This is a genomic window from Bradyrhizobium sp. 187 (assembly GCF_023101005.1).
GTDB lineage: Bacteria > Pseudomonadota > Alphaproteobacteria > Rhizobiales > Xanthobacteraceae > Bradyrhizobium > Bradyrhizobium canariense_D.
In genome coordinates, this window is the sequence record NZ_CP064693.1 from 7,493,247 (window position 1) to 7,550,161 (window position 56,915).

Annotated in this window: 50 protein-coding genes and 4 pseudogenes (1 of these 54 only partly in view); 31 read left to right on the top strand and 23 right to left on the bottom strand. The window is 64.4% G+C overall.

What is annotated here, in order from left to right; genetic code table 11:
* Positions 1-257: 257 nt before the first annotated feature.
* The 3 genes from IVB19_RS35980 (at position 258) to IVB19_RS35990 (ending at position 2,024) form a co-directional block, all read left to right on the top strand.
* Positions 258-791, top strand: coding sequence for a hypothetical protein (locus IVB19_RS35980; RefSeq protein WP_247820823.1), 534 nt, complete (start codon positions 258-260; stop codon positions 789-791).
* A gap of 4 nt (positions 792-795) precedes the next feature.
* Entirely contained in the window at positions 796-1,140 is a 345-nt protein-coding gene (locus tag IVB19_RS35985) for a helix-turn-helix domain-containing protein (protein ID WP_247820824.1), read from the top strand.
* 71 nt (positions 1,141-1,211) lie between these two features.
* Positions 1,212-2,024 carry a site-specific integrase gene (locus IVB19_RS35990; protein ID WP_247820828.1) on the top strand — a complete coding sequence of 271 codons (813 nt, stop codon included), beginning with the start codon at positions 1,212-1,214 and terminating at the stop codon, positions 2,022-2,024.
* 241 nt (positions 2,025-2,265) lie between these two features.
* On the opposite strand, the gene IVB19_RS35995 is transcribed toward IVB19_RS35990, so the two are convergent.
* Positions 2,266-2,475: a hypothetical protein gene (locus tag IVB19_RS35995; protein ID WP_007598219.1), complete on the bottom strand. Its 210-nt coding sequence runs from the start codon at positions 2,473-2,475 to the stop codon at positions 2,266-2,268.
* A 168-nt stretch (positions 2,476-2,643) separates the two neighbouring features.
* On the opposite strand from IVB19_RS35995, the gene dinB reads away from it, so the two are divergent.
* Positions 2,644-3,747: a DNA polymerase IV gene (dinB, locus tag IVB19_RS36000; RefSeq protein WP_018455858.1), complete on the top strand. Its 1,104-nt coding sequence runs from the start codon at positions 2,644-2,646 to the stop codon at positions 3,745-3,747.
* 115 nt (positions 3,748-3,862) lie between these two features.
* Here dinB and IVB19_RS36005 read toward each other — a convergent pair whose 3' ends face one another.
* From IVB19_RS36005 to IVB19_RS36030, 6 genes are all read right to left on the bottom strand, one after another.
* Entirely contained in the window at positions 3,863-4,156 is a 294-nt protein-coding gene (locus IVB19_RS36005; RefSeq protein WP_007598221.1) for a hypothetical protein, read from the bottom strand.
* Between the two features lie 240 nt (positions 4,157-4,396).
* Positions 4,397-5,083 carry a DNA-3-methyladenine glycosylase I gene (locus IVB19_RS36010; protein ID WP_018455857.1) on the bottom strand — a complete coding sequence of 229 codons (687 nt, stop codon included), beginning with the start codon at positions 5,081-5,083 and terminating at the stop codon, positions 4,397-4,399.
* A 111-nt stretch (positions 5,084-5,194) separates the two neighbouring features.
* A complete protein-coding gene (locus tag IVB19_RS36015) occupies positions 5,195-5,722 on the bottom strand; it encodes a GNAT family N-acetyltransferase (protein ID WP_085385541.1) in 528 nt (175 codons plus the stop codon).
* A gap of 121 nt (positions 5,723-5,843) precedes the next feature.
* Positions 5,844-6,584 (bottom strand): di-trans,poly-cis-decaprenylcistransferase, encoded by a 741-nt coding sequence (locus IVB19_RS36020; RefSeq protein WP_018455855.1) that lies wholly within the window; start codon positions 6,582-6,584, stop codon positions 5,844-5,846.
* 31 nt (positions 6,585-6,615) lie between these two features.
* Complete coding sequence (locus tag IVB19_RS36025; RefSeq protein WP_007616058.1) at positions 6,616-6,990, bottom strand: winged helix-turn-helix domain-containing protein; 375 nt, start codon at positions 6,988-6,990, stop codon at positions 6,616-6,618.
* Positions 6,977-7,594 carry a hypothetical protein gene (locus tag IVB19_RS36030; RefSeq protein WP_018455854.1) on the bottom strand — a complete coding sequence of 206 codons (618 nt, stop codon included), beginning with the start codon at positions 7,592-7,594 and terminating at the stop codon, positions 6,977-6,979. Before IVB19_RS36030 ends, IVB19_RS36025 begins: the two co-directional genes overlap by 14 nt.
* Before the next feature lie 199 nt (positions 7,595-7,793).
* On the opposite strand from IVB19_RS36030, the gene IVB19_RS36035 reads away from it, so the two are divergent.
* Positions 7,794-9,041: a S1C family serine protease gene (locus IVB19_RS36035; RefSeq protein ID WP_026233040.1), complete on the top strand. Its 1,248-nt coding sequence runs from the start codon at positions 7,794-7,796 to the stop codon at positions 9,039-9,041.
* A gap of 72 nt (positions 9,042-9,113) precedes the next feature.
* Here the strand turns inward: IVB19_RS36035 and IVB19_RS36040 are convergent, their stop codons facing one another.
* Together IVB19_RS36040 and IVB19_RS36045 are read right to left on the bottom strand one after the other, a co-directional pair.
* A complete protein-coding gene (locus tag IVB19_RS36040) occupies positions 9,114-9,392 on the bottom strand; it encodes a DUF3551 domain-containing protein (protein WP_083926408.1) in 279 nt (92 codons plus the stop codon).
* Positions 9,393-9,538: 146 nt separating this feature from the next.
* Positions 9,539-10,513: a Bug family tripartite tricarboxylate transporter substrate binding protein gene (locus tag IVB19_RS36045; protein ID WP_018455852.1), complete on the bottom strand. Its 975-nt coding sequence runs from the start codon at positions 10,511-10,513 to the stop codon at positions 9,539-9,541.
* Between the two features lie 125 nt (positions 10,514-10,638).
* Here IVB19_RS36045 and IVB19_RS36050 point away from each other — a divergent pair, with 125 nt between their 5' ends.
* Both IVB19_RS36050 and IVB19_RS36055 read left to right on the top strand, forming a co-directional pair.
* A complete protein-coding gene (locus IVB19_RS36050; protein ID WP_018455851.1) occupies positions 10,639-11,058 on the top strand; it encodes a VOC family protein in 420 nt (139 codons plus the stop codon).
* 107 nt (positions 11,059-11,165) lie between these two features.
* Entirely contained in the window at positions 11,166-12,746 is a 1,581-nt protein-coding gene (locus tag IVB19_RS36055; RefSeq protein WP_018455850.1) for an AMP-binding protein, read from the top strand.
* A gap of 53 nt (positions 12,747-12,799) precedes the next feature.
* On the opposite strand, the gene IVB19_RS36060 is transcribed toward IVB19_RS36055, so the two are convergent.
* The 3 genes from IVB19_RS36060 to IVB19_RS36070 all read right to left on the bottom strand — a co-directional run bounded on the left by IVB19_RS36060 (position 12,800) and on the right by IVB19_RS36070 (position 16,929).
* Positions 12,800-13,894, bottom strand: coding sequence for an HD-GYP domain-containing protein (locus tag IVB19_RS36060; RefSeq protein ID WP_085349734.1), 1,095 nt, complete (start codon positions 13,892-13,894; stop codon positions 12,800-12,802).
* A gap of 264 nt (positions 13,895-14,158) precedes the next feature.
* Positions 14,159-16,441, bottom strand: coding sequence for a xanthine dehydrogenase family protein molybdopterin-binding subunit (locus IVB19_RS36065; protein WP_247295899.1), 2,283 nt, complete (start codon positions 16,439-16,441; stop codon positions 14,159-14,161).
* On the bottom strand, positions 16,438-16,929 hold the full coding sequence (locus tag IVB19_RS36070) for a (2Fe-2S)-binding protein (protein WP_007616069.1): 492 nt from the start codon (positions 16,927-16,929) through the stop codon (positions 16,438-16,440). Before IVB19_RS36070 ends, IVB19_RS36065 begins: the two co-directional genes overlap by 4 nt.
* Positions 16,930-17,332: 403 nt before the next feature.
* Here IVB19_RS36070 and IVB19_RS40845 point away from each other — a divergent pair.
* The 5 genes and pseudogenes from IVB19_RS40845 to IVB19_RS36090 form a co-directional block, all read left to right on the top strand.
* Positions 17,333-17,419, top strand: a pseudogene (locus tag IVB19_RS40845) (alpha/beta fold hydrolase); the annotation flags it as partial.
* Entirely contained in the window at positions 17,383-17,997 is a 615-nt protein-coding gene (locus tag IVB19_RS36075) for an alpha/beta fold hydrolase (protein WP_524536726.1), read from the top strand. The pseudogene IVB19_RS40845 and the gene IVB19_RS36075, both read left to right, overlap by 37 nt.
* Positions 17,998-18,017: 20 nt before the next feature.
* A complete protein-coding gene (locus tag IVB19_RS36080) occupies positions 18,018-18,353 on the top strand; it encodes a hypothetical protein (protein ID WP_026233039.1) in 336 nt (111 codons plus the stop codon).
* Between the two features lie 240 nt (positions 18,354-18,593).
* Positions 18,594-19,268 carry a dienelactone hydrolase family protein gene (locus IVB19_RS36085; RefSeq protein ID WP_018455844.1) on the top strand — a complete coding sequence of 225 codons (675 nt, stop codon included), beginning with the start codon at positions 18,594-18,596 and terminating at the stop codon, positions 19,266-19,268.
* 136 nt (positions 19,269-19,404) lie between these two features.
* Positions 19,405-19,887 carry a hypothetical protein gene (locus IVB19_RS36090; RefSeq protein WP_026233038.1) on the top strand — a complete coding sequence of 161 codons (483 nt, stop codon included), beginning with the start codon at positions 19,405-19,407 and terminating at the stop codon, positions 19,885-19,887.
* Between the two features lie 100 nt (positions 19,888-19,987).
* On the opposite strand, the gene IVB19_RS36095 is transcribed toward IVB19_RS36090, so the two are convergent.
* The 3 genes from IVB19_RS36095 to IVB19_RS36105 form a co-directional block, all read right to left on the bottom strand.
* The gene (locus tag IVB19_RS36095) at positions 19,988-20,731 is read right to left on the bottom strand and encodes a polysaccharide biosynthesis/export family protein (RefSeq protein ID WP_018455842.1); all 744 of its coding nucleotides are present in this window, start codon (positions 20,729-20,731) and stop codon (positions 19,988-19,990) included.
* A 195-nt stretch (positions 20,732-20,926) separates the two neighbouring features.
* Entirely contained in the window at positions 20,927-21,583 is a 657-nt protein-coding gene (gene msrA / locus IVB19_RS36100) for a peptide-methionine (S)-S-oxide reductase MsrA (RefSeq protein ID WP_026233037.1), read from the bottom strand.
* Positions 21,584-21,712: 129 nt separating this feature from the next.
* The gene (locus IVB19_RS36105) at positions 21,713-22,030 is read right to left on the bottom strand and encodes a hypothetical protein (protein ID WP_007616084.1); all 318 of its coding nucleotides are present in this window, start codon (positions 22,028-22,030) and stop codon (positions 21,713-21,715) included.
* 420 nt (positions 22,031-22,450) lie between these two features.
* Between IVB19_RS36105 and rpsT the strand changes: the two genes are divergently transcribed.
* The 12 genes and pseudogenes from rpsT to IVB19_RS36170 all read left to right on the top strand — a co-directional run bounded on the left by rpsT (position 22,451) and on the right by IVB19_RS36170 (position 38,773).
* The gene (gene rpsT / locus IVB19_RS36110) at positions 22,451-22,717 is read left to right on the top strand and encodes a 30S ribosomal protein S20 (RefSeq protein WP_007598259.1); all 267 of its coding nucleotides are present in this window, start codon (positions 22,451-22,453) and stop codon (positions 22,715-22,717) included.
* 1,280 nt (positions 22,718-23,997) lie between these two features.
* Entirely contained in the window at positions 23,998-25,410 is a 1,413-nt protein-coding gene (dnaA, locus tag IVB19_RS36115; protein WP_026233035.1) for a chromosomal replication initiator protein DnaA, read from the top strand.
* 380 nt (positions 25,411-25,790) lie between these two features.
* Positions 25,791-26,909, top strand: a complete 1,119-nt coding sequence (dnaN, locus tag IVB19_RS36120; RefSeq protein WP_007598262.1) for a DNA polymerase III subunit beta — start codon at positions 25,791-25,793, stop codon at positions 26,907-26,909.
* A 210-nt stretch (positions 26,910-27,119) separates the two neighbouring features.
* Positions 27,120-27,484 (top strand): annotated as a pseudogene (locus IVB19_RS36125) (endonuclease domain-containing protein).
* Positions 27,485-27,573: 89 nt separating this feature from the next.
* Positions 27,574-28,710, top strand: a complete 1,137-nt coding sequence (gene recF / locus IVB19_RS36130; protein WP_018455838.1) for a DNA replication/repair protein RecF — start codon at positions 27,574-27,576, stop codon at positions 28,708-28,710.
* A 120-nt stretch (positions 28,711-28,830) separates the two neighbouring features.
* Complete coding sequence (locus IVB19_RS36135; protein ID WP_026233034.1) at positions 28,831-29,574, top strand: hypothetical protein; 744 nt, start codon at positions 28,831-28,833, stop codon at positions 29,572-29,574.
* Positions 29,575-29,698: 124 nt separating this feature from the next.
* A pseudogene (locus IVB19_RS40850) lies at positions 29,699-31,749 on the top strand (hypothetical protein).
* 279 nt (positions 31,750-32,028) lie between these two features.
* The gene (gyrB, locus tag IVB19_RS36150; RefSeq protein ID WP_018455834.1) at positions 32,029-34,464 is read left to right on the top strand and encodes a DNA topoisomerase (ATP-hydrolyzing) subunit B; all 2,436 of its coding nucleotides are present in this window, start codon (positions 32,029-32,031) and stop codon (positions 34,462-34,464) included.
* A gap of 225 nt (positions 34,465-34,689) precedes the next feature.
* On the top strand, positions 34,690-35,985 hold the full coding sequence (gene murA, locus IVB19_RS36155; protein ID WP_247295895.1) for a UDP-N-acetylglucosamine 1-carboxyvinyltransferase: 1,296 nt from the start codon (positions 34,690-34,692) through the stop codon (positions 35,983-35,985).
* A 261-nt stretch (positions 35,986-36,246) separates the two neighbouring features.
* Entirely contained in the window at positions 36,247-37,641 is a 1,395-nt protein-coding gene (locus IVB19_RS36160) for an MATE family efflux transporter (protein WP_018455832.1), read from the top strand.
* Positions 37,638-38,126 carry a DUF2867 domain-containing protein gene (locus IVB19_RS36165; RefSeq protein ID WP_018455831.1) on the top strand — a complete coding sequence of 163 codons (489 nt, stop codon included), beginning with the start codon at positions 37,638-37,640 and terminating at the stop codon, positions 38,124-38,126. Before IVB19_RS36160 ends, IVB19_RS36165 begins: the two co-directional genes overlap by 4 nt.
* Complete coding sequence (locus tag IVB19_RS36170; protein WP_018455830.1) at positions 38,123-38,773, top strand: 2-hydroxychromene-2-carboxylate isomerase; 651 nt, start codon at positions 38,123-38,125, stop codon at positions 38,771-38,773. The genes IVB19_RS36165 and IVB19_RS36170 overlap by 4 nt, the downstream gene beginning before the upstream one ends.
* Position 38,774: 1 nt before the next feature.
* On the opposite strand, the gene IVB19_RS36175 is transcribed toward IVB19_RS36170, so the two are convergent.
* The gene (locus IVB19_RS36175; protein ID WP_018455829.1) at positions 38,775-39,890 is read right to left on the bottom strand and encodes an FUSC family protein; all 1,116 of its coding nucleotides are present in this window, start codon (positions 39,888-39,890) and stop codon (positions 38,775-38,777) included.
* Positions 39,891-40,008: 118 nt separating this feature from the next.
* Between IVB19_RS36175 and IVB19_RS36180 the strand changes: the two genes are divergently transcribed.
* A complete protein-coding gene (locus IVB19_RS36180) occupies positions 40,009-41,376 on the top strand; it encodes an MmgE/PrpD family protein (RefSeq protein WP_247820833.1) in 1,368 nt (455 codons plus the stop codon).
* Positions 41,377-41,382: 6 nt separating this feature from the next.
* On the opposite strand, the gene IVB19_RS36185 is transcribed toward IVB19_RS36180, so the two are convergent.
* Together IVB19_RS36185 and IVB19_RS36190 are read right to left on the bottom strand one after the other, a co-directional pair.
* A complete protein-coding gene (locus IVB19_RS36185; RefSeq protein WP_018455827.1) occupies positions 41,383-42,810 on the bottom strand; it encodes a serine hydrolase domain-containing protein in 1,428 nt (475 codons plus the stop codon).
* A 145-nt stretch (positions 42,811-42,955) separates the two neighbouring features.
* Entirely contained in the window at positions 42,956-44,017 is a 1,062-nt protein-coding gene (locus tag IVB19_RS36190) for an AraC family transcriptional regulator (protein WP_018455826.1), read from the bottom strand.
* Positions 44,018-44,275: 258 nt separating this feature from the next.
* On the opposite strand from IVB19_RS36190, the gene IVB19_RS36195 reads away from it, so the two are divergent.
* The 3 genes from IVB19_RS36195 (at position 44,276) to IVB19_RS36205 (ending at position 48,664) form a co-directional block, all read left to right on the top strand.
* Positions 44,276-45,193 (top strand): pirin family protein, encoded by a 918-nt coding sequence (locus IVB19_RS36195; protein ID WP_018455825.1) that lies wholly within the window; start codon positions 44,276-44,278, stop codon positions 45,191-45,193.
* A 77-nt stretch (positions 45,194-45,270) separates the two neighbouring features.
* The gene (locus IVB19_RS36200; RefSeq protein WP_018455824.1) at positions 45,271-46,185 is read left to right on the top strand and encodes a phosphoribosylaminoimidazolesuccinocarboxamide synthase; all 915 of its coding nucleotides are present in this window, start codon (positions 45,271-45,273) and stop codon (positions 46,183-46,185) included.
* A 262-nt stretch (positions 46,186-46,447) separates the two neighbouring features.
* Positions 46,448-48,664: an SLC26A/SulP transporter family protein gene (locus tag IVB19_RS36205; RefSeq protein WP_247295891.1), complete on the top strand. Its 2,217-nt coding sequence runs from the start codon at positions 46,448-46,450 to the stop codon at positions 48,662-48,664.
* On the opposite strand, the pseudogene IVB19_RS36210 reads toward IVB19_RS36205, so the two are convergent.
* Positions 48,654-49,486, bottom strand: a pseudogene (locus IVB19_RS36210) (alpha/beta fold hydrolase). The gene IVB19_RS36205 and the pseudogene IVB19_RS36210 sit on opposite strands and share 11 nt — an antisense overlap.
* 221 nt (positions 49,487-49,707) lie before the next feature.
* On the opposite strand from IVB19_RS36210, the gene IVB19_RS36215 reads away from it, so the two are divergent.
* Positions 49,708-50,649 carry a GlxA family transcriptional regulator gene (locus tag IVB19_RS36215; protein WP_018455822.1) on the top strand — a complete coding sequence of 314 codons (942 nt, stop codon included), beginning with the start codon at positions 49,708-49,710 and terminating at the stop codon, positions 50,647-50,649.
* Positions 50,650-50,660: 11 nt separating this feature from the next.
* Here IVB19_RS36215 and IVB19_RS36220 read toward each other — a convergent pair whose 3' ends face one another.
* The 3 genes from IVB19_RS36220 to IVB19_RS36230 all read right to left on the bottom strand — a co-directional run bounded on the left by IVB19_RS36220 (position 50,661) and on the right by IVB19_RS36230 (position 53,432).
* Positions 50,661-51,380 (bottom strand): hypothetical protein, encoded by a 720-nt coding sequence (locus IVB19_RS36220; protein WP_018455821.1) that lies wholly within the window; start codon positions 51,378-51,380, stop codon positions 50,661-50,663.
* A gap of 115 nt (positions 51,381-51,495) precedes the next feature.
* Positions 51,496-52,989, bottom strand: coding sequence for an NAD-dependent succinate-semialdehyde dehydrogenase (locus IVB19_RS36225; protein ID WP_247820834.1), 1,494 nt, complete (start codon positions 52,987-52,989; stop codon positions 51,496-51,498).
* A 122-nt stretch (positions 52,990-53,111) separates the two neighbouring features.
* Positions 53,112-53,432 (bottom strand): hypothetical protein, encoded by a 321-nt coding sequence (locus IVB19_RS36230; protein WP_007603877.1) that lies wholly within the window; start codon positions 53,430-53,432, stop codon positions 53,112-53,114.
* A gap of 347 nt (positions 53,433-53,779) precedes the next feature.
* On the opposite strand from IVB19_RS36230, the gene IVB19_RS36235 reads away from it, so the two are divergent.
* The gene (locus tag IVB19_RS36235) at positions 53,780-54,973 is read left to right on the top strand and encodes a serine hydrolase domain-containing protein (protein WP_018455819.1); all 1,194 of its coding nucleotides are present in this window, start codon (positions 53,780-53,782) and stop codon (positions 54,971-54,973) included.
* 79 nt (positions 54,974-55,052) lie between these two features.
* A complete protein-coding gene (locus tag IVB19_RS36240) occupies positions 55,053-56,747 on the top strand; it encodes an AMP-binding protein (protein ID WP_018455818.1) in 1,695 nt (564 codons plus the stop codon).
* Between the two features lie 133 nt (positions 56,748-56,880).
* Here IVB19_RS36240 and IVB19_RS36245 read toward each other — a convergent pair whose 3' ends face one another.
* On the bottom strand, positions 56,881-56,915 hold the final stretch of the coding sequence (locus IVB19_RS36245) for an adenosine kinase (RefSeq protein WP_018455817.1). 967 nt of this gene lie beyond the right edge of the window; 35 of the gene's 1,002 nt are visible here — the last part of the coding sequence; its start codon lies beyond the right edge, outside the window — the gene reads right to left on this strand; the stop codon is at positions 56,881-56,883.

A 56,915-nucleotide genomic window follows, 5' to 3' on the forward strand; every position in this document is an offset into this window, starting at 1 on the left:
ACACAATGAATGTTGCCGCCGCTGGGGAGCGATTCCCGGCGGCGCTTGCAATTTGGTTAGGATCGCCGTACTAAGTGCGAAGCGCCTCACTACTGATTCCATTGATCAGGGTAGTGAGATCGAGAGGATCGGGGCGGCCAAGGTCGTCAGGGCTCTCGAACGCAAGCCGCACAAGGCTTCGGCGCATCCCTCTCGGAAACACCGAGTCCAGGGTAGGCGCAAAGCGTTTTTCCAAATTCGAACACTGGACATTCAGCATGTTTGACGCACCTCTGGTGCCGACTTCGGTCGGCGCCGAAATCGCTGATTTGAAACTCTTCACTGCGCAATCATGGGTGAAGAAGCGGTGGCTTCTGCTTAAGAGGAGAGAGAGCGATCAGCCGTCGAGCGGACGCGGGGCGACAGCGCTACTCTCTCCGCGGCGGGTTCTGCAAATGGCGGTCGCGGCGAGACTCGTTGAATTGGGAATGAGCCCTAAGGCCGCATGCAACGCGGCTCTGCAATTTACTGATCGGTCCAACCCTCTCGAGGCGCCGGGCTTCGAACGCGCCCCAGGCGAGCTCTATGGGGGCGGGGCACTGACGGCGCTTTGTGCCTATCCTGACGGCACCGCCGCGGTTGTGCGTGCCGATCGGAAGAATACGCCTTTCGAACAAGTGTTCTTTCCGATCGGGTCGGCCAGCGTGGCTGGCTCCGGACGCAAGGAAGGCGCGATCGTTTTGCTGCTCGACTTCATTGTGAAGGGCGTTGCCGAGCAATTCGCCGGGTTGGCGGAGCGCGGGGAAATCTGAGAACATGGAGCGCAAACCGATGGCCGGATCTATCTCGGACCTGCCGATGCTGCCGACACCTCAGCAAGTAGCGGACGTGCTCGGGCTAACGAAAGCTCAAGTGCGGGGACTGATTGCAGGCGGCAAAATTGCGCATATCCGAGTCGGAGCGCGTTTGGTCATTCCGCGAGACGCGATCGAGACTTTCATCATCGAGAACACGGTGCAACCATGCCGCGACGAAACCAGGGACCGCGCCTTCGCTTCCTCAAGAAAAGAAAATGTTTCTACATCGTCTGGTCTGATGCCGGACGCAGCCGCGAGCGCTCAACGGGCACTGCGGATCGCAAGCTCGCTGAAACCGCGCTAGCAGACTTCCTCCACGTTCGAACGCGCGACATTGGCCCGCGGGACCCCCGCGAGATCCTCGTCACAGACGTGATGGCTGACTACGCCGAAGAACGCGGCCCTGATACGGAGGCACCTTGGCGCATTGCTGCGGCAGTCAAGGCGCTAACACCCTTCTGGCAGGGTAAAACCGTCGCCCACGTCACGGGCGAAACTTGCAGGGGATACGTCGCTTTTCGCAAGCGCTCGCCAGGCACTGCTCGACGCGAACTCGGCGTGCTCCGCGCAGCAATCAATCACGCTCATCGGGCCGGCCGCCTAGCGCGAATTGTTTCAGTCGCTCTGCCGGAAAGCCCTGAGGCACGCGATCGCTGGCTGACCCACAGGGAAGCGGCGGCTCTTCTGAGAGAGGCGATGCGCGAGCCGAGAGTTCGGCTGCATCTTCCTCTCTTTATCTTGCTGGGTCTGTACTCTGGTCAGCGAAAGAGCGCGATCCTGTCCCTCCGATGGAACCAAGTCGATCTCGCCGCCAGCCGGATGGATTTCAACACGCCTGGTGCACGTCGCTCCAACAAGCGACGTGCGCGGCAGCCGATCCCGCGCCGACTGCTGGCGCACCTGCGCCGGGCGCGCAGGCGCGGGACCGAAATGGGTTTTGTAGTCCACGAGAACGGGAACCGACTTAAGGACATCAAGCGCGGCTTTGCGTCGGCTTGCGTCCGGGCAGGGCTGGGCGAGGTCACGCCACATGTGCTCCGGCATACTTGCGCCACCTGGCTCATGCAGCGGGGCGTCCCTCTCTGGGAGGCTGCTGGCTATCTGCAAATGACCGTGGAGACGCTGCAGCGGGTTTACGGCCACCATCATCCGGACTTCCTGAAAGGCGCCGCCGAGGCCTTCTCATGACCGTCCGCGTTTCGTCCGCGCTACGCGGATCAATTCTGGCTTCGTTCACGCATGTTAGAGGTCGAAAGATGTTGCAAACAAACAGGAATTACCCCGGCTTGAGTTCTCCGAAGGCAAAGGTCACACGTTCGAATCGTGTCGGGTGCGCCAGTCTCCTCCAGTGCGCGCTGGAGGCACCCTCACCCGATTTGCGTTGTTACCCCGCCCGCTCAGGTCATCGCCTGCTCGGCGCAAGCCCACCTCAATTCAGCATCGAGATGATCGCCTGAACCTGGTCGGAAGCCGACGTGACCAGTCCGTCGTAGGACGTCTGACCGTGTGCGGCCGCCTTCAGGATGCATTCGGCGACCGCCGCCTTCAGGCCGAACACCGACTGATCGGGCGGCACGCTGGCCATCACGGCCTCCAGCGCCTGACGCATCGTTCGAATGAGTTCGGAGCTGTATTGCATGGGCTGTCCTCCGCAGCCTCATATTAGAGCGCGCGGCCATGCTGGCCACTCACAAGCCTGAGATTGTTTTTTGATGAAGTGGGACATCCCGGAGCGGCGGCCAGCCTGTCTCGAGCGCTGAACCACACCCACCTCGCGCTTCTCATCGCTCGATTGTATCATCTTGCCATGAGCGAATCCGACACGGCGACCGGCGAAGCTTCGCCCGTCCGCAAGATCATCCATATCGACATGGATGCCTTCTACGCGTCCGTGGAACAACGCGATCATCCGGAGCTGCGCGGAAAGCCGGTCGCCGTCGGAGGCTCCGCGGAACGTGGCGTCGTCGCGGCCGCCAGTTATGAGGCCCGCGAGTTCGGCGTTCGCTCTGCCATGCCATCCGTGACGGCGAAGCGACAATGTCCCGATCTGATCTTCGTCAAGCCGCGCTTCGAGGTCTACAAGGCGATCTCTAGGCAGATCCGCGACATCTTCGCGGAGCATACCCCCATCATCGAGCCGTTGTCGCTCGACGAGGCCTATCTCGACGTGACGGAAAACCTGCAGGGCATCCCGCTGGCGCGTGATGTTGCGCTCAGGATCCGCGAGAGGATCAAGGCCGAGACGGGCCTCAACGCTTCGGCCGGCATCTCCTACAACAAGTTCCTGGCCAAGCTCGCCTCCGATCATCGCAAGCCCAACGGTCAGTTCGTGATTTCACCGGAGATGGGACCCGCCTTCGTCGAGACCCTGCCGGTCGGAAAGTTCCATGGGATAGGCCCGGCCACGGGTGCGAAGATGAACGCGCTCGGCATGTTCACCGGTCTCGATATTCGTCGTCAGACGCTGGAGTTCATGAATGCGAATTTCGGCAAGTCGGGCGCCTATTACTACTGGATTTCGCGCGGTGTCGACGAACGGCCGGTCCGGGCCAACCGGGTCCGCAAGTCCATCGGCGCGGAGACCACGTTCTCAAGCGATCTCACCGAATTCGACGCGCTGGTCGCCGAGCTCAAGCCGCTCGTCGACAAGGTGTGGCGCCATTGCGAGGCGACGGGCAGCCGTGGCCGCACCGTCACCTTGAAGATCAAGTTTGCCGACTTCGAGATCATCACGCGCAGCAGGTCCGCTCTTTCGCCGGTTGCAGGCCGGGACGATCTTGAGCGGCTGGCTTGCGGCCTGCTCGAAGTCGAGATTCCGCTGCCCAAGAGCGTCAGGCTGCTGGGGGTCTCGCTGTCTTCCCTCCAGGCCGGGGACGATGCGGAGCCGCCGCAGCTGACTCTCGGCATCTGAACCAAACCGACGGGCTTTCGGCGGACGCAGAGAGCCACGTCGAGCGCGCTCGCAACGCGAATCTACGGTGGCGGGTTTTCAGACTCGCCGCCGAAGGACGATCCGCCGGGCCCGATCAATGCCTCACGTGCTCGAACACGACGATCACGCCCGTCGGTTCGGGCTCGTGTGCCATCAGGCGGGTCAGCTCGGAATCGCCCCAATCGGCGAGGCTGACGACTTCGCCGCTCTGACGCTCGGTGCCGGGCGGCGCCGTGGGCTCGACGACCTTCAGCCCCGTCTCATCGACGAAGAAAGTGTGCTCGCCGAACATGCTGTTGAGCTGCGGCATCGCGGGATGCTCGTCGGGCAGCACTTGAGCGCCGAGCTGGTTGACGGTCTGCTTCACCTGTTCGGATGTGAGCTTCATGAGCTGCTCCGTTTCTGTCACGTCGGTTTCACTGAGCTGAGCCAGAGCGGGCGTTCCCTGCGCTGATGTTCGCCTGGCCCAATCTTCCGAACAGGTGCTACGCACAAATGTTCCGGAGAAATGCATTTCGTGATCGCGCGTCGCGTCTGCCGCGCTTGCGGCACCAGATCGCCACAGGATGCACATGATTCAACATCCCAAGAGCCAAATTCCAAGAGCTGATTTCAAGAGCCGAATTCGTTACTCGCTTCTGTTCTCGCCAACAGAGAGCGCGCAGATGCGTGACAGATATGTGTAGGACAACCCGGTCTCCTCGGCCCACGCGTTGAACTGCGCCTGCACCTTGGCGAGATCGCCCTTCGACTTGACCTCTTCGGCAATGTCGAGACCGGCATCGCGCAGGCAGGCCACGACGTCCCTGGACGTCACAAAGCCGTCCCAGCCGACGAACCGCAGCAGCATCTGGCCGGTATTGCCACCCAAACGGCTGCCGCGCTTGCTTAGAAGCTCGAGCAGGCCGATCTGGTCGGACGGCGGCCACTTCGTCAGAAACCTGCCGAAGCTGCCGTGCTCTCTTGCGATCTCCTGGACGAAGGCCGCGTTGTCGCGCACCGACATGATCTTGGCACCGTTGCGCACGATGCGCGCGTCGCGCAGCAGGTCCTCCCAATAATCCTCCGGCTGGAAGGTGAGCTTGGCCGGTTGGAAACGCAGGAAGGCGTCTTCAAACCCGTCCCATTTCGTCTCGATCACGCTCCAGGCAAAGCCCGCGCAAAACACACGCTTCGTCATCTCTGCGAGGATGCGGTCGTCGCCGCGTTTGGCGAGGCCCTTCAGGTCGGGCTTTTCCGGCATCAGCTTTTCGAGCGCCTTGGGCCCGCCCTTGCGTTTTTCGGCGCGCGCACGAATGGTCTTGAAGGAGGTCATTGGGAGACACGCGATTGAGGGTGTGCCACGACACCAGAATTCGACGCTCGGGTCCAGCTCCGCCACGTCCGCCGACTTCGGTCGCGCTTGCTCGGTTCGCGGCAAGCCCGGCTATCGCGACAGACGCTTCGCGAGATGGACCGACTGCCAGTCTCCGAGACCGGTGTCCTCGAACCCCGCTTTCTTCGCAAGACCGCGCATCTCGGCGTTCACGCGCGCGGTCTCGGCTGCAATCATCTCGTGACCGAGATCGCTCGCGTGCCTCTCCATCGCCGTCATCATCTGGAGGCCGACGCCCTGGCGCTGAAAGCCATCGGCAACAGAGATGGCGAAATCACCATGCCGTGCAGCCGCATCGTAGGCGTATCTGGTTTCGCCGATGATCGTGCCCTGCCCTTCGTGCCTGATCTCGGCGAGCAGGGTGAAATGACCGGGATTGCTGGTCTTGGCGACGCATTCGGCCGCGATCATTGCAAAGTCCGCCCGCGCGCCCATGAAGCGCTTGTTGCGCGATGTCGTGGAGAGGCTCGTGAAATAGATCGAGAGGATCTCGACATCGGACGCGCTGGCCGGCCTGATACGAAGCGTGGCGTTGCCTTCGGCTGACTCGACAATGGCATCCAGCAACGGCTGTGACATGCGCGCGGCTCTCGGCAGGTTGCATCGAATGCACACCTAGCCGAGACCGCGCGCTTACCGCTTGGACGGTGCTGCCAATCTTGCGGCCGAAAACGAACAGTTCGTTGCTCGGTGCCGGGCGTCACACGCGAGAGAGTGAAGGCACCTCCTCCGGCACGATCGCCTGGAGGCCGCCGAAGCGACGCTCGCGGCCGTGGAAGGAGGCCAGGGCCGCAGCGAGATCGCCTGCGTCGAATTCGGGCCACATCCGCTCGGTGAAGTGCAGCTCGGCATAGGCACCTTCCCAGAGCAGGAAGTCCGACAGCCGTTTCTCACCCGAGGTGCGGATGATGAGGTCGACGTCGCGCAAACCGGCCTCGCCGGTGACGAGCTGCGAGAACGCCTCGCGGGTGAGACTCGTCAGCGCCGCCGCCTTCGCCGCCGCGTTGAGGATGGCGTCGCGGGCGGAATAGTCGACGGCGATGCGCAGATGAAGCGTGCCACCGTGCGCGGTGGCGTCTTCCGCGCGCGCGATCGCATTGGCGATACCGTCGGGCAGGCGGTCTCGCCGGCCGATCACGGTGAGGCGCACGCCGTTCTTGACCAGGCTCTGCACCTCGTTGCCGAGGTAGAATCTCAGAAGCGTCATCAGCGCGGCGACCTCGGCCTTCGGCCTTCGCCAATTGTCGGTCGAGAAGGCGTAGAGCGTCAGCGTGCCGATGCCCTGCTTGGGCGCGGCCTCGACGATGCGGCGGATCGCCTCGACGCCGGCCTCATGGCCGCGCACGCGCGACAGGCCGCGCCGCGTCGCCCATCTGCCGTTGCCATCCATGATGATGCCGACGTGAAGCTTGTCGTTGCGGGACACAAGGTCACTTTGCATTGCAAAGTCTCCGGTCAAAAAAGGGGGAGGATCAGGTCGAGACGATACCGAGACGGCCGAGCGGCGCCGCCTCGCGGCCGGCAGCCTTGGCTGCGTCGCGCACCAGGCGTTCGAGCACGGCGAGATAGTCGAGGAAGCGGCGGCGGCCGGCCTTGGTCAGGCGGCAGGTCGTGTGCGGGCGATTGCCCTCATAGCCCTTGGTCACCTCGACGAGGCCGGCTTCCTGGAGCACGGCGAGATGCCGGCTGAGATTGCCGTCGGTGAGGCCGCAGAGCTGCTTGAGATCGGCGAACGCCAGACCTTTCGGATGCGCCATCAGCGAGGTCAGAAGTCCGAGCCTCGCCTTCTCGTGGATCACGCGGTCCAGTCCTTCATAAGAGAAGGGTGCGCTGTCAATCTTCGACATCATGGTCTCCCGATGCGAAATACAGAATGCCCGCCATCACCGATTGCCCGATCACGAAGGGCAGGCCCATGGTCCATGGCGACAGCGTATGGGTCTGGCTCGCGAGCACCACCACCGCAAAGCCGGATATGAAATACCAGGCGCCGGCGAGCGCCACGGTGCGCGGCAGCGAACGGACGGAGGCAAAAATGCCGAGCGACACCAGGATCTGCCACAGGCCCGGCAGCAGCCACAGCGTTTCGCCCGCGAACTTCCACATCACCACCGCAAGCAGCACACCGGCAACGCCAGCGGGCAGGAATTGCTCGACGGCCTGGTGGATCATGGCATCAGCGAGGCCCGAATGATGGCGGCGCGAACGCGCGCGCATCTCGATGCCGATGATCAGGCCGGAGAGCGCGGCGGCAATGAACCAGCCGAAGAAGAAGCCGAGCGGTTCGCTGGTGGCATCACCAAGCAGCCAGAATTCCAGGATCGCGGTGAGAAGCGCGACCGCGCCGGTCGCGGCCATCGTCGCCGGGCCGTAACCGCGAAATGCCGTGCCTGCCGCAATCTGGCTGCGGATCGCCACGATGTCGGCCAGTGCCTTGTCGAGATCGCGCATTGGCAACGCCAAAACCTCGCTCCGCCTATCCCTGCCGGGTCTATCCGTCTGTTACTTTGTACCGCAAAGCATATCGGATTGCAAAGTAAAGGCAAGTCCCGAAGGTCGCCCGAGAGGATCCGTCCTCAACAGACAACTGCCGGTTGCGCGAGACGTCCTCCCGCGGATAAGATGCGCGCGAACGCGCTGGGGGGAGAGTATGTGGCTTAAGCCATTCATCGTTGCGTCATTATTGCAGGTGAGCGTCGTCACCGCAGCACAGGCAGCCGGCCCATTCGGCAGCGTCAAAATCGGCAACTGGGTCGGCGGCGCGTTCAGCAATGACGAAACGGGAGCCTTCTCGCATTGTGCCGCGACGGCGCCTTATGCCAACGGCGTCATTCTCGTCGTCGGCCAGAATGCTGGGGGCTCGTGGATCTTGAGCTTTGCCAGTCCCAGCTACCGCTTCAAGCAGGGCGAGAATGCCGCGATCGACGTCATCTTTGACGGACAGGAGCAAGCCAGATTGTTCGCCACGGCCAACCAGACGAACATGCTCAGCTCCGTCATGCCTGCCAACGTGGTACGAACGTTTCAGAAGGCAAGCCTGATGGTCGCGACGAGCGGCCGCACCGTGCTGAATTTCGACCTGACCTCGGCCGGGCCCGTGATTGCGGCACTGGCCAATTGCGTCACCAAGGTGAAAGCCGACGGGCTCGACAAGGCCGGCGACTTCACCAAGATCGCCGCCAAGCCGCAGCCAGCGCCGGACAAGCAGGGACCGCCAGCCAACGGCAGCAAACCTGCCAGAGCCAAGAGCGGCACCGGGTTCGTCGTGAGTGCCAGCGGACACGTCGTCACCAATAACCATGTGATCAATGGCTGCGTCGGCGACATCAAGGGCAATCTCACGGGCGAAGCCGGAATGGTTTTGCGCGTGGTGTCGAGCGACGCCAACAACGACCTCGCCTTGCTGCAGGCGCCGTCGACGACCATGTTCAAGGAGTTCGCCCGGATCCGCGACCGCTCGATCCGCTCCGGCGATTCCGTCGTCGCGATCGGCTTTCCCTTCCATGGGCTGCTGACTTCGGACTTCACCGTCACGACCGGCATCGTCAGCTCGCTCAGCGGCATGCGCAACGATTCGCGTTTCCTGCAAATCAGTGCGCCGGTGCAGCCCGGCAATAGCGGCGGCCCGCTGTTCGACACCACCGGGCAGATCGTTGGCGTCGTTACGGGAAAGCTGGACGGATTACGGATGGCCGCTGCGACCGGCAACATCCCCGAAAACATCAACTTCGCGATCAAGACCGGCGCGTTGCGCGACTTCCTCGACAACTCCGTGGTGCCTTACCAGACTGCCGAACCGAAAGGCGAGATCAAGACCACAGACATCGCGGGCAATGCGCGGCCCTACACGATGCTGATCTCGTGCAACGGAATCGAGCAGGCCGACGCGAAGCGGTAGCGGCAACGCGGGCCGGCTGGAGGCGTCGAGCCTATACGAGGCGCTCCAACCGGGCTGAAGTCAGCCAGCTCGCTAGTACGGCGCGACGGGGCGCGGCCGCCGGTGCGATCGCGGTTGCGCCGGAGAAACCTGGCTGTAGGCAAAGCGGGGATTGCGATCGCAGTACAGCAGCCGGCCGGACACGCTGGCTTGGCATTGTTCATAGCTGCTGTAGGAGCATTCCCCCGGATAATCATACTCACCGCCCTGGGCACACCAAGGATAGTCGCGCGCCGCTGCCGGCGTAACCGTCGCGAAGCCGGCAAGGGCTGTCACGCCGAGTGCCACCAGCACCAATTGCGTCTTACGCATGATCTACTCCTCTCCTCACAGCGCATCATACGCGCCATATACCCATCAGGTTTCACGAAGCCGCTTTATTCCAGCTCAATGGCACGGCATCCAAGAAAAAAGCCCTGCCGAACGGCAGGGCTCCATTCCCGGACATCACAAGATCGCTACTCGACCTTCAGGCCGGCGAACTCGACCACCTTCTTCCATTTCTCGGTCTCGGCCTTGATCTCGTCGCCGAACGCCTCGGGCGTCTGCGCCCGCGGCTCGCCGCCGAGTTCGACCAGGCGCTTGGCCATGTCCGGCTCCTTTATCAGCGTGTTGATCTCGCTGTTGAGCTTGGCGATGATCTCCTTGGGCGTGTTCTTCGGCGCCCCCATGCCGAACAGCGCGCTCGCCTCGTAGCCCTTCACGGTCTCGCCGATCGCCGGCACGTCGGGCAGCTGCGGCGAGCGCTCCGCCGTGGTGACGCCGATGGCGCGGAGCGAGCCGGAGCGGATGTGCTGGATGATCGAGGGCATGTTGTCGAAGATCACCTGCACCTGGCCGCCGAGCATGTCGGTGATCGCGGGTGCGGCGCCGCGATAGGGCACGTGCTGCATCTTGCAGCCCGTCAGCGCCATGAACATCTCGCCGGACAGATGCACCGAGGTGCCGTTGCCCGAGGAGGCCATGTTGACCTTGCCGGGGTTGGCCTTCACGTATTCGATGAACTCGGCGACGGTCTTGGCCGGCACGTCCTTGTTGACGGTCATCACGTTCGGCACGCGCTGGAACGAGGCGACCGGCGCGATATCGCGCACGAAGTTGAATTTCAGGTTGGTGTAGAGCGAGGCGTTGATGAAGTTGGCCGGATTGACCAGTTGCAGCGTGTAGCCGTCGGGTTCGGCGTTGACGACCGATTCGGTGGCGATATTGTTGCCGGCACCCGGCTTGTTTTCGATCACGAATTGCTGGCCGAACTTCTCCGACAACCGCTGGCCGATCAGGCGCGCCAGGATGTCGGTGGCTCCGCCCGGCGGATAGCCGACCACCCATTTCACCGGATGGGTCGGGTAATCGGCGGCAAGGGCCTTCGACAGCGGGCTGGCTGCAAGCGGACTGGCGGCGAGCAGGCTCAGCGCGGTACGGCGTGTGATCATCTCAAGGGTTCTCCCAACGTGTTGTTCTTGAAGCCAGATAGCTTGAAAATGGCGTCGGCGCGGTTGTAACAAAGCTTGCCGCAGGCGCAAAGTACACGGGGTGCATCACGACGAAAGGATAAGGCATGGCGGTCAAGGTCGAAGCCCTCGATCATCTCGTGATCAACGTCGCGAACGTCGCAGTGACCGCCGAGTGGTACGGCAAGATTCTCGGCATGGAAGTCAAGGTATTCGACCCCGGCGGCGGCAAAGCGCCGCGGACGTCGCTACAATTCGGTAACCAGAAGATCAACGTCCGGCCGCGCGATGCCGACAAGGTGGAGTGGTTCACCGCGGACCACCAGACCGCCGGCAGCGAGGATCTGTGCTTCCTCACCTCCGCCAGCCCCGACGAGGTGGTGGCGCATTTGAAGGCACATGGCGTTGCGATCGAAGAGGGCCCGGTTCCCAAGCAGGGCGCCCGCGGCACGCTGCGCTCGGTCTATTGCAGGGATCCGGATGGCAGCCTGATCGAGATTTCGTCATACGAGGACGGCGGCCGGTAAGGCCAAGCCGCCTGCCCCACGCACCGTCGCATGAGGGCTGAGAGAGCAGGAAGACGCAATCATCAAAACGCGGCCGCCGGCAAGATGCAGGCTGCACGGGAGGACATATGCCGACTTCGCAAGCCGCCGCCGGAATCGTCGGCCCATTCGACGGGCTCGATGTGCCTTGGCTGCTGAAGATGCGGGCTGACGTGCGCAGCTCACATCCGTTCCTGATCTGGGCGCCGTTCGACGCGCCTGCGCGGCGCTGGAGCTATGGCGAGTTTCACGAGCGGGTCGGCGCGCTCGCGGCGGGACTGACGAAGCGCGGCGTGAAGCCGGGCGAATATGTGCTCATTCACCTCGACAATTGCATCGAGGCGCTGCTGGCCTGGTTCGCCTGTGTCGAACTCGGCGCCATCGCGGTGACCACCAACACGCGCTCGGCGCCGGCCGAACTCGACTATTTTGCCGATCATTGCGGCGCGGTCGCCGCGATCACACAGCCGGCCTATGCCGAGATCGTCGCGCAGAATTGCCGCAACATCCGCTGGATGGCGGTGACTTCGCACGATGCGGGCGCGCCGCCCGGGAACCCGGTCTCACGCGGCGACAGCTTTGAGGAGCTGTTCGCCGATAGCGCCGACCGTCCCAGGCGCGCGATCGATCCGCTCGCGCCGTGCAGCGTGCAATACACCTCGGGCACGACATCGCGCCCCAAGGCGGTGCTGTGGACCCACGCCAACGCGCTGTGGGGCGCCAAGATCAACGCCGCGCACGAAGACCTGCACGCAAGCGACGTGCATCAGGCCTATCTGCCGCTGTTCCACACCAACGCGCTGGCCTATTCGATGCTGGCGACGCTATGGGTCGGCGCCACCTGCGTGATCCAGCCGCGCTTTTCCGCCAGCCGGTTCTGGGGCGCTGCGCGCGAGCACGGCTCGACCTGGACCTCGACGATCCCGTTCTGCATGAAGGCGCTGCTCGAGCAGGAGATCCCGAGCGATCACAAATTCCGTCTGTGGGGCACCGCGATCAACGAGCCGCCGGCCTTCGCCGCCTTCGGCGTCAAGATCATCGGCTGGTGGGGCATGACCGAGACCATCACCCACGGCATCGTCGGCGAGATCGACCAGCCCAACATCCCGATGTCGATCGGCCGCGCCGCGCCGGAATATGAAATCCGCATCACCGACGACGACGGGCGGCCGACCGAAATCGACGGCACCGGAAATCTCTCGATCAAGGGCATTGTCGGCCTGTCGCTGTTCGCCGCATATCTGCACAACGAAAAGGCGACGCGCGAGAGCTTCGACGAGCACGGCTTCTTTCTCACCGGTGACCGCGTGGGGCGGCTGGAGAACGGCTACATTCGCTTCGCAGACCGCAGCAAGGACATGCTGAAGGTCGGCGGCGAGAACGTCGCCGCGTCGGAGATCGAGCAGGTGGTCGCACTGGTCCCCGGCGTGCGCGAGGCCGCCGTGGTGGCGAAGACGCATCCAATGCTGGACGAGGTGCCGGTCGTCTTCATCATCCCGCAGGGTGGCGTCGCCGGTGCCCGGCCTGATCTGCACGACGCCGTGATGGCCGCCTGCCGCGCCGGCCTCGCCGACTTCAAGATGCCGCGCGAGATCCGCTTCGTCGACGACATGCCGCGCTCGACGCTGGAGAAGGTGGCGAAGGCGGAGCTGAGGAAGATGGTGGGGTAGCACGAGCGATTACCACAACGTCGTCCTGGCTTTCGCCAGGACGACACCGGAGTTCAGAACGACCCCAGCGCCACCGGGCGGAACGCTTGCAACAGCTGCTGGTCCAGCTTGCCGCCCATGCCTTCCATCATCGCAAACGCGCGCGAGTGGGTGAAAGGCATGCGATAGGCGCGCTTCTCCACGAGTGCCGCGTAGATGTCGACGATGGTCGTGACCCGCACGATATCGCTGATCTGGTTCGACGAGAGATTGTTGGGATAGCCGGAGCCGTCGAGGAATTCGTGGTGATGCAGCACGACGTCCAGCATCTCCGGCGGGAAGCCGCCTTGAGCCGCGAGCGCGTCATAGCCGCGGCGCGGATGCTGGCGGACTTCAGCCATCTCCTCGTCGGTGAGCTTGCCGGGCTTGTCGAGCAGCGCGGAGGGAACGAAGGCCTTGCCGACATCGTGCAGCAGCGCGGCACGGGTCAGCCGGCGCTGGTCGTCCTCGCGCATGCCGAGGTGCTGGGCGAAGGAGACCGCAAATCCGGTCACGAACAGGCAATGCCGGTAGCTGCCGACATGGTGGCAGCCCACCGTGGTGAGCCACTCGCGCAGCGAGGAGTGCTTGATCGCCTTCAGGATCTTGCTCTCGGCGGCGATGACGTCGTCGAAGGTCAGGGGCACGCCGAGCGGCAGCTTCTCGAACATCTTCTTCAGCACCGCGTGCGCGGCCTCGACGCCGCGATTGAGCGTCTTGCCACGATCGGTCGCGTCATAGACGGCGGTGTCGGGGAAGGCGGCACGGATGCGCTGCAGGATGTCCTCAGGCTGAAGCGGCCGCGAGATGGTGTCGGTGGCGCCCAGCGCCCAAGCCTGCATGGTGCCGTGATGCAGGGCGTCCGCAAGCACGAACAGACGAGGCATGGCGCGATAGGCGTCGCCGCGCAGCTTGTTGCGCACCCGCTGCACGCTGTCGGGCGAGCGCAGATTGATGTCGACCACGAGGCCGGAGAGATCGCGCGAGGGCTGCTCGGGGAGCTCCTGCGTCGTTACCGTGGCAACGTCGCCGACCGCCTTGAGAATGCTGGCGAGCTCGGTGCTCTCGTCGCTCCGGTCGGAGGCGAGCAGAAGCCGGCGTTTGGCGGCGGGTTTGGCTGAGGCGTTCATGGCTTCCCCAAGAGCACGGGCGTGTTTCGGGCAAAAGCCTAAGCCGGATCAGGTTCTCCGGCCCTTAAGAGGCGTGCTCAATGGAACCCTGCGGAATCTGGGACAATTTTACGGAATTCGCGTCCCCGGCGGTTCCAATCAAAAACCTCGAAAACAACCCCATGCACAGTAGAGATGTGGTTGCAAACACAGGGCTTTTTTAACGACGAATCCGCCGGGGGCTGCCCCCGGCGGATCATGTCAGGTCAACAATCGCAACCAGCCTTACGCCTTCATCGCGCCCTTCACGGCTTCGGCCGTGATCGGCAGGGCCCGGACGCGGGCGCCCGAGGCGTTGAAGATGGCATTGCCGATCGCGGGTGCGATCACTGTCACCGCGGGTTCGCCGACGCCAGTGGCCTTTTCGCCATTGGCGATCACGGCGATCGCGACCTCCGGCACCTGGCTCATGCGCAAGGGCGTGTAGCTGTCGAAATTGGTCTGTTCGATGCCACCGTCCTTCAGCGTCGCCTTCTCGTACATCGCCAGTGACAGGCCCCACAGCGCCGCACCCTCGACCTGGGCGCGGATGTTGTCGGGATGCACCTGCGTGCCGACATCGGTGGCGACCGTGAGCTTCTTCACGGTCACTTCGCCCGATGGCGCCACGGCGACGTGAGCGACGCAGGCCGTCCAGCTTGCGGTCGCGCGTTCCTGCGACGAGACGCAGGCCACGCCCATGCCCTCACCTTTCGGCAGCTTCCTGGTGCCGTAGCCGGCAAGACCCATCGCGGCGAGCAGCGTATTGCGCAGCCGCTGCGCACCGCCGTCGTTCTTGCCGGCGCCGTCGAGCAGCGAGATGCGGAACTGCGCGGGGTCCTTGCCCGCCGCCGCCGCGATCTCGTCGATCATGCTTTCGACCGCCCAGAAGGTCCAGCCCGGCGCGACCGAGCGGAGCTGGCCGGACGGCGTCGCGTTGTGCGCCATCTCGTTCTTGATCGCGCGCACATGATGGTTGGGCACGGTGTAGAAGAAGTCGGCCCCGTTCACCGTGAAGGAGTCGAGCGGACCCTTCTTGTCGACCGAGGGCGTCAGGAAATCGGGTATTCCCCAGCGCTGGGTCGGCCACGCCGAAACCACGTCGTGGCTGAGCGCGATGAGCTTGCCGTCGCCGTCCACGCCTGCCTTCACTTTCTGGTAGGTGAGCGGACGCGAGAAATCCATCGTCATGTCGTTCTCGCGCGTATAGATCACCTTCACCGGCTTGCCGATGGCCTTCGCCGCCTGCACCGCCGGAATCATCATGTCGGCATCGAGCCTGCGGCCAAAGCCGCCGCCGAGCCACATCTGATGCATGACCACGAACTTCGGATCGATCCCGGCCGCACCCGCCGCGATCGCGCCGGAGCGCGTTGCGAACTGGTTGCCGGAATAGATGTGCAGGATCTCGCCCTTGAACTCCGCAGTGGCGTTCATCGGCTCCATCGGCGCATGGATATTGATGCTGGTGGTGTACTCCGCCTCCAGCACCTTGGCCGCCGTGCCGAACGCCGCCGCGGGATCGCCGTCCTTGACGAAGAACTGGCCGGAATCCTCCTGCTTCTGAAGCCGCATGGCCTCGTCGAGCAGCGACTGGCTCGACACCTTCGCGTTTGGACCGCCGTCATAGGCGATCTTGAGCGCCTGCGCCGCCTTCTTGGCGTTGGCATATGTGCCGGCGACCGCGACGACCCAGCCCGAGGTCGTTCCGGTCTTGTCGTCGAGGGTGACGGCCTTGATGAAGCCCGGCACTTTCTTGGCGGCACTGTCGTCGACCGATTTCACCGTGGCGCCGAAGCGCACGGGCGGCGTCACGACCGCGCCATAGGCCATGCCTAGCAGCATCACGTCGATGCCGTATTTGGCCGTGCCGTTGGTCTTGGAGGGAATGTCGAGCTGCGGCACCGACACGCCGATCATGGTGTATTGATCCGGCGTCTTCAGCTTGATCGCCTTCAGCTCGTCCGGCGTGAAGGTTTTTGTCGCCTTGCCGCTCTTGACGACATCGGCGAAGGACATCGCCTTCTTCGACTTCGGGTGCGAGATCATGGAATCGCGCACCACGAGCTCCGACGCCGGCACGCCCATCGCGGCGGCCGCGCCTTCTGTCAACGCCATCCGCCCGGCAGCGCCGGCGCGGCTCATGGCCTCGAAGTTCATCATGGTCGACCAGCTGCCGCCGGTGATCTGAGCGCCCAACACGGGATCGTTGAACTTCGGATCGTTGGAGGCAAGCTGTACGCGCATGTCGCTCCACTTCGCGCCCAGCTCTTCGGCCACGATCTGCGCCATGGTGGAGGCGATGTGCTGGCCCATGTCGGCCTTGCCGCAGGTGACGGTGACGAGACCATCGGGCGCGATCGCGTACCAAACGCTCGGCTCGAAGTTCGAAGGCGCCGCAAGCGCCTCACCGATGCCGGGCACGCCGGCATAGCCGAGCACGAGGCCGGCGGCCGCTGTGCCGACCAGGAAGGAGCGGCGGCTGAGATCGGTCGCCTCGGGCGCAACGTTGTTCACGTGCTTGTTCATGTGGGCCTCCGCTCGTTGCCGGAGGCGGATGCGGTGCGCATCTCGGTTGCGGCGCGCATGATTGCCTTCTGGATCCGCGAATAGGTCATGCAACGGCAAAGATTGCCGTCCATATGCGCCACGACCTCTTCCTTGGTCGGGTTGGGATTCTTCGCCAGCAGCGAGGCCGCCTGCATGATCTGACCGGACTGACAGTAGCCGCATTGCGGCACCTGTTCGGCGATCCATGCCTTCTGCAAGGGATGGTCGCCCTTGGCGGCGAGGCCTTCGATGGTGGTGATCTTCTTGCCGGCGACATCGCCGACCATGGTCTGGCACGAACGCACGGCTTCACCGTTGACGTGCACGGTGCAGGCCCCGCACAGGCCGGCACCGCAGCCGAATTTGGTGCCGGTCATCTGCAATTGCTCGCGGATCGCCCAGAGGAGCGGCGTGTCGTTCGCCGCATCCACGGACAGACTCCGCCCGTTGATGGTGAGAGTTGGCATAGGCGTCTTCCCCTGCCGGTGCATGAAGCCGCTTACGGCGGCAACTTGAGTAGCGGACGCCCACCGGGCCGGCGCCAGCCTTGATCGCAAGAATGATCGCGTTCAGGCGCGGAGGCAAATGCAATTTGGAATCGATCGAAACAAACGAGGCGCGCGCATCTTGTGCGTTGCGAGAACAGCGGTGATGCAGCGGCTGAACGCAACAGAGTGCACGCCAAGCAGGCAGGCCATCGCATTCAGGCAGTTTCCTCCGAGTAACCCGGCGCGTTAAGATGGGGGAAGACAAGATAATAAGGTGGATGCAATGCCTAAGATCGATCGGGACGGCGTTGGAATCCATTACGAGGTTCATGGCGAGGGCTGGCCGCTGCTGCTCACCCACGGCTACTCATCGACTTCGGCAATGTGGCATGGGCAGGTCGAGGCACTTGCCCGGGATCACAAGCTGATCTTGTGGGACATGCGCGGTCACGGCCAGTCCGACTATCCCGACGATCCCGCCGCTTACAGCGAAGCACTCACCGTCGGCGACATCGCCGCGATCCTCGATGTGGCGGCACGGAGCGCGCCATCATTGGCGGGCTCTCGCTCGGCGGCTACATGTCGCTTGCCTTCGCTCGCGCGCATCCAAAGCGCGTCCGCGCGCTGCTGATCATCGACACCGGCCCCGGCTTCAAGAAGGACGATGCACGCGAGGCCTGGAATGCGCGCGCGCTCGCCACTGCCGACAAATTCGATCGCGAAGGGCTCGACGTGCTGAAGGCGGCAACGCGCGAGCGCGCCACCGCGAGCCATCGCGATGCCAGGGGATTGGCGCTCGCCGCACGCGGCATGCTGACCCAGCGCGATGCGAAGGTGATCGAGCTGCTGCCGGAGATCAAGGTGCCCAGCCTGATCGTGGTCGGCGCCGACGACACGCCGTTCCTAGCTGCCTCGGACTACATGGCCGCGAAAATTCCCGGCGCACAAAAAGTCGTGATCCCCGCCGCCGGACACGCCGTCAACATCGACCAGCCACAGGCTTTTGTTGACGCGGTGCTGCCTTTCCTGAAGAACTTGCCGGAATAGGTCGGACAGGAACAGTGGCGATGAAGCGAGCTATATTGGCTGCGGGCGCGGTGTTGCTGTCAGCATCCGCGCAAGCCGAGCAACTCGGCGGGACATTGCCCCGCCTGCCCTTCGTCGCGACCTTGTCGAACAACACGCCGCTCGCTTTCGGCATGGATGCCGACCAGACTGCGCGGGCGCTGGGGCAACCGCTGCAATATGTGCGGGGACGCCCCGGCAACGAGATCTATCTCGCCCTTCGCAACATCGGCGGCAGCAGACTGATCCCCACCCGTCACCGCCTGTTCCTGCAATTCCGCCACGGACGGCTGGCGGGCTGGAAGGAGGATTATGGCGAGAACTGGATGTGGGAGTGAGAGTGGCTTTTCATGACGCAGAGCAATCGTCTCTGCGCCATCATGCGTTGGAGCTGCCACATCGTCACGGCCGGGCTTGTCCCGGCCATCCACGATCTTTCCTACCGCACCAAGAACGTGGATGCCCGGGACATAGGCGAGCGGAAGCGACGCCGTCCTTCGGACGGCTACGCCCGGGCATGACGAGTTTGTGGAACGAGCGGAACCCGCAATCGAAGACTAACCAAAAGGACAACCCGCGTGCGACAGGACATCAAGCTGACGGCCTCCGACAAATTCCAGCTCAGTGCCTATCGCGCTGACCCCGCCGGCACGGCGAAGGGCGCGGTGGTGGTGATCCAGGAGATTTTTGGGGTCAACCATCACATCCGCTCGGTCTGCGATCGCCTCGCCGGGGAAGGCTATGTCGCGATCGCGCCGTCGATCTTCGACCGGACCTCGCCGGGCTTCCAGTCCGGCTACTCGCCCGACGAGATCGCGGAAGCGCGCAAGTTCGTCGCCAGTCCGGACTGGGACGCGATGCTGCGCGACACGCAGGCGGCGATCGATGCGGTGAAGAGCGTCGGCCCGGTCGGCATCATCGGCTTTTGCCTGGGCGGCAGCATCGCCTTCGTCGCGGCGACGCGGCTGTCGGGCCTGAAGGCCGCGATCGGCTATTACGGCGGCGCCGTCGTGCGCTATGCCGACGAGACACCAAAAGTTCCGACACAGCTGCACTTTGGCGAGAAGGATGCCGGCATTCCCCTGACCGACGTCGAGACCATCAAGACGAAGCGGCCGGACGTGGAGGTCTTCGTCTATCCGGGCGCGCAGCACGGCTTCCATTGCGACGAGCGGACGAGCTACGACAAGGCCAGCGCCGACATCGCCTGGCCGCGCAGCATGGAATTTTTCGCGAAGCATTTGAAATCGTAGCGCGCGCGGCTGTCTTCGCTGTCATTCCGGGCTCGCGCTTCGCGCGCCCCGGATGACGAGCAGGAATCGGGTGGCTGCATCCTGCTGCCCGGCGATAGAGCTGGCTGATCAAGCCAATTCGCGCCGGGAGATCATGATGCAGCAGGCCAATACGAACATCGTCATCCGCAATCCGTTCGGCACCATGGACGTGCCCGCGCCTGATGATCGCGACGTCATGGACTATGCCGCAACCGCCGCGCTTGCCGGCGATGCGGCTGACGTCAACGCGGCGGCATGGGCAATTATCGCGGCACAGTCAGACCCGCTCGACGGCATCTGGGCCAGCCGCTGGAATGGCGGCGCAGATCCGACCATTGCCGGCGATACGCCGCAAGCCTGGAAAGAAGGACGCGCGGAGGTGCGGGTCGCAGGCGAGCGCATTTTCCTCCGCTTCGACTGGGACCATGGCCGCCGGCACGGGCTGATCGATACGGCGCGTGATCGCGCGGGTCGCCTGGTCGGGAAATATATCAACCTGACCAACCCGGCGATCACACGGCCATGGGTTGGACTGGTGGTCGACGCCACCAGGATCGACGGATGTTTTCCGAACGGGCGTCTGGATTTCAGGCGGTGAGCTAGAGCTTCGGTTCTGATTGCATCAGAACCGAGGCTCTACATTCTTTTCTGACGCGTTTTCTTTACGCGAACCGGTATCCACTTCGCTCGAAAACGCTCTAGAACCAGCGCTCGCCGACAAACACGGTGTCGCCGGGGCTCAAGGGGGTGCCGAGCGGCACCACGGCGCGCATGGCGCCGCCGGCTTCGGTGTGCGTGACGGTGACCACGTCGCGCTTGGCGCGGGGCGAGAAGCCGCCGGCGATCGCGACGGCGCTTTCGACCGTCATGTTCGGCACGTAAGGATACTGGCCGGGCGCGGAGACTTCGCCGAGAATGAAGAACGGACGATAGGCCTCGATCTCGACGGCGACCGAGGGCTCGCGAATGTAGCCGTTGCGCAGCCTTGCGGCGATCTCGCCGGCAAGACCCGCGGGGGTGCGGCCGCGTGCCGGCACGCCGCCGATCAGCGGCATGGTGATGGAGCCGCCGGCGTCGATTGCGTAGCTGTTGGTGAGACCTTCCTGGCCGTAGACAACCACGCGCAGCTTGTCGCCGGCGTCGAGATGATAGGAGGCATCGTAGCGAACAGGCGCCGCCATCGGCGCGGCATAACCGACCGGCATGGGCGCAGGCGAGGCAAAGGAATTGCTGAGTGCTGCGATGGCACCGCCGCCACTGCCGACGACGGCGGGCTGCGGCGCGTTGTACGGCTGGCCATAGACCATCGAATCGAGATCGGCGCGCGGCTGCACATAGGCGACGGGACCAGCGGTTTGCATGCAGCCGCCAAGGGTCAGCGCGGCGGACGCTGCCAGGGATGCTGCCGAGATCGACCATCGAAACGCGCGTGCAACCGGCACCGGACTTATCCCTCGAAACGAGACAGATCCAGTGATGCACCGGTTATGGTTAATAAAGCGTTGAGGGGGCGGGTGGCTTGGCAATGGTACCAAACACTCCGTCATGCCCGGGCTCTTCCCGGGCATCCACGTTCTTGGTGCCGCACGAAATATCGTGGATGGCCGGGACAAGCCCGGCCATGACGAGGGACCAGCTTACGCGCTCACACCGACGCCGATCGGGCAGGACACGCCGGTGCCGCCCAGGCCGCAATAGCCGGCGGGATTCTTGGCCAGATATTGCTGATGATAGTCCTCGGCAAAGTAGAATTCGCCGGCGGGTGCGATCTCGGTGGTGATGGTGCCGAGACCTTTTGCAGCAAGCGCCTTCTGATAGAGCGCCTTCGATTGATCGGCCGCTTTCTTCTGCGCGTCTGAATAGGTGTAGATCGCGCTCCGGTACTGCGTGCCGACGTCGTTGCCCTGACGCATGCCCTGCGTCGGGTTGTGGCTCTCCCAGAACGTCTTCAATAGCTTCTCGTACGACACCTTGGTGGGATCGAACACGACCAGCACCACTTCGGTGTGACCGGTGCGGCCCGAGCAGGTCTCTTCATAGGTCGGGTTCGGCGTGTGGCCGCCGGCATAGCCGACAGCAGTCGTGTAAACGCCGTCGCCGAGCTCCCAAAACTTGCGCTCGGCGCCCCAGAAGCAGCCGAGCCCGAACACCGCCTGCTCGAGACCGGCGGGATAAGGCGGCTGCAACTTCGCGCCGTTGACGAAATGGGTGGTCGCGGTCGGAATGGCTTGCGCACGGCCCGGCAGCGCTTCCGCGGCGCTCGGCAATGCGGTGGTCTTGCGCATGAACACCATGGACGGATCTCCGAACGAGCCGTGCATCGCCTGGGCTAATTACTCAGGCGGCGTGCTCGCGATCAGGTGGGAATATAGGTCTTTACGCACGGAGCGGCAGCCCTGTTACAGCGCGGCATGCTCGAAAGCTCAATCCCGGGAATAGCCGATCAACGGCTTGCGCGGGCGGAACAGGATCATCAGGAGGATGCCGAGAATGCCGAGGACGGCGAAAACCGGCTGATCCAGCACCAGGCGGATCACCGAGGTCCACAGCCAGGGCGCCTTGGCCTCAACCCAGGTCCGGAATGCCGTCTGGCTGGCCTGATTGATGTCGTTCCAGAACTGGCCGAAGCGGGTGAACCGCAGGGTCTGGTCGGCCACCCAGCGGGCGCCATCATAGACCATGAAGATGAACCCGCCGGCGAGCAGCAACAGCCCAATCAGTCGGAAAAAGCCGCGGATCATGCCTCACCCTATATAGTCGTCCGATCGGACGACCCTCGGAACGCCGCCAGCCAATACAAGGGAGACGGCAGAAATTCAACCTCTTCAGGGCGTTACGGCACTCATCCCGGCTCTGAGGGGCTGCTTTTGCAGCCCGGGAAAGCGTTGACGGTGCCGAAGACCCTCTCTATAAGGGCGCCAACTGGCGGCGGGCGCAATCCTGCCGCCGCTGTTCTTTGAGCAGATGCAGGCTCTTTGGGCTTAGAGGCTTCTTGGGCTGAGAGGCTCCTTGGGCCTCAGAGGCAGCCGCAAGGCCGTCGCTCATGTTCCGGGAACAGCCTAGCAACCGAACACCCTAATTCCGAGCGTCGATTACGCGGTCAAGCAAGCCGGCGCTACCCGACGAAGACGCGACCGGTACCCGCAAAGGACATTGAGACCATGGCCAATACCACTTCCGCCAAGAAAGCGACGCGCAAGATCGCCCGCCGCACCGCTGTCAACAAGTCGCGCCGCACCCAGATGCGCGGTGCCGTACGTAACGTCGAAGAAGCGATCAAGACCGGCGACCGCGCCGCTGCCGTGACGGCGCTGGCGAATGCCGAGCCCGCCTTGATGCGCGCCGCGCAGCGAAACATCATTCACAAGAACAATGCCAGCCGCAAAGTCTCGCGGCTCACCGCGCAGATCGCCAAGCTCGCCAAGTAAACTCGCGAGCGTTCTGGCACGCCGTCCGATCGAGTCGTTCGATCGGGCGATCACATCGCACATCACACGCGTCAAATAGCCCGGCCTCACGCCGGGCTTTTTTGTTGCCCGTCATATTCACGCAAGCAGTCACGCGTCGAACGACCTTCGATCGGAGGATTGCGGCGCTTGCACCATGACGCGTCCGTAGTTTTACCTGCGAATGGTTTTGCAACAGCGGAAACTTGCACCGCGGTGCAAAAAGCCCCTGCGAGGCGGGCGCAAGTTGAATTCGCGGGCTTGCGAGTTCTGCACACCGTAGTTTCCCCGGATCGCGTCACGCGATGGAGTTACCCTGTGAAACGAGACTCAAAAAACGATGGCTCGCTAACAACTTATCGACATAGTGAGGCCAAGCATTTGGAAAATTCACCCGCGCGTCGCGCGCGTGACGCTTTTGTAAAAAATTTTTGGCGGTGGCGGAGAATTGTCACATCGGACGCGGCATCTTCGATTCTGTGCACGAATCCAAAAACTTGCTCTGAAGCCTGTGCACAAGTGCCGCGTGGCGTTAACGCAGATCAAGATTTTTGATGCCTCAAGTGTGAATCAATTCCGTTGCGAGTCTTTCCGCATAGTGTATTCCTTAAGACGTCAGCGGCGCCCACGATCTTGAGACCAGCGCGGTATCGGAAACGGGGCGAGCGTGCAAATCGGCGGCGGTGTGCACGTAGGCGACGCTTCAACAAGCGATTGTCGGATCAAAACCCACAGCAATGTGGGAACGGTAGCTCTTTGTCTGAATGTCTCCAAGCGGGATCTTTCTCTCGCGCTTAAGAGACATCTTGAAAGCTGCCCCGACAGGCATGATGGCGAAGCCGAGCGGACGACGAGTACACGGGCAGGCATCCGACTACGAAGCGGGTGTCGTTTGGACACGCAGGACCTTGTCGTGAGCAATCACGGCAGGACGGGGAGGTATCATGTCTTACGAACTCAACGCGGTATTGAAACACATTTCGACTTCCAGCATTTCGACTTCCAGCGATGCCGTTTTAGATCCGTCGGACATCAAGCCTCCCGCGTGTAACGGAGCGCCGAGTACGCGCTGACCTCGCGACCCCTCCATCTCTAGACATTGCTGATCGGACGCGGCGTTTCCGCCGAACGGTCGAGCCATGCCTGCAGGTGAAATCGCTTGAGGTCCCGCCATCGCAAATATCCCTGAGCAGGTATCCCTGGCAGGAACTCAGCATGGCGCTCACCACGCAACCTTATCTCTCAAGAAAAGTTCTCAAATGATGACAACCCCGGAACAGGATCGCTGGTCACGCGTGAAGAGTCGGCTGCGCTCGAACGTAGGCGAGGACGTCTATACGAGCTGGTTCGCGCGCATGGATCTGGAAGGCGTCCAGGACGAGAGCGTGCGTCTGTCGGTGCCAACCCGCTTCCTGAAGAGCTGGATCCAGGCCCATTATGCCGAGCGCGTGCTGTCGTGCTGGCAGGCCGAGATGCCGGAAGTGCATCGCATCGATCTCACCGTGCGCTCGGCCGTGCGCCCCGTGGTGCAGCAGAAGGAAGCGCCCGCGCCGGTCGAAACGCGCCGCTCGCCTGCGCCGGAGCTGCGCTCGACCGCGACCGCGCCGGTCTCGGCCAATCATGATGCACTCGGCGGCTCGCCGCTCGATCCGCGCCTGACGTTTGCGAGCTTCGTCGTCGGCCGTTCCAACACGCTGGCGCATGCGGCTGCGCGTCAGGTCGCCGAGGGTCGTCGCGGCGATCCCGTCATGTTCAATCCGCTCTACATCCATGCGGGTGTCGGCCTCGGCAAGACGCATCTCTTGCAGGCGGTGACCTGGGCCGGCAATTCCGGCAACGAGCGCAAGGTGCTTTATCTCACCGCCGAGAAATTCATGTACGGCTTCGTCGCCGCGCTGAAGACGCAGACGGCGCTCGCCTTCAAGGAAGCGTTGCGCGGCATCGACGTGCTCGTGATCGACGATCTCCAGTTCCTGCAGGGCAAGTCGACCCAGGCCGAGTTCTGCCACACGCTGAACGCGCTGATCGATGCCGGCCGCCAGGTCGTGATCGCGGCCGACCGTCCGCCGTCCGACCTCGAAAGCCTCGACGACCGCGTGCGCTCGCGGCTGGCCGGCGGCCTCGTGGTCGAGATGGCCTCGCTCGGCGAGGAGCTGCGGCACGGTATTCTCAAGTCGCGCGTCGCAGCCGCCCGCGCCCATCATGCGACCTTCGAGGTGCCGGAGGAGGTGCTGACCTATCTGGCCCGCGCCATCACCCATAACGGCCGGGATCTCGAAGGCGCGATCAACCGCCTGCTCGCGCATTCGAAGCTCAACAATCGGCCGGTGACGCTGGAGATGGCGGAGCACGAGGTGCGCGACCTGATCCGGCCGCAGGAACCGAAGCGGATCAAGATCGAGGACATCCAGCGCGTGGTGGCACGGCAGTATAATGTCAGCCGCTCCGATCTCCTGTCCTCGCGCCGGACCGCCAACGTGGTCCGTCCGCGCCAGGTGGCGATGTATCTCGCCAAGACGCTGACCTTGCGATCGCTCCCCGAGATCGGCCGCCGCTTCGGTGGGCGCGACCACACCACGGTGCTGCACGCCGTGCGCAAGATCGAGGCCCTGGTTTCCAAGGACACGGCGCTGTCGGACGAGGTCGAATCGCTCAAGCGCCAGCTTCAGGAATAAACGCCTATTTGCTTCTGCGCGGGTGCGACCACATCCAAGCTGCATCGGAGGTCGTCATGCCCGGGCCTGTCCCGGGCATCCACGTTCTTAGGACCGCGAACCCAGACGTGGATGGCCGGGACAAGCCCGGCCGTGACGGGCGCAGAGACGTCCCTGGCCGGCGAGGCGTTCAGCGCGTTGCGGAAACATAGGTAAATCGTGGGGAACTGCCCGCAATCCCTTGAATCCGGGGGCCATCCGCGCCACCTTGCGCGACCCTGACGGCTTTGGTCATATCGGCTGGATGATCCGGCTTTCCGGGGTCTTCGGTGCCGTGGCGCGCGTCCCGCCGCCCGGCTTTTCCAGATTTGTGTTTCCTTGGGGATCGGGCGAGTAGTGCAATGAAGGTTACGGTCGAACGCGCGCAACTCCTGAAGTCGCTGGGCCACGTCCACCGCGTGGTCGAACGCCGCAACACGATTCCGATCCTCGGCAACGTGCTTGTTAGGGCCGAAAACGCGAAATTGTCGCTGAAGGCGACCGACCTCGACCTCGAGGTCACGGAAACGCTCGCGGCGGAAACCGCGACCGCGGGCTCGACCACCGTGCCGGCGCACATGTTCTACGACATCGTGCGCAAGCTGCCGGATGGTTCGCAGATCGTGCTCGAAGCCGACGGCGACCGCGCCGTGCTGGCGATCCGTGCCGGGCGCTCCCGCTTCACGCTGCAGACCCTGCCGGAAAACGATTTCCCGGATCTCGCCGCCGGCGACATGTCGCATTCGTTCAGCCTCGCCGCCAAGGACGTCAAGCGGCTGATCGATCGCACCCAGTTCGCGATCTCCACGGAGGAGACCCGCTATTATCTCAACGGCATCTACCTGCATGCCGCGGGCTCCGCCAAAGCCGCCACCCTGCGCGGCGTCGCCACCGACGGCCACCGCCTCGCCCAGCTCGACCTGGTGCAGCCCAAGGGTGCCGAGGGCATGCCCGGCGTGATCGTGCCGCGCAAGACGGTCGGCGAGGTGCAGCGCCTGATCGAGGACAACGAGGCCGAGGTCACGATCGAGCTGTCGCAGGCCAAGATCCGCTTCACCATCGGCAATGTGGTGCTGACCTCGAAGCTGATCGACGGCACCTTCCCCGATTACGGCCGCGTGATCCCGCAGGGCAACGACAAGGAGCTCGTCGTCGACAAGAAGGATTTCGAGAACGCGGTCGACCGCGTCTCGACGATTTCCAGCGAGCGCGGGCGAGCCGTGAAACTCTCGCTGTCGCCGGGCAAGCTGGTGCTGTCGGTGACCAATCCGGATTCCGGCAGCGCGACCGAAGAGCTCGAAGTCGAATACGCCTCCGACGCCCTCGATATCGGCTTCAACTCCCGCTATCTGCTCGACATCGCCGCCCAGATCGAAGGCGACGTCGCAACGCTCCGGCTCGCCGACCCGGGCTCACCGACTCTGGTGCAAGACCGCGACGACAAGAGCGCGCTCTACGTGCTGATGCCGATGCGGGTGTGAGGGACGTGGTCCTCCTCTCGCGACACCTTTTATGCAGAGACAACCCCTCACCCGGCCTCGCTGCGCGAAGCCCCCCTCTCCCACAAGGGGAGAGGGGGAAGCTACAGCTTCGCCTGCCGAAACAAGCGCAATGCACGTTGCTGCGCCCTCTCCCCTTGTGGGAGAGGGCATCTCCACGGGCGGATACATACTCAGTCGGGTGAGGGGTTCGTGCCGCAGGAACCATCCCATCGGCCAGTCTCCAAACGTCTTCGCCAATTCGCGAAGAATATGCGGCACGAACCGGCGGATGCGGAAGCGGCAATGTGGCGCCTGCTCAGGCACCGGCAACTCTCCGCTTTCAAGTTTCGCCGGCAGGTCCCGTTCAACACCTACATTCTCGACTTCGTCTGCTTTGAGAAGCGCCTGGTGATCGAGATCGACGGCGGTCAGCACGGAGAATCACGACGCGATGCAGCGCGTGACGCAGCTCTCTCGCCGAAGGCTTTGTCATCGCGCGCTACTGGAACAACGACGTGCTCCAGCGACCCACTTCTGTATTGGAGGACATCCTTGCAAAGCTCGCCGAGCGGTAAGATACCCCTCACCCGTCGCCTCACCTTGTGAGGCGCCACCCTCTCCCACAAGGGGAGAGGGGAAGAATCGCGGCCACGACAAAGATCTGATGACCCCCTCCCGCATTCATCGCCTGACGCTGACGCATTTTCGTAATTACCGGGCGGCGGGGCTCGAGACGGCGGCCGACATGGTGGTCCTGGTCGGGCCGAACGGAGCGGGCAAGACCAATTGCATCGAGGCGATCTCGTTCCTGTCGCCGGGACGCGGCCTGCGGCGTGCGACGCTGGACGACGTCGCCGACAATCAGGGCGACGGCTCCTGGGCGGTGTCGGCACAGGTCGAGGGCGCGCTGGGCCTTGCCACGCTCGGCACCGGCATCGATCCGCCGTGCGCAGATAGCCCGGTCAGCCGGCGCTGCCGCATCGACCGCGAACCGGTCAATTCGGCGGCGGCGTTCGGCGACCACATCCGCATGGTATGGCTGACGCCGGCGATGGACGGGCTGTTCATGGGAGCGGCGTCCGAGCGGCGGCGCTTCTTCGACCGCCTGGTGCTCGCCATCGACAGCGACCATTCCAGCCGCATCTCCGCGCTCGAACGTTCGCTGCGTTCGCGCAACCGACTGCTCGAGACGCGCAATTACGACGACCATTGGTGTGACGCGATCGAGCGTGAGACCGCGGAGCTTGCGGTCGCGGTCGCCGCAACCCGCGGCCAGACCGCGGCGCGTCTGACCGGCATGCTGAACGCTCGCGCGCAGGCCTCCGCCTTCCCTTCGGCGCAGATCGCGCTCGACGGCTGGATGGAGAACGCGCTGCTGACGGAGACCGCGACGTCGGTCGAGGACCGCTACCGCCAGATCCTGCGCGACAACCGTCCGCGTGACGCCATCGCCGGCCGTACCACGGATGGTCCGCATCTCACCGATCTGCAGGTGATCTACGCGCCGAAAAGCATGCCGGCGCGCGATGCCTCGACCGGCGAGCAGAAGGCGTTGCTGATCGGGCTGGTGCTGGCGCATGCGAGCCTGGTCGCCGAGATGACCGGCATCGTGCCGCTGCTGCTACTCGACGAGGTCGTCGCGCATCTGGATCCCGGCAGGCGCGCGGCGCTGTTCGACGAGCTGCGCAAGCTCGGCGCGCAGGTGTGGTTGACCGGCGCAGACCCTGCCGCCTTCGCCGAGATCGGCGCCGGGGGCGAGATCTTTGACGTCGAAAGCGGACAGGTATCGGCCCGGCGCTAGTCGCCGCCGTTGAACCGGCCCCATTTCTGCCGCGACTAGTTGCCGGAGGCCGCGCCGACGGCGTCGCAGCCGTTTTGCAATCGCGCAATGACATGCCGCGCGAGACCCCTGGAGAGTGAGATGCGGACGGCAAGGTCCGGGGCGCAAGCTCCGGCACGATGGCGGGCGTTTGCGTGCGGCCTCGTCCTGCTCGCGATCTGCATGCTCGCTGCAAGGGCCGGCGCCGGGATGCCGCATCTCGCGGCGCTGTTTTCCGCCGATCTCACGCCGGATCCCGATGCCAGGCTGCTCGCACCGACCCGCTACAGCTTTCGAGGAATCCACACCACCCTGATGCGGGGCGTCGAAGCGCCGCTTCGGGTCAAGCTCGAGGCCACCGTGCCCGCCGAACTCGGCGACGTCCTAGCCTTCTACCGCAGGGAGCTCGGAAAGCTCGGCTGGCAGGAGCAGCACGATGGCGCCGTCGTCTCCGCCGATCACGTCCAGCTCGCGTTCGCATCTCCGCTCGGTCCGGCGATGCTGGAGCTCGGCCGCAAGGGCAGCAGCACCTTGGTTCATCTCGTGCAGAAGAACTCGGATACTGCAACCCGGGCGAACGTCATGCCCGAGCCGGGCCAGGCGAAGCTGGTGTTCAGCAACATCGGCGAGACGGAAGCCGTGCTCGGGATCAACGCGCACATCATCAAGCGCTCGGCCGGCGCTAACGCCGTCTCGCTGGATCTGGCGCCCGGCAGATATTCCTACGAACTGAACGTACCCGGCCGTCCGGCCCACAGCAATATCCTCACCGTCGCAGCCGGCGACGCCTGGGAGCTCACCATCGGGCGCGACGGCGAGGCATGGTCGCCGCTCCAGCTGTATTGAGCCGTCCGGATCTTTGAACCTGCCCGGTTCCTGCCGCGACTTCTCGTTTGAGACCCGCCGACGGTGTCGCAGCCGTTGCAATCGCGCGCGCCCAAGCGCCGCGCGGCATCCTGGAGACGTAACGATGGCGATGATCCCGCGCGGGATGCAAGTCCCGGCACGATGGCGGCTGCTTGCATGCGGTCTCTTCCTGATGGCGAGCTGCTCGATCGCGGCCGGCGCCGACGAGGGCATCGTCGACGTCCACGCGCTGCCCCAGCTCGAAGGTGCGGTGGAAGACATTTCGCGCCCCGATCCCTATAGCGTCGAATATCGCGTACCGATGCGGCAGGCCGTGACGCTGCCCGCGGTCCAAAAGCTCCTGCGCGACAACGGATGGGTGCCCTATGTGATGCCGCTTGAGGAGAAAAGCAGCCTGCTGAAGTTCAGGAAGGGACGACAAGGCCTTTCCGTTCATTTCACGCAGGCGCTCGGCCGGCCCGACCAGTCCGTGGTTTACTACACCACCGACCGGATGTACGGGAACGTGCCATTTCCGGAAGGCGCAAGTGACATCGTGTTCGACGGGACCCGGCCCTATCTCGGCTGCATCGCGCCGACGCCGCTCGATGCAACGTCGGATTTCTACAGCAGCCAGATGGCTGCGATCGGCTGGCAGAAGCTCACGCCGGAAACCGCCGCACGCTGGACCACCAGCCTGAATGAAACCGTTCCCAACGGCCTGCGCGCGTTCTACGCGCATGCCGATAGCAAGGAGACCGGCTTCTATCAGCAGAAGCCCGTGATGCTGACGCTGACGCGCCGCGACGATGGCCGCACCAATGTCGATATCCGGGTCGCCCCCTTCGCGCTGCCGAGCGAGCTCAAAGCCGATAGCGATCTGGCCGGCCTGCCGCGGCCGAGCCCGACCAAGACGGCCAGGGGGCTCGGCGGCGCGAGCGACAACAAGCGCGAAATGTCGATCTCCTCCTTGCTGGGACGCTTGAGCGCGATACGGCGCGCCGCAAATATGATTTCACCATGGTCAGCCTGACCGCGCAGGTGAAGGACTCCGCGCTTGCCGCCCGTGCCAAGGCGAAGAAAGAGGCGGACGACAAGTTCCTTGGGGATGCGTTAGGTGCGGCCAAGCAGCTCATCACCGCCGACGAAGCCAGGCGCAAGGTGCAGGCGGCCGCATTGTCCGACGCGCCGCTCAACGCGCAGGCCGACAGCAAGATTCCGGTGCCGCTGCCTGAAAACGCCGAGGGTGTGAAGTTCGAGAGCGACGAGGGCAGGCTCGAGTTCTCCTCGACCTCGAGCGTGAAGGCGCTCACTGCGTTCTATCGCGCATCGCTCAAGCCAGCGGGCTGGAAAGAGCAGCCCTCCGTCATCAATCAGCCCAACATGGCGGTGATGGAGTTCGCAAAGAGCGGCAAGTCGATCTCGATGACCGTGATGCAGATGGGACCGAAGGTGAACGTTAGCGCCAACGGCTCCGGTCTGGTCGTCGCCGCGGCGAAGCCCGTCGAGGCCAAATCGACCCAAGCCAAGGCGGTCCAGACCAAATCGAAGGAGCCGCTCACGCCCGATCCCGATTCGGCCCTGCCGGTGCCGACGCAGCACAGCTCGACCGGCATCAGCTCCACGAAATTTCCCGGCAGCGACCAGTCGTTCCGGACCGAGCTCGAAGCCAGCATCCCCGCCGAGCTTGGCGAGGTCCTCGCCTTCTATCGCGCGGAGCTGACCAATCGGGGCTGGCAAGAGAAGGCCGACGGCGCGATCGTGACGGCCGAGCGGGCGGAGCTCGCGTTCACCTCGCCGCAGGGGCCGGCCGTGCTGAAGCTTGGCCGCGCCCGAGACGAGACCACGGTCAGCCTGATGCAGCGAAATCCGCAGGCCGCGGCCAAGGCCGACATCATGCCGAAGGCCGGACAGGCCAGGCTGATGCTCGGCAATATGGGGCCGAAAGAAGCATCGCTGACGATCAACAATCAGACCGTAAAGATCGCGGCCGGCGCCGGCGGTCCGCAATCGCCGAAAGGCCCGATGCTCGATCTGCCGCCAGGCAAGTACCAGTACGCGCTGCGTCTGCCGGGACGCCCCACTCGCACCGAGATTCTCACAGTGGCCGCCGGCGATGCCTGGGGCCTCCTGGTGGGGCCAAACGGAGATGTGCTGCCGCTTCAGATGTATTGAGCTGCAAGGCCGTTCCGGGGCGTTCCAGGCGCCTCGGAACGCCCTCGTCCCCGCAAAATCCACGCCTTCCACGGCCCGAAACGGCTTCCCGAATCGCGCTTTTTCCAAGCCGCCGAATCGGGCTTCGAAGGCCTTGAAAATCGGCCAAAAAATTCTATTTAATCAAAGACTTGCCGGGGGATACTTTGCGCTAGGCGCAATCCGTCTTTCGTGGCACAAATAGCCCGCATATCAGCGCCTTTTGCGCCGCTGATTCGGGCGACATCTCGAAGGCCTCTCATGACAGAACCTGCTCGGCAGACGCCTGCCGAAAACGAACCCTCAAATCCGAGCGATTACGGGGCGGAATCGATCCGCGTGCTCAAGGGTCTCGACGCCGTCCGCAAGCGTCCCGGCATGTATATCGGCGACACCGATGACGGCTCGGGCCTGCATCACATGGTGTACGAGGTCGTGGATAACGCGATCGACGAGGCGCTCGCGGGCCACGCCACGCGCGTGGACGTGATCCTCAACGCCGACAATTCCGTCACCGTGCGCGACGACGGCCGCGGCATTCCCGTCGACATCCACAAGGGCGAAGGCATCTCGGCAGCCGAGGTCATCATGACCCAGCTCCATGCCGGCGGTAAGTTCGACCAGAATTCCTACAAGGTTTCCGGCGGTCTGCACGGCGTCGGCGTCTCCGTCGTCAACGCGCTGTCAAGCAAGCTCGGCTTGCGCATCTGGCGCGACAACAAGGAACACTACATCGAATTCGCCCATGGCGATGCGGTCGCGCCGCTCAAGGTGGTCGGCGACGCGCCCGGCAGGCGCGGCACTGAGGTGACGTTCCAGGCTTCGACGGAAACCTTCAAGAACATCGAGTATGATTTCGCCACGCTGGAGCACCGGCTGCGCGAGCTCGCCTTCCTCAATTCCGGCGTCAACATCGCCCTCTCCGACATGCGTCACGCCGTCGAGAAGCGCGAGGAGATGCACTATTCCGGCGGCGTCGAGGAATTCGTCAAATATCTCGACCGCAACAAGAAGGCGATCGTTCCGGCGCCGATCATGGTGCGCGCGGAATCCAACGGCATCGGTGTCGAGGCCGCGTTGTGGTGGAACGACAGCTACCACGAGAACGTGCTGTGCTTCACCAACAACATCCCGCAGCGCGACGGCGGCACCCATCTCGCCGGCTTCCGCGGCGCGCTGACGCGCCAGGTCAACGGCTATGCCGAGGCCAACGCGAAAAAGGAAAAGATCGCGCTCACCGGCGACGACTGCCGCGAAGGCCTCACTGCGGTGCTGTCGGTGAAGGTGCCGGACCCAAAATTTTCGTCGCAGACCAAGGACAAGCTGGTGTCCTCGGAAGTGCGCCCCGTGGTCGAGAACGTGCTCAACGAGGCGCTGCAGGCCTGGTTCGAGGAGCATCCCTCCGAAGCCAAGATGATCGTCGGCAAGGTGATCCAGGCGGCGGCTGCCCGCGAAGCCGCGCGAAAGGCGCGCGAGCTGACGCGCAAGAGCCCGCTCTCGGTCTCTTCGCTGCCCGGCAAGCTCGCCGACTGCCAGGAGAAGGACCCGGCGAAATCCGAGCTCTTCATCGTCGAGGGTGACTCGGCAGGCGGCAGCGCCAAGCAGGGCCGCAACCGCGAATTCCAGGCCGTGCTGCCGCTGCGCGGCAAGATCCTCAATGTCGAACGCGTGCGTCCCGACAAGATGCTGCACAGCGAGCAGATCGGCACGCTGATCACCGCGCTCGGCACCGGCATCAGCGACGAATTCTCGATCGAGAAGCTGCGCTATCACAAGATCATCGTGATGACGGACGCCGACGTCGACGGCGCCCACATCCGCACGCTGCTGCTCACTTTCTTCTACCGGCAGATGCGCGAGATCATCGACGGCGGCTATCTCTATATCGCCCAGCCGCCGCTCTATAAGGTCAACCGCGGCAAGTCCGAGCAATATCTGAAGGACGAGCGGGCGCTGGAAGATTATCTGATCGATACCGGGCTGGACGATTGCGTCTATATTCCCGGCACCGGCGGCGATCGCACCGGCCGCGACCTGCGCTCGCTGGTCGATGACGCCCGCGCCGTCCGCGGCGTCCTGCGCAGCCTGCACACCCGCTACAATCGCAAGGTGATCGAGCAGGCCGCCATCACCGGCGTGCTCAACAAGGCGATCTACGGCGATCCGGAGAAAGCCGCCGCGGCAGCCCAATACATCGCCGCCCGCCTCGACACGCTCGCCGACGAGGTCGAGCGCGGCTGGATCGGTCAATACGTCGAAGGCCATGGTTTCCAGTTCGAGCGCACCGTGCGCGGCGTCAAGGACGTCGCCCTCATCGATGACGCGTTCCTGGGCTCGGTCGAAGCCCGCAAGCTCGACGAGTACACCGTCAAGCTCCAGGACGTTTATGCCCGCCCCGGCAAGCTGCGGCGCAAGGACACCGAGCACATGGTCTACGGCCCGGTCGATCTGTTCGAAGCCGTCACCGACGCCGGCCGCAAGGGCGTCTCGCTGCAGCGCTACAAAGGGCTGGGCGAGATGAATCCGGAGCAACTCTGGCAGACGACGCTGGACGTCAATGCGCGATCACTGCTCCAGGTGAAGGTCAAAGAGGTCGACGAGGCCGACGACATCTTCACCAAGCTGATGGGCGACGTGGTCGAGCCGCGCCGCGACTTCATCCAGGAACATTCGCTGAGCGCGACGATCGATATCTGAGATCGGATGGCTTGGACGGTCGTCATGCCCCGGACTTGTCCCGGGCATCTAGGTTCTCCGTGCATCTGGCAAAGGCGTGGATGGCCGGGACAAGCCCGGCCATGACGTAGAGACACGGCTGAACCTCCCCCGCCCTCGCGACAAGTGCAGAATTGCTCCCGCGCTCAATTCTCGGTAGTTTCCGCCTCGAAAACCCGCCCACCCAACACGACAGCGAGAGACCCCGTGGCGCCCATCCAGTACATTGTCGAGGGCGGTCACCGGCTCTCGGGCTCGATCGAGCCTTCCGGCAACAAGAATGCGGCCCTGCCGATCATCGCGGCAGCCCTGCTCACCGAGCATCCGGTGACGCTGGAGAACGTGCCGCGGATCCGCGACACCGAGACGCTGGTCGAGCTGATCCGCTCGGTCGGCGCGGCGGCGGAATGGACCGCCCGCAACACGCTTCATATTCACGCCAAGAGCATCCGCGCCGCCGATCTCGATCCTGATCTGTGCGTGCGCATCCGCGCCTCGATCCTGCTCGCCGGCCCCCTGCTCGCCCGCTGCGGCGAAGTGATGCTACCGCCGCCCGGCGGCGACGTCATCGGCCGCCGAAGGCTCGACACGCATGTGCTCGCACTCGAGCAGTTGGGAGCCAAGGTCACCGCGACCGACCGGCTCGAATTCCGCGCTTCGAAACTGACCGGCGCCGACGTGTTCCTGGACGAGCCCAGCGTGACCGCGACCGAGAACGCGCTGGTCGCAGCCGTCGCCGCCCAAGGCACCACCTATTTGCGCAACGCCGCGTCCGAGCCGCATGTGCAGGACCTCGCCAACTTCCTGGTCGCGCTCGGCGCAGGGATCGAGGGCATCGGCACCAACACCATGATGGTGCACGGTCCGGCGACGCTGGGCGGCGCGACCTACCGGATCCAGCCCGACCATATCGAGGTCGGCTCGCTGATCGGACTCGCGGCCGTGACGCGGTCGCCGCTTCGCATCGTGCGCGCGGGCGTCGAGCATCTGCGCTCGATCCGCATGGGATTCGAACGGCTCGGCATCGTCTGCCGCATCGAGGGCGACGATCTCATCGTGCCATCAAACCAGACGCTGAAGATCCAGGACGATTTTGGCGGCCACGTGCCGAAGCTGGAAGACCAGCCCTGGCCGGCCTTCCCGGCCGATCTGATGTCGATCGCGATCGTCACCGCCACGCAATGCGAGGGCGTGATCCTGATGTTCGAGAAGATGTTCGAATCGCGGATGTTCTTCGTCGACAAGCTGATCGCGATGGGCGCGCGTATCGTGCTCTGTGACCCCCATCGCGCCATCATCGCCGGCCCCAGCCGCCTGCGCGGTGCATCGATGATCTCGCCCGACATTCGCGCCGGCATGGCCATGCTGCTCGCGGCCGTCTGCGCCGAGGGCACCTCCACGATCAACAACGCCGACCAGATCGAGCGCGGCTACGAGCGCATCGACGAGCGCCTCAACGCGCTCGGCGCGAAGATCAGGCGCGTGCCTGAACGGAAGGGCTGAGGCGCTTCTTCCCTTCTCCCCTTGTGGGAGAAGGTGGCGTAGGCGGCCTTTGGCCGCCGTTTTTGAGAACGCCGAAGCTTCGCATCGGCTATAGCGCCGGATGAGGGGTTGCTTCAGCGAGTCCTGCTGCTTGAGGGCCGTACGCGGAGAGATCCCCCTCACCCGTCTCGCCGCTGCTGCGGCGAGCCACCCTCTCCCGCAAGGGGAGAGGGAGAAGACCAAGCCATGTTTTCGTCGCCCGGCTGTGCTATTGACCCGGCCATGCTCGACACCGTCCAGCCTCGTTCGCAGCCGCAAGCCGGCGTGCCGCCAAATCCTCTCGCCGACGAATTCGTCGCGACGCTGCGGCTGGCCGTGCCGATGATGCTGACGCAGCTGGGGCAGATCGCGATGATCACGACCGATCTCGCGCTGATCGGGCGGCTCGGCGAGAGCGCGGTCGCAGCAGCAGCGCTGGCGCACACGGTCTATTTCGTCAGCTTCACCTTCGGGCTCGGATTGATGACGGCGGTGTCGCCGCTGGTCGCGCAAGCCTTCGGCGCCGGCGATGTCAGGCGCATCCGCCGCTCTCTGCGCGTCGGCTTGTGGGTCGCCTTGCTGATCTCGCTGCCGATGATGGCCTCCCCGCTCTATGGCGAGCACATCCTGGTCGCACTCGGTCAGGCGCCGCACTCGGCCGCGCTCGCCCAGCGCTATCTGAATGGGCTGGCCTGGGGCATCGCGCCGGCACTCGGCTTCATCGCGCTGCGCAGCATGATGAGCGCGGTGAACCGGCCGCAGGCCCCGCTATGGATCACGCTCGCGGCGATCCCCGTCAATGCCGCGCTGGTCTACGCCCTGATCCACGGCCTGTTCGGCCTGCCGGAGCTCGGTCTGTTCGGCGCAGGGCTTGCGACCACCATCGTCAATCTCGGCACGTTCGTCGCCACGCTCGCCATTGCGGGGCTGCGCAAGCCGTTCGCGGATTATCGTCCGCTTGCCCATCTCTGGCGGATCGACTGGCCCCTGATGCACAAGCTCATCGCGATCGGCGCCCCGATCTCGTTCTCACTGCTGCTGGAATATGGCCTGTTCTCTTCGGCGGCGCTGCTGATGGGGTTGATCTCGACCACGGCGCTCGCGGCGCATCAGATCGCGCTCCAGGTCACCGCCGTGCTGTTCATGGTCCCGCTCGGCATCGGCATGGCAGCCACGGTGCGGGTCGGCCACGCCTTCGGCCGGGGCGACCCGGCTGCGGTGAGGCGCGCAGGTCTCGTGGCAGCCGTGATCGGGATCGCGTTCGTCTCGGCCCTCAGCGTCGCAATCATTCTCGGCCGCTATGAGCTCGGACGGCTGTTCTTCGGCAGCGGCGAGGCGAGCATGGCGACCGTCGAGCTGACTGCAACGCTGCTGCTGGTCGGCGCGACCTTCTTCATCGCCGATGCCATCCAGACCATCATGGGCGGCGCACTGCGCGGCATCAATGACACCAGAATGACGTTGGTATTCGCCGCGATCGGCTACTGGTGCGTGGGCTTTCCCATCGCCTGGTTGCTCGCTTTTCACGCTGATTTCGGCGCGGTCAGTGTCTGGATCGGACTGTCGATCGGATCGTTCGTCTATGCCGGACTTCTGATCTTGCGCTTCCGGATGCTGACGCGCAAACTGGCGGGATGAACGGGACCGTCCGCGAAGTCATCCCCGATGTCGACGCCGGCACGCTGCTGGCCGGTGCGCAATTCATCGACGCCTTTCGCGTGGAGATCGGCACAGCACCGGTGAATGCCCGCGAGGCCTGCACCAGGATGGTGTTGCACGGACCGCGCTGGATCGGTGCACTGACACGCCTGCGCAACATCCTCGTGAGGCCCTTTGGATTGAAGACATCGGGTGAAGGCGCACCAGCGCCGGGCGGCCCGATCGGCTTGTTTCCGGTGCTGAGCGAAACGCCGGAGCAGCTGGTCGCCGGCTTCAATGATTATCATCTCGACTTCCGCATCGTGGTCGATGTCGCCGGCGAAGCGGTGCTGCGCCACGTCACCCTGACCACGCTGGTGCGGACCAACAATCGGCTGGGCCGCGCCTATCTCGCGTTCATCACGCCCTTCCACAAGCTCGTCGCCCGCAGCATGATGGGGCGGCTCGTGGAGCCGGCCCGATGACGCTCTCCGTCGACCTCTTCTACTCCTTTCGCAGCCCGTTCAGCTGTCTGGCGTTGCCGAAAACGCTCAACCTGGTCGAAACCTACGATCTGACGGTGAATTTGCGGCCGGTCTATCCGCTCGCAGTCCGTGTGCCCGGGTTTTTCAAGAAGGCCAGCCCGAACTTCATTCGCTATGTGGTGCTCGACAGCACGCGCGTGGCGCAGCACGAAGGCATTCCGTTCCGCTTTCCCAGGCCCGATCCGATCGTGCAGCACAAGGTGACGTTCGAGGTCGCGGCGGAGCAGCCCTACATCCACCGTCTGACCCGGCTTGGTGCCATGGCGCAGCTCGAGGGACGCTCGCTCGCATTCACCGATGCAATCGCCCGCGTGCTGTGGGACGGCTCGGTGTCGGGCTGGAACGAAGGCGATCATCTCGGGCGCGGCGCCGAAAAGGCCGGCTTCGATCTCGCCGCGATGGATGCCGCAATCACCGCGGACCCTGATCGCTACGAGCAGGTGATCACGGAGAACGAGAAGGACCACGCCGCCTCCGGCCATTGGGGCGTGCCGACCTTCGTGTTCGACAACGAGCCGTTCTTCGGCCAGGACCGCATCGATTTGCTGGTCTGGCGCATGCAGGGCAAGGACCTGATGCGGCGCTAGCTCACTCGGCCAAGCGCGCTGACTTGTCCGACGAGGCTTCCGACCACTCGCCGACGACGCGATCGAGATCGCAGAGATTCTGGTGCATCTGCTCCAGCGAGAAGCCGATCGCGAAGAAGCGCTCGGCGGTGTCGCTCGGCTGGCCGCGGATCAGGCCGTCCTGGCGAACGGCGGCAACCGCCTCGGCGTAATGCTGGAGCGCGACGTGCACGGGATGAATCGGCGGCGCGCCGGCACCAGCCCGCAACGCTTCGGCCGCCGAGCGCAGAAAGCGCACGATCGCCGCACTGACCTCCGCCAGCGGCGCGGCGAGCCGCATCTGCACCTCGGCCGGCAACGGCACCACGGTCGAGCGGCCGATCATCACGACGTCGTGGCGCAGCCGTAGGATCGTTCGCAGCAAGGGACCGGTGTCGGGCCCGCTTGACAGGCGCGCGGCCCGCTCGCGCTCGGCTTCGGCACCGATCGCATTCATGCCCACCATCGCGGTGCCGATGCCGTCCTGGATCCGGTGCAGCGCATCGTTGTCGCGGCCGCGCGTGAGACCCGCGAGCAGCTCGGTGAAGGCGTCCGCGATCAGCTCGAGCAGCCTTGCCGCGCTGGCGCGGATCTGGCGCACCGCGCGCGAGGGCAGCACCAGGAACGAGACCAGCAATCCCGTGATTGCGCCGACCCCGACCTCGCTGACCCGATCGATTGCCGATGTCATGGGATCGGAATGATGCATCGTCGGAACCAGCAGCACGATGATGGCGGTGACCGTCGCTGCATTGAGGCTCGGGTTGATCGCGGCGACGAAGGCGAGTGGCGCGACCGCCAGCACCAGCAGGCCCAACAGGCCGGCCTCGGTCGAATAAGGGATCAGGATCGCGATGGCGCCCCCATAGATGGCGCCGCCGATGGTGCCGAGCACGTAATCGCGCGTCGCCTTCAGCGAGCGCCCGACGCTCAACTGGGTCACGATCAGCGAGGTCAGCACCGCCCAGAGCGGCAGCAGCAGATGCAGCGCGGTGGCGATCGCGTAGGCCGCGGTGGCCGCGACCGTGACCCGGATCGCCAGGCCCAGTTGCGTTCGCCGCGCCCGGACCCGGTCGAACACATCTTTTGGAAGTCCCATCGTGGAATATCCCGATCCTCTTGGAGCCTGCCAAAAGCATAGCTGATGCCCGCAGCCCATGGCCGCTTGAAAGGCCAAATCAGCCCGCCTAACTTGCGCGCCAAAACGAGGAAACACGATGGCCCACGAAACCGCAACGCTCGCTGCCTATGTCTTCAATCTGAAATACGGGGATATTCCGGCGGAAGTGCTGGATCGCGCAAAGGTGCTGACGCTGGACTTCCTGGGCAGCGCCATCCGCGCCCGCAGCGAAGCGGAATCGACCCCCTCGATCCTGAAGATGCTGGAGGCGCTCGCGCTCGACACCAGGGGCGAATCCACCGTGTTCGGCGACAGCAAGACCTGGACGCCGGCGGTCGCGGCGCTGCTCAACGGCGCGCTCGGCCATTCCCTCGACTTCGACGACACCCATGCGGACTCCTCGCTGCACCCGAGCGCGCCGGTCGTTCCGGCCGCCTTCGCCATCGGCGAGATGGTCGGCGCGTCGGGCCGCGACGTGCTGACCGCGATCGTTGCGGGCTATGAGGTCTGCTGCCGGCTCGGCAACGCGCTCGACCCGACCTCGCATTATGCGCGCGGCTTCCATCCGACCGCCACCGCTGGCACCTATGGCGCAGCAGCGGCCGCCGGAAAACTGTTCGGCCTGTCCGAGCAACAGCTCATCGCCACCTTCGGCGTCGCCGGCAGCCAGGCCGCGGGCTCGCTGCAATTCCTGGTCAATGGCGCCTGGAACAAGCGCTACCAGGTCGGAGCCGCCGCGATGAATGGCGTGATCGCCGCGACGCTGGCGCGCAACGACTTCGTCGGGGCGACGGAATCCGTGGAGGGCAAACATGGCCTGCTCGCCGGCTACACCGACGATGCGCATCCCGACAAGGCGGTCGCCGAGCTCGGCAAGACCTACGAGACCATGAAGATCGGCGTCAAACCGTATCCGAGCTGCCGCTATACCCACGCCGCGATCGACGCGCTGATCGCAATGCGGCGCGAGCACAATCTGACGCCCGATCAGGTCAAGCGGGTCGAAATCGGCCTGCATCGCAACGGCATCACGCTCACCGGCGACGCCGCGACCAAGCGCCACCCGACCTCGATCGTCGGCGGCCAGTTCTCGATGTTCTTCACCGGCGCGCTCGCGCTCGACCAGGGCTCATTTGGCTGGGACGACTACAATCGTCTTGGCGACGCCGCCATCGACGCACTCGCCGACAAGTTCGACGTAGTGCAGGACGATCGCCTCGAAATCGGCCGCACCCACCCCTTTGGCGCGCGCGTGAGTATCACGACGGACGACGGCGTGCATGAGCGGCTCTACGCCGATCCCTCGGGGGAGCCGACCTCGTTCCCGGATGCACAGGCGATGCAGCAAAAATTCTTGACGCTGGCACGCCCGGTGCTGAATGCGCGCGCGGAGAAATTCGCAGACGCGATCATGACGCTGGAGCGGTTCGATCGCGTGGCAAAGGCGACGGAGCTGGGAAGGTAAAGCACCTCAATCCATCCCCGCCACCTTCCCTTTAGCGCGCGTTGCCGCAATCACATCCCGCACCAGATCAAACACACCGTCCGCTTCCGGCGGTGAGTTCGGCGAACGGCCGAGCCGCACGATCACGAGTCGTTCCGACGGAATCACGATTGTATACTGCCCGATCGTGCCCTTGGCGAAGAAGGCATCGCGCGGCCAGCCGTGATCGACGCGAAAGGTCGCGCCAAAGCTGTCGCCCTGGTTGGTCCAGAATCCGGCGCCGATACCGACCCAGGCATTGGGCGTCGCCGACGCCGAGTAATTCACCCAGCCCTCGGGCAGGATGCGCCGGCCGCCGGCGACGCCGTCGTCGAGATAGAGCTGGCCGAAACGCGCCCAGTCGCGCGCGGATGCGAGCATCTCGCTCGACCCCTCGATCGTGCCGGCGCCGTCGAGCTGGAGCGTGACGTGTCGCATGCCGAGCGGCGCGAACAATTCGCGGCGCGCGAAGGCAAGCGCATCGGCGGGATTGCCGCCGGCGGCGTTGCGGATCAGATGCGCGAGCATGATGGTGTTGCCATCGTGATAATTCCACACGGTGCCCGGCGCGGTCGCAAGCGGCATGCTCGCTGCATAGGCGGCCATGTCGGCCTCCACGAATTTCATGCGATTGACCGGCTCGAAGGCGGAGCCAAGCGAGGCCTGAAGCGAGCTGCCGAGCGCCAGGCCCGCGGTGTGGCGCAGCAATTGATCGACGGTGATGGCGTGACGCGGATCGTCCGGATTTGTCCAGGCGGCGACCGGTGCGGGCCCGTCGAGCTTCAGTCGGCCCTGGCGCACGAGGATCCCGGTGAGAGCCGAGATCACGGACTTGGTCATGGAGAAGCCGAGCAGCGGCGTCTCCGGTCCGATGCCGTCCGCATAGCGCTCCGCGATGATGCGGCCCGACTTCATGACGACGATTGCGCGGGTGCGGCGGAATGGCGGCGATGGCGGCTCAGCGAAGGCGCGATCGAGTGCGGCTGACAGCTCCGGGCTCTGTGGCGACACGACCGCGGGCCCGGCGATCTCGGGCAGCAACGCCGGCTGCCTGTCATCCGGCGGCAACGTGACGTCGGTGATCCCTCCGCCGTGCTCGAGCGTGCAGCCGAGTCCCTCGCGATAGACGGCGTGGCTGCGACCGATGCCGAACAGCGTCACCGTAACATCCTTGCGCGCGCGATCGACCCGATAGTCCATCGCCCAGGCGAACAGACTTGCGCCCGGCATCGCATCAATGGTCTCCGTCAGGTTAGGCCTGATATCGAGGCCCGAGACAAACGTCTCCGCGCAGAGCACGTCGGCGATGAAGCCGGTGACGACCTTGGGCACGTCATGGGCGCGAACCGTGCCGAGCGCGAGGCCGGCAAAGACGATGGCGATGGTGAGAAGGACGATCTTGCGGCGGCGGGTCACGGGCTTGCTCCGGCTTGAGGCGTGTGCCGGAGACGAAGCGGCATTCACGCGATGCCCGCTCGCCGGATTTGGAAAACGGCAGAGCCGAAAGCAGCGAGACGCTCGCCGATTCCAAAATAACCTTGATATTACAGCGTGCTAAAGATTAGACGGCATTCACCTTCAGCCGCCGGTACTCCGTCGGCGTCACGCCGGTCACGGCCTTGAAGGCGCGGTTGAAGGGGCCTAGCGACTGGAAGCCAGAATCCATCGCGATGGTGATGACGGGGACCTTGGCCTGGGCGGGATCGGCGAGGGCTGCCTTGGCCTCTTCGATCCGGTGGTTGTTCAGGAACACATTGAAATTGCGGTAGCCGAGCCCCTGGTTGATCAGCCGGCGCAGCCGGTATTCGGGAATCTTCAGCCGGCCCGCCAGCACGCCGATGCTGATGTTCTCCTGGCGATAGATCCGTTCGTCCGCCATCAGCCGCATCAGGGCGTCGATGAGCTTTTGGTCGGGGGCATCCTCGCCGACAGGCTGGCTCGCCGCGATCGCGGGCGCCGCTTCCGCGGCGGCTGGAAACAGGTCGGCGCCATCGACGCGCATCATCGCATAGGCGATGGCCGCGACAATGCCGGCGAGCACGCCTGTATTGACGGTGTTGGCGACGTCGCCGACGTCACTGCCGACGACAAGGATCTGGAGCACCGCGTTCAATCCGCCATAGAGCGCGGCAGCACAGACAATGAAGATACGGACGCGGCGGCGGCGCTCGACCAGATCGGCTGACCATGAGGCGATCGTCTGCACGATCGCGAGCGCAATGAAGCCGAGCACGATCAGGTTCACCGCGGTGACGGCGACCCGGACATGTCCGCCGGGTGCGATCCAGAGACAGCTGACGAAGCTGAAGGCTGCCACCAACGCCCAGGTCAATCCGTGCCACCGGCGCAGGCGAAACTCATCGTCGAACAGCGCGCGCGTGAACAGCCAGAACACCACGATATTGCCGGTCGACAACGCGATCAGCGGCGCATGCCATGCCGGTACCAGCGATGATGTTCCGACAGAATAGCTCACAGCATGCGCGGCCGAGCCGAGCGCAAAGGCCGCACCGAGCCGGGCTGCCAGCACATTGCGGAAATCCGAGAGTAATGACGCTGCCAACACCAGCAGCAGCGCCACGGCGGCGGCGCGAAAGGCGAGCTCGGCTGCGGCTGGGGTCATCGGGTGTTGCGATGGGTCGCGGTTGACATCAGCCGAACATCCTTCGTCAGGCGTATGTTTTCAAGCACCATCCGCACCACAGCTGTCATCGTCCGGCTTGACCGGACGATCCAGTACTCCGAGACGGCCATGATTGAACGGATAGGCCGCCGCGTACTGGATGCCCCGCCTTCGCGGGGCATAACAGCGGGCTTAGCCGCGACGCTGGCGCGGAATCCTGCTAGTATCGAGCCCAAGCAATTTAGACGGAGTTTTACCATGAGCTGGCAACCCTCGAACGATCCCGTGCTCGGCGATCCCATGTCCTGCGATGCGCTCGATCTCGTCATCGTGCCGCGCACGCGCGATCTCGGCGACGGCTTCGCGGTGCGGCGCGCGTTGCCGCACGGCAAGCGGCAGATGGTCGGGCCCTTCATCTTCTTCGACCATTTCGGGCCGGTGCAGTTCGTCTCCGGCAAGGGCATGGACGTGCGGCCGCACCCGCATATCGGGCTTGCCACGGTCACCTATCTGTTCGACGGCGCGATCATGCATCGCGACAGTGAGGGCAACATCCAGGAGATCCAGCCTGGCGCGATGAATTTGATGACGGCCGGCCGCGGCATCGCGCATTCCGAGCGCACGCCGGATGTGCAGCGCGCCTCGGGGCAGAAGATGCTGGGCCTGCAAAGCTGGATCGCGCTGCCGGCCGGATCGGAAGAGATCGCCCCGTCGTTCCAGCACTACGGCGCGGGTGACCTGCCGATGGTCACCGAGCGCGACTTCACCGCAAAGGTGATCGCGGGCTCGTCCTTCGGCATCACCTCACCTGTTTCGATGGTGTCGCCGTGGTTCTATACCGAGGTCACGGCGGCCGCGGGCGCGGTCGTGCCGCTCGACCCTGATCATGAGGAGCGCGCCATTTACGTGGTCGACGGCGAGGTCGAGATCGCGAACGAGCGCTACGAAGGGCCGCGACTGCTGATCTTCCGCCCGGGCGACCGCATCACGGTGAAGGCGCTCAAGGCCACGCGGATGATGTTTCTGGGCGGCGACGCCCTGGAGGGCCCGCGCCACATCTGGTGGAATTTCGTCTCCTCCAGCAAGGAGCGGATCGAGCAGGCCAAGCAGGACTGGAAAACCGGCCGCTTCGCCGCAGTTCCGCAGGAACATGAGTTCATTCCGCTGCCGGAATAGGCTAATCCGGCTTCCGGTCGCGCGATCAGGCTCGGCCGGATGTCCCGTCGCAAGGCCTTGCTCCGAAAGTTCTGCCGATGACCACCATGCTCTCCAGCGACCTGCCCCTGCCCAAGATCGGGCGCGGCAAGGTGCGCGATATCTACGCCGTCGACGACGACCGCCTGCTGCTCGTCACCACGGACCGCATCAGCGCCTTCGATGTCGTGATGGGCGAGACCATCCCGATGAAGGGCGCGGTACTGACGCAAATCAGCGCCTTCTGGTTCAACGAGCTCGAAGGCGTGGTGCCGCATCACATGATCAGCGCCGACACCGACGAGATCATCGCCGCCGTGCCGGCCTTGAAGCCGCATCGTGCCGAGATTCTCGGCCGCGCCATGCTGTGCCGCCGGACCACGGTGTTTCCGATCGAATGCGTGATCCGCGGTTATCTCTCGGGCTCGGCCTGGAAGGAATATGCAGCAAGCGGAACGCTGGCCGGCGAGAAGCTGAAGGCGGGACTTGTCGAGAGCGAGAAGCTGGAGCCCTCGATCTTCAGCCCGGCGACCAAGGCCGAGACCGGCCATGACGAGAACATTACCATCGCAAAAATGCGCGAGGTCGTCGGCGACGAGACGGCCTACACGCTCGAGAGCATGACGCGCGCGATCTACACGCTCGGCGAGGAGCTCGCCCGCGAACAGGGCATTATCATCGCCGACACCAAGTTCGAATTCGGCCGCGACAAGGACGGCCGCATCATCCTGATCGACGAAGTCATGACGCCGGATAGTTCGCGCTTCTGGGCCGTCGATGCCTACAAACCCGGCCAGCCGCAGGCGAGCTTCGACAAGCAGCCCTTGCGCGACTATCTCGATGTCGAGCGCCGCGCCGGCCGCTGGAACGGCGACGCCCCGCCGCCGCCTTTGCCCGCAAGCGTGGTGGACGCGACCAGCAAGCGGTATCTGGAAGCATATCGCCGCGTGACGGGAAGCGAACTCAAGATCTAGTGCAGGCCCTTAGCGTCGTCCTGGACCAGCGAACGAAGTGAGCGCCGATCCAGGACCCATTACCACCGGGCGCGGTTTGGCGAAGACTGTGGCCGTCACCTCGCGGCACGACTCCTCCCTGGGATAATGGGTCCTGGCTTTCGCCAGGACGACACCGAATGGCGGGCGCTTCGGTTTCTTCCATCCGGCTTGCAAGAATCTTGTTGCGCTAAGTCTCCAGTCGTCTACCTCTCGGAGGGGAATACTCAGCGAGTGGCACGGCGTGACAGATCCAGCGATTGGCTTCACTCCGTCGACCGGGCTCAATCCGGCCCTCAAGCGCGCGCTGAACGATATATTGGGCGGGAGCGCCGCCAGCGTCCTGACCGTCACGTTCGGACTGTCCTACGCGCTGCTGATCTTCGCGGGGCCGTTGTCGCCCTATCTGTCCTACGGCATCACGGCCACTTTCGTCAGCTCCGCGGTGCTTGCGGCCGTCGTCGGGCTCGGCAGCTCGCTGCCCTTCGCGATTGCAGCCCCCGACAGCTCGACCGCCGCGGTGACGGGTATCCTGGCGGCCTCGGTGGTCGAACGCATCGAGACGGCGAACCTGTCGACGCCGTTGCTGTCCCCTATCCTGATCACGCTCGGCCTGTCGACGATGCTGACAGGATTGGTGCTGTGTGGACTGGGCCTGACGCGGCTTGGCCGCGCCATCCGTTACGTGCCTTATCCGGTGGTCGGCGGCTTCCTCGGCGCCACCGGACTTCTCATCGTCATGGGTGCGGTCCGGGTGATCACCGACCATCCGCTGCAGTTCACGACGCTGTCGCACTTCGCCGACCGCACCATCCTGCTGGAGCTCGGTGCCGCCTGCGCGATGGCGCTGGTGCTGTATCTCACCTGGCACCGCTCGCGCAGCCCGTTCGGACTGCCGATCATCCTGGTCGGCGGCGTGCTCACCGCGCATCTGGCGTTCTGGATCACCGGCGTTTCCTTCGATGAGGCGCGCACATTGGGCTGGACCTTTCAGCCACCGCCGCAAGCGGTCTTCATGCTGCCCTGGCATACCGACGATCTCGCCCGCTATCCCTGGTTTGCCATACCGGACCTGCTTGGCAATGTCGTCGCCGTCATCTTCGTCACGGCCTCCAGCACGCTGTTCAACACCACCGGCATCGAGGTGGCCACGCATCGCGAAGCCAATCTGGAGTGTGAGCTGAACGTCACCGGCGCCGCCAACATCCTGACCGGCATGCTGGGCGGCTACCCCGGTTGCAGCTCGACCAGCCGCTCGATGCTCAATTTCAGCAGCGGCGGCCGCGGGCGACTGTCCGGCCTCACCGCCGCAGCGCTGTCGCTGCTGGTGCTTGCCGTCGCACCCGAGCTGCTCGGCTTCATCCCCAAATGCGTGCTCGGCGGGCTGTTGCTCTATCTCGGCGCCGACCAGTTGCACAAATGGATCATCGAGTCGCGCAAGCGGCTGTCGAAGCTCGAATATCTCTCGCTGATCGCCATCATCGCGATCATCGTGGCCTGGGGTTTCGTTCCGGGCATCCTGATCGGCGTCATCATCGGCTGCGCGACGTTTGCGTTCAGCGCCGCGCGGGTCGAGTCGATCAAATACAGTTTCGACGGCTCGGAGTACCGCTCCTCGCTCGACCGCTCGCGCGACGACCAGGACGTGCTGCTTGCCCACGGGGGCAAGATCCAGGGCCTCAATCTCCAGAGCTATCTCTTCTTCGGCTCCGCCAACCGGCTCTACCAGCACGTCAAGCAGCTGCTGCAGGAACGCCCCGAGTGCCGCTATCTGCTGTTTGACTTCAAGCTCGTCACCGGCGTGGATTCATCGGCTGCCTATAGTTTCGCCCAGATCAAGCGCAGCGCCGGCGATCTCGGAGTCGAGCTGATCCTGGTGCATCTGTCGGCTGCGGCCGAGAAGGTGCTGCGCTCCAGCGACTTCGTCGGCGAGGGCGTCACCATCATCCCCGAGCTCGATCGCGCGCTGGAATGGTGCGAGAACGAGCTCATCTCGCAGCATCAGGAGCTGGCGCAGGAAGAAGCCAGCCTGCGTGACTGGTTCACGCGAATGCTCGGCAGCGAAGACGGCGCCGACGAGCTGATCCGCCGCTGCCAGCGCATCGAGGTCGAAGCCGGCGAGGTCATCGTGCAGGCCGGCGCCCCCGCCGATTCCATGCATTTCATCCTCGACGGCCGCGTCGGCATCATGATCCCGGCCGATCACGACCGCACCACACGCGTGCGCAGCCTCGGCCGTTACACCACGATCGGCGAGATGGGGCTGGTGTCACAGACACCGCGCAGCGCGACCATCCAGGCCGAGGTCGACAGCGTGCTCTACGTGCTGAATACGCACCAGTTCGACGCCATCAAGACCGAGGATCCAGCGCTCAGCCACAAGCTGCTGACCTATTTCGTGTCGGTCATGGCGGAGCGGCTGACCTTTGCGAACCGCACGATCGCGGTGCTCAGGCGGTAGCCCTCGCATCCAGAAACGTTCTGCAATGTGCTACGAACAAATCCGGGTATTGGAAAGGTGCGCCGTGTCCGGAGTCGGGATACAGGATGAGCTGCGCATCACTCATCGCCTTGAACATGTTGTAGGCGTTGATGCTCGGGAACATTGAATCGTCGCTGCCGTGAACAATCAAGGTGGGCTGCGCGATTGCGCGGAGGATGGACGCCTCGTCCTTGCGGGCACACCAGGTGATGATCGCCTTCGCCTGAGGTTCGCTCACACTGTCTCCGCTTTCGGGATCCCGGTCCTGTGCGCGCGCAGTCCTCGCGCGATAAAGCCCCTACCGGCGCGCTGGCTGGCCTCGGAGGGCGTAAAGAACAGCGGCAGCCTGACATCGGCAGCCCCACGGGCAAAGGCGTCGTTGACGACGGCCATCAGATGCTCCTCGCCGCCGCGCGGCGCCGCTCCCGCCACGATCATCTTGCGGACGAGCCCCGTCCCCCGGGCAGCGAGCACCTGAGCGATCATGCCACCGAGCGAGAAGCCGAGAAGATCGACCTCACCGAGATCGAGCGCCCTGATGAAAGTTTCGGCATCCGCCGCCATCCGCTCGACGTTGTCCGGCGTCGCGCCGGAGCTCGTGCCGACGCCCGCATTGTTAAAAACGATGACCGGCCTGGTTTCCGCGAGCCGGTTCACCACGGCCGGATCCCAGGAATCCATGTTGCCTGTGAAATGCTGAAGCAGGACCAGTGGCATACCCTTTGCCGGGTCGAGGCGCCTGAAGGCAAAGCGCATACCGCCGGCCTCGATGAATTCCGTTCGCGCCGTTTCAAGGGACATGCCTTTTCCTTTTTCTTGAAGTGCACGGATGGCTGCTGGCACGACGGCGAGCACTCCATATATGACGCTCGCCATATGTATGTCGTCTTCCCGCGCTCGAGGGTGGAGACGTATCAGCCGGCTTACGGCATCGACAGGACGTAGATGCCATCATTTCGGCCATCGAATTGGCGAGGGGAGCAGGCGCACAAACAGGTGGTCCGTCGCATCCAGGAGTCATCATGAGAATCGGCTTGGTTCTGTCTCCGAGCTTCCAGGCCGTCTGTTTCGGCGCCGTCGCCGCTTTCGACGTGGCGAACAAGCAGGCTGGAGAAAAAATCTACGATGTTCGTGCGTTCTCGGAAGACGGCGGGCTGGTCACCTCGTCTGCTGGGATGCAAGTCATGACGGAGCCTTTCGATCAGGCCGCTTTCGACACCCTCATCGTCGCGGCGGGCCTCGACATTCCAACCTCATCACCCGGCCTCGTCCGGCTGCTTCGCGCAGCGGCCCGGAATGCGCGGCGGGTTTCGTCGATCTGTCTCGGCTCGTTCGTGCTCGGTGACGCCGGGCTGTTGAACGGGCGGCGAGCGACCACGCATTGGCGCTACGCACAGGAGATGCAGGCCAGATTCCCGGGTTGCAATGTGGACGCCGACAAGATCTTCATTGCCGACGGCCAGATCTGGACGTCTGCCGGCATGAGCGCCGGCACCGACATGGTCGTCGGCATGATCGAACGAGATCTCGGTGCCGAGAGGGCTCGCTCCGTGGCCAAAGGCATGGTCATGTACCACAGCCGCCCCGGCGGACAATCGCAGCATTCGGTTTTGCTGGAGGTGGGAACGAGCGAAGACAGGATCCAGAAGGCCCTGAACTACGCCCGGCAAAACCTGCGCGAGAGCCTCACGATCGAAGATTTGGCCCGCGCCGCCTGTCTCAGCCCGCGGCAATTCACGCGACTCTTCCGCTCGGCGACCGGCACGACGCCGGCCAAGGCCGTCGAAGCCTTGCGCCTCGAATCCGCGAAGCTGATGCTGGAGCAGACTCGTTTGCCGATCGAGGTCGTGGCGCGCGAGACCGGCTTTGCGACCCGTGAGCGCATGCGACAGGCTTTTGTCCGCGTGCATGGCGAGGCGCCGCGGACCTTCCGCAAGGAGGCTGGGCCACTCGCCATGCTCTGACGTGCCTCAAATCAGCTCAGCCGGATATTGGACAGATCGATCGAGACGACCAGCGGCTCGGTGCTGAAGCTGCCGTCGGGTTGCCGTGCATAAATGCGACGCTTGGTCGGAAACCGGATGCCCGAGACCTCGACATAGCCATCGATCAGATGCGCGCCGGGCGTATTGCCGGCGATCTCCACGTCGTAATCGTGCCGCTTCAAGAGTCCGTCCGCATCGAAATAGAGCGTCTGCACCGCGCTGTGCGTTGCGATGTCATTTGGAAAACGGACCGCAAGACGGCGCCACAGCCCGTCATTCGTACGCACCGGCTCCAGCTCTTCTGCCTCGACTCCCGGCCAGGCGAGCACGAACGGGGTGTTGAGGTAAGTCCACATGGCGCAGCCGGCGAAATAGGCGAGCTGGAGATCGGTCCACGGCGTTTGCAGAGTATGACCTGCAAAGCTGCTGCGCGGGTCACGAAGCTCGTCGAGCACCGTGCCGTCGGCCGCTTCGAGGGCGACCCGCCCCGGCTCGAACCGCGAACGGCGGCGCTCGGCGCCGAAGGGCGAGTGGGACGCCCATTCCTGGCGCAGACCAACCGTCACGGTGGTCTGCTGAAGCGTCTCAGGCTCCCCTTTCAAGGACCACAACACGCCCCCCTGCTGAAGGTCGGCCGCGACCTGCTCGAACTGGTTCCAGCGCTGAAGCCCACCATGGGCTTCGATCGCCAGCTCACTTAGTTTGGTCATCACGTTCTCCTGCGTAGGGGCCGTTGCATTGAGCCCTGCTGCAGAGAACGTTAGGCCCTCACGGGAGGACGGCGAACGCCGTAGATGCCGCGTTTCAGGCCACGGCGACCAGCAGCTAAACCCCCGCCATCATCACATATTTGATCTCGACATATTCTTCCATGCCGTGATGCGAGCCTTCGCGGCCGAGGCCGCTTTCCTTGACGCCGCCGAAGGGCGCCACTTCGGTGGTGATCAGGCCGGTGTTGACGCCGACCATGCCGGATTCCAGCGCCTCGGCGACACGCCAGACGCGGCCGAGATCGCGGGAGTAGAAGTAGGAGGCGAGCCCGAACGGCGAGGCGTTGCACATCGCGATGACGTCGGCCTCGTCCTTGAAGCGGATCACCGGTGCGAGCGGGCCGAAGGTTTCCTCCTGCGCCACCAGCGAGTCCGGCTCGACGTCGGCAAGCACCGTCGGCTCGAAGAACGAACGCCCGAGCTCGCTGCGCTTGCCGCCGGTGACGATCCTGGCGCCGCGCTTGACGGCGTCCGCGATATGGCGCTCGACCTTGTCGACCGCTTTCAAATTGATCAGTGGGCCCTGCGTGACGCCGTTCTCGGTACCGTCACCGATCTTCATCGCCGCGACTTTCTTCGACAGCTTCTGCACGAACTCGCGGTAGATCTTGTCCTGGGCGTAGATGCGGTTGGCGCAGACGCAGGTCTGGCCCATGTTGCGGTATTTCGAGACGATCGCGCCGTCGACCGCCGCATCGATGTCGGCGTCGTCGAACACCACGAACGGCGCGTTGCCGCCGAGCTCGAGGCCGAGCCGCTTCACGCCGACGGAGGCCTGCCGGTAGAGAATCTTGCCGACCGCGGTCGAGCCGGTGAAGCCGACGAAACGCACGGCCGGATGCTCGCACAACACCTTGCCGATCGGCGCTGCATCGCCCGTGACGATGTTGAACACACCCTTGGGCACGCCGGCTCTCTCCGCGAGCGCGGCAAGCGCCAGCGCCGACAGCGGCGTTTCATTGGCGGGCTTCAGCACCACGGTGCACCCGGCCGCAAGCGCCGGCGAAACCTTTCGTGTGATCATCGAGTTCGGGAAATTCCACGGCGTGATCGCGCCGCAGACGCCGATCGGCTGCTTGATCGCGAGCAAGCGCGCATCCGGCCGCTGCGTCGGAATCGTCTCGCCATAGACGCGGCGGGCCTCCTCGGCGAAAAATTCGACATAGGCGCCGCCGATGTCGACCTCGCCGAGCGCTTCGGCGAGCGGCTTGCCCTGCTCGGAGGTGAGGATCAGCGCGAGGTCCTCGCGATTGGCGATGATCAGCTCGAACCATTTGCGCAAAATATTGGAGCGCTGCTTGGCGGTGTGCTTGGCCCAGCCCGGGAACGCGCGCTCGGCGGCCTCGACCGCCCTGGTGGCGTCATCGGCCGAAAGCTGCGGAACCTTTGCAAGCTCGATGCCGGTTGCGGGATTGTTGACGGCGAAGACCGGCGAGCCGACCCAGGTGCCGTCGATGTAACAGGCCTCCTTCAGCAGCGACGGGTCCTTCAACCGGTCGCGCAGATTGGACGTGGCGTGCTGGGCACGTGCGGCGGCGGTCGGGGTCATGGCGTTGCTCCTGCGGGGCTTTTGCGGGCTGTTCCGGTTCGGCCGGAATATAGGGAGACGCGGCGCGCAATGCACCGTCCCGCAACGCACATCTGCTGGGAGCCAGGCTCGGAGCGGCGGAGTTACGCCGCGCCGCTCAGATAGGTCTCGCGCCGCCCGATCATGCGCTCGGCGGCGGCCTTGGCGTCGGCCTTCGAGGAGGTTGCGCAGGTCCGGTATTCGAGATCAGGAACGTCGGACGCGTTGCGGCGGCCGAACCAGGACTTTGAACCGACCGGCAGCAGCGCCAGCGCCTGTGCCAGATTGTCGACAGCGCCGAAGGAATAAAGTGCGCCGGTGCCGGCGATGCGGACCTCGTAGATGCCGGGCGCGATCGGCGCTTCGAGATTCTCGCCCCGTCCGGGACGGGGATAGCGCTTCCATTCGCTCCAGGTCGAAATCATCTGAGGTCCCCCCTCGCGGCCGGTGGGCGGCCGCCAATTTGCATCAAGTCTTAACGTCGACCGTCGATCGGCCGAGAGCTGAACGCCGCAGCTCACAAAATGTTTCAAGTGCTTCAAACAGTCGAAACATCTCGCCAGCACCCATCCACGGTCACGGCTGGTTGCGGCCATCCACCACAGATTGTGACGGAGTGTTGCAGGTCAGCCGCCTTGTCGTCGTGCGAGGGGAGCCGACCGTCAAGTCACGACATCGCGACCGCGGCAGGTACGCGGATGTGCTTGCCGCGCGGCGCACGCGGGAGGACAATCGATCGCTTCCAACAATAATCAAACCGGAGGAAACGCGGATGCAAGGCAAAGCTGAGATCGACGAGATTCTGCGCCAGAAGAGCGAGGCCAGGGAGATTCCCGGCGTCGTCGCCATCGCCGCCAGCGGTACCGAGGTGCTGTATCAGGGCGCGTTCGGCAAACGCGACCTGTCCAAGCCGGATGCGATGACCGCCGACAGCGTGTTCTGGATCGCATCGATGACGAAGGCGGTGACATCAGCGGGCGCGATGCAGCTCGTCGAGCAAGGCAAGCTGTCGCTGGATGCGCCGATCGGCGAGGTGTTGCCCGATCTCGCCAAGCCGCAGGTGCTCGAAGGTTTCGATGCCAAGGGCGAAGCCAAGCTGCGGCCGGCCAAGGGGCCGATCACGCTGCGCCAGCTCATGACCCACACCGCCGGCTTTGCCTACAACATGTGGAACGGCGATCTCGCGATCCATCTCGAGAAATCCGGCATCCCCGCCATCACCACCTGCCAGAACGCGGCGTTGAAGACGCCGGTTATGACCGACCCCGGCACGCGCTGGGAATACGGCACCAATATCGATTTCGTCGGCAAGGCGGTGGAAGCCGTCAGCGGCAAGCGCCTCGATGCCTATCTGCGCGACAATCTGTTCGCACCGCTCGGCATGAGCGATACCGCTTTCAAGATCACCGACGACATGCGCAAGCGTCTGGTCGGCATGCATGCGCGCGGCGAGGATGGCCAGCTCGCCGCGATCCCGTTCGAGCTCGAGCAGGAGCCGGAATTCCACATGGGCGGCGGCGGCCTTTATTCGACCGCGGCCGACTACATCAAGTTTACCCAGATGATCCTGAACAAGGGCCGCGGCAACGGCAATCAGGTGCTGAAGGCCGAGACCATCGCGACGATGGGGCAGAACCACATCGGCGACCTCGCCATGGGCAAGATGACCACGGCGGCGCCGATGTACACCAATGACGTCGATCTCTATCCGGAGCAGGTGAAGAAGTGGGGCCTCAGCTTCATGATCAACACCGCCAAGACCGCCGAGGGCCGCAGCGCGGGCAGCCTCGCCTGGGCGGGCCTCGCCAACACCTATTACTGGATCGACCCGGCGCGCGACGTCACCGGCGTGATCCTGATGCAGCTGCTGCCATTCGCCGACGCAAAGTGTCTCGAGGCTTTTGCCGGCTTCGAGCGCGGCGTCTATGCCGGGCTCGATGCGGGAAGCGGGCAGAAGGCGGCGTGAGGCGCGCCTGACTCTCACGACGCGTCACGGCCGGGCTTGTTGTCCCGGCCGTGCACGCAGCTGACTGGAGGACACGATCTTGGCAGACAAAGCCGACAGTTACGTTTGCGGCACCTCCGACACGCCGCTGCTCGGCGACACCATCGGGCGCAGCCTCGATCAGGCCGCGCGGCGCTGGAGCGATCGTGAGGCGCTGGTCTCGCCCAGCCACGGCGTGAGATGGAAATGGGGAGAGTTTGCCCAGCGGGTCGACGCGCTCGCCGCCGGCTTTGTCGCGCTCGGCCTCGAACGCGGCGCGCGGATCGGCATCTGGTCGCTGAACCGGCCGGAATGGACACTGACCCAGTTTGCCGCCGCCAAGGCCGGCCTCATCCTGGTGACGATCAATCCGGCCTACCGGCTGAGCGAGCTGGAATTCGCGCTTCACAAGGTCGGATGCAGCGCCATCGTCACCGCGACGGCATTCAAGACCAGCAACTACATGGACATGCTCAACACGCTGTTGCCGGAGCTCGCGAGCGCCAAGCCCGGGCAATTGCGCGCGGCGCGGCTGCCGGCCTTGCGCATCGTGATCCAGATCGGCGGCCCCGCCTGCCCGGGCACGGTCCCGTTCGACGAGGTCGCCGGCATGGGCGGTACCCTGCATCGCGAACAGCTCGCCGCGCTCAGTGCCTCGCTGCAATTCGACGATGCCGTCAACATCCAGTTCACCAGCGGAACGACGGGATCGCCCAAGGGCGTGACGCTGACCCATCACAACATTCTCAACAACGGCTATTTCGTCGGCCGCGCCATGCGCCTGACCGAACAGGACCGCATCTGCATTCCGGTGCCGCTCTATCATTGCTTCGGCATGGTGATGGGCAACCTCGCCTCCGTCACGCTCGGCGCAACGATGGTCTATCCCGGCGAGGGGTTTGATCCGCTCGCAACGCTGCGGACGATCGAGCAGGAAAAATGCACCGCGCTGTACGGTGTGCCGACCATGTTCATCGCCGAACTCGACCACGGCGAATTCTCAAACTTCGATCTGACATCGCTGCGCACCGGCATCATGGCCGGTGCACCCTGCCCGATCGAGGTGATGAAGCGCGTCAACAGCGAGATGAACATGGGCGAGGTCACGATCGCCTATGGCATGACCGAGACGAGCCCGGTCAGCTTCCAAAGCGCCGTCGACGACCCGCTCGATCGCCGCGTCTCGACGGTCGGGCGAATCCATCCGCATGTCGAGGTCAAGGTCGTCGATCTCGAGGGCAAGATCGTCAAGCGCGGCGAACGGGGCGAGCTCTGCACCCGCGGCTACAGCGTGATGCTGGGCTACTGGGAGGAGCCGGAGAAGACCGCGGATGTGCTCGACGCCAACGGCTGGATGCATACCGGCGACATCGCCATCATCGACGACCAGGGTTATTGCAACATCGTCGGCCGCATCAAGGACATGGTGATCCGCGGCGGCGAGAACCTCTATCCCCGCGAGATCGAGGAATTTCTCTACCGCCATCCCAAGATTCAGGACGTGCAGATCTTTGGCGTTGCGGATACCCGCTACGGCGAGGAGCTCTGCGCCTGGATCCGCGTCAGGCCCGGCGAGACGCTGACGAAGGAAGAGGTGCGCACCTTCTGCGACGGCCAGATCGCCCACAACAAGATTCCGCGGTACGTGGAATTCGTCGACGAGTTTCCGATGACCGTGACCGGAAAGGTCCAGAAATTCCTGATGCGCGACGACGTGGAGCAACGGCTTGGACTGAAAGCCGCGAAGACGGCGTGAGCCGCAGCTGTCATTCCCCGCGAAGGCGGGGAATCCAGTACGCCGAAGCTTCTCGATTGAATCACGACCGTCTCGGAGTACTGGATCGCCCGGCCAAGCCGGGCGATGACAGCGAGGATGAGGCTATTCCACCTTAAGACGTCAGCCCGCGCTGCCCGGCGAGCTCCT

Excerpts from the sequence above, each read along its gene's own strand:
- IVB19_RS35980 (WP_247820823.1), top strand. The coding sequence starts at position 258 with ATGTTTGACGCACCTCTGGTGCCGACTTCGGTCGGCGCCGAAATCGCT.
- IVB19_RS35985 (WP_247820824.1), top strand. The coding sequence starts at position 796 with ATGGAGCGCAAACCGATGGCCGGATCTATCTCGGACCTGCCGATGCTG.
- IVB19_RS35990 (WP_247820828.1), top strand. The coding sequence starts at position 1,212 with ATGGCTGACTACGCCGAAGAACGCGGCCCTGATACGGAGGCACCTTGG.
- IVB19_RS35995 (WP_007598219.1), bottom strand. The coding sequence starts at position 2,475 with ATGCAATACAGCTCCGAACTCATTCGAACGATGCGTCAGGCGCTGGAG.
- dinB (WP_018455858.1), top strand. The coding sequence starts at position 2,644 with ATGAGCGAATCCGACACGGCGACCGGCGAAGCTTCGCCCGTCCGCAAG.
- IVB19_RS36005 (WP_007598221.1), bottom strand. The coding sequence starts at position 4,156 with ATGAAGCTCACATCCGAACAGGTGAAGCAGACCGTCAACCAGCTCGGC.
- IVB19_RS36010 (WP_018455857.1), bottom strand. The coding sequence starts at position 5,083 with ATGACCTCCTTCAAGACCATTCGTGCGCGCGCCGAAAAACGCAAGGGC.
- IVB19_RS36015 (WP_085385541.1), bottom strand. The coding sequence starts at position 5,722 with ATGTCACAGCCGTTGCTGGATGCCATTGTCGAGTCAGCCGAAGGCAAC.
- IVB19_RS36020 (WP_018455855.1), bottom strand. The coding sequence starts at position 6,584 with ATGCAAAGTGACCTTGTGTCCCGCAACGACAAGCTTCACGTCGGCATC.
- IVB19_RS36025 (WP_007616058.1), bottom strand. The coding sequence starts at position 6,990 with ATGTCGAAGATTGACAGCGCACCCTTCTCTTATGAAGGACTGGACCGC.
- IVB19_RS36030 (WP_018455854.1), bottom strand. The coding sequence starts at position 7,594 with ATGCGCGATCTCGACAAGGCACTGGCCGACATCGTGGCGATCCGCAGC.
- IVB19_RS36035 (WP_026233040.1), top strand. The coding sequence starts at position 7,794 with ATGTGGCTTAAGCCATTCATCGTTGCGTCATTATTGCAGGTGAGCGTC.
- IVB19_RS36040 (WP_083926408.1), bottom strand. The coding sequence starts at position 9,392 with ATGCGTAAGACGCAATTGGTGCTGGTGGCACTCGGCGTGACAGCCCTT.
- IVB19_RS36045 (WP_018455852.1), bottom strand. The coding sequence starts at position 10,513 with ATGATCACACGCCGTACCGCGCTGAGCCTGCTCGCCGCCAGTCCGCTT.
- IVB19_RS36050 (WP_018455851.1), top strand. The coding sequence starts at position 10,639 with ATGGCGGTCAAGGTCGAAGCCCTCGATCATCTCGTGATCAACGTCGCG.
- IVB19_RS36055 (WP_018455850.1), top strand. The coding sequence starts at position 11,166 with ATGCCGACTTCGCAAGCCGCCGCCGGAATCGTCGGCCCATTCGACGGG.
- IVB19_RS36060 (WP_085349734.1), bottom strand. The coding sequence starts at position 13,894 with ATGAACGCCTCAGCCAAACCCGCCGCCAAACGCCGGCTTCTGCTCGCC.
- IVB19_RS36065 (WP_247295899.1), bottom strand. The coding sequence starts at position 16,441 with ATGAACAAGCACGTGAACAACGTTGCGCCCGAGGCGACCGATCTCAGC.
- IVB19_RS36070 (WP_007616069.1), bottom strand. The coding sequence starts at position 16,929 with ATGCCAACTCTCACCATCAACGGGCGGAGTCTGTCCGTGGATGCGGCG.
- IVB19_RS36080 (WP_026233039.1), top strand. The coding sequence starts at position 18,018 with ATGAAGCGAGCTATATTGGCTGCGGGCGCGGTGTTGCTGTCAGCATCC.
- IVB19_RS36090 (WP_026233038.1), top strand. The coding sequence starts at position 19,405 with ATGCAGCAGGCCAATACGAACATCGTCATCCGCAATCCGTTCGGCACC.
- msrA (WP_026233037.1), bottom strand. The coding sequence starts at position 21,583 with ATGGTGTTCATGCGCAAGACCACCGCATTGCCGAGCGCCGCGGAAGCG.
- IVB19_RS36105 (WP_007616084.1), bottom strand. The coding sequence starts at position 22,030 with ATGATCCGCGGCTTTTTCCGACTGATTGGGCTGTTGCTGCTCGCCGGC.
- rpsT (WP_007598259.1), top strand. The coding sequence starts at position 22,451 with ATGGCCAATACCACTTCCGCCAAGAAAGCGACGCGCAAGATCGCCCGC.
- dnaA (WP_026233035.1), top strand. The coding sequence starts at position 23,998 with ATGACAACCCCGGAACAGGATCGCTGGTCACGCGTGAAGAGTCGGCTG.
- dnaN (WP_007598262.1), top strand. The coding sequence starts at position 25,791 with ATGAAGGTTACGGTCGAACGCGCGCAACTCCTGAAGTCGCTGGGCCAC.
- recF (WP_018455838.1), top strand. The coding sequence starts at position 27,574 with ATGACCCCCTCCCGCATTCATCGCCTGACGCTGACGCATTTTCGTAAT.
- IVB19_RS36135 (WP_026233034.1), top strand. The coding sequence starts at position 28,831 with ATGCGGACGGCAAGGTCCGGGGCGCAAGCTCCGGCACGATGGCGGGCG.
- gyrB (WP_018455834.1), top strand. The coding sequence starts at position 32,029 with ATGACAGAACCTGCTCGGCAGACGCCTGCCGAAAACGAACCCTCAAAT.
- IVB19_RS36160 (WP_018455832.1), top strand. The coding sequence starts at position 36,247 with ATGCTCGACACCGTCCAGCCTCGTTCGCAGCCGCAAGCCGGCGTGCCG.
- IVB19_RS36165 (WP_018455831.1), top strand. The coding sequence starts at position 37,638 with ATGAACGGGACCGTCCGCGAAGTCATCCCCGATGTCGACGCCGGCACG.
- IVB19_RS36170 (WP_018455830.1), top strand. The coding sequence starts at position 38,123 with ATGACGCTCTCCGTCGACCTCTTCTACTCCTTTCGCAGCCCGTTCAGC.
- IVB19_RS36175 (WP_018455829.1), bottom strand. The coding sequence starts at position 39,890 with ATGGGACTTCCAAAAGATGTGTTCGACCGGGTCCGGGCGCGGCGAACG.
- IVB19_RS36180 (WP_247820833.1), top strand. The coding sequence starts at position 40,009 with ATGGCCCACGAAACCGCAACGCTCGCTGCCTATGTCTTCAATCTGAAA.
- IVB19_RS36190 (WP_018455826.1), bottom strand. The coding sequence starts at position 44,017 with ATGACCCCAGCCGCAGCCGAGCTCGCCTTTCGCGCCGCCGCCGTGGCG.
- IVB19_RS36195 (WP_018455825.1), top strand. The coding sequence starts at position 44,276 with ATGAGCTGGCAACCCTCGAACGATCCCGTGCTCGGCGATCCCATGTCC.
- IVB19_RS36200 (WP_018455824.1), top strand. The coding sequence starts at position 45,271 with ATGACCACCATGCTCTCCAGCGACCTGCCCCTGCCCAAGATCGGGCGC.
- IVB19_RS36215 (WP_018455822.1), top strand. The coding sequence starts at position 49,708 with ATGAGAATCGGCTTGGTTCTGTCTCCGAGCTTCCAGGCCGTCTGTTTC.
- IVB19_RS36220 (WP_018455821.1), bottom strand. The coding sequence starts at position 51,380 with ATGACCAAACTAAGTGAGCTGGCGATCGAAGCCCATGGTGGGCTTCAG.
- IVB19_RS36225 (WP_247820834.1), bottom strand. The coding sequence starts at position 52,989 with ATGACCCCGACCGCCGCCGCACGTGCCCAGCACGCCACGTCCAATCTG.
- IVB19_RS36230 (WP_007603877.1), bottom strand. The coding sequence starts at position 53,432 with ATGATTTCGACCTGGAGCGAATGGAAGCGCTATCCCCGTCCCGGACGG.
- IVB19_RS36235 (WP_018455819.1), top strand. The coding sequence starts at position 53,780 with ATGCAAGGCAAAGCTGAGATCGACGAGATTCTGCGCCAGAAGAGCGAG.